Source organism: Caballeronia cordobensis (genome assembly GCF_001544575.2).
GTDB classification, from domain to species: Bacteria; Pseudomonadota; Gammaproteobacteria; order Burkholderiales; family Burkholderiaceae; genus Caballeronia; species Caballeronia cordobensis.
In genome coordinates this window covers 171,276-228,635 of sequence record NZ_FCNY02000003.1, presented here as the reverse complement: position 1 = coordinate 228,635, position 57,360 = coordinate 171,276, and the positions used below count along the sequence as shown (strand labels likewise).

52 protein-coding genes (2 of these 52 running past the window's edge) are annotated in these 57,360 nt (G+C 64.6%); 19 read left to right on the top strand and 33 right to left on the bottom strand.

The window, feature by feature from the left end; translation table 11 throughout:
* Together AWB70_RS07440 and AWB70_RS07435 are read right to left on the bottom strand one after the other, a co-directional pair.
* Positions 1–370: the start of an MFS transporter gene (locus AWB70_RS07440; protein ID WP_053571219.1), read on the bottom strand. Its footprint begins 977 nt before the window's first position; the window shows 370 of its 1,347 coding nt (coding positions 1–370); its start codon is at positions 368–370; the stop codon falls past the left edge of the window.
* Positions 371–489: 119 nt separating this feature from the next.
* Positions 490–2,223 carry an IlvD/Edd family dehydratase gene (locus AWB70_RS07435; protein WP_053571218.1) on the bottom strand — a complete coding sequence of 578 codons (1,734 nt, stop codon included), beginning with the start codon at positions 2,221–2,223 and terminating at the stop codon, positions 490–492.
* Positions 2,224–2,339: 116 nt separating this feature from the next.
* On the opposite strand from AWB70_RS07435, the gene AWB70_RS07430 reads away from it, so the two are divergent.
* The gene (locus AWB70_RS07430) at positions 2,340–3,317 is read left to right on the top strand and encodes a LysR substrate-binding domain-containing protein (protein ID WP_053571217.1); all 978 of its coding nucleotides are present in this window, start codon (positions 2,340–2,342) and stop codon (positions 3,315–3,317) included.
* On the opposite strand, the gene AWB70_RS07425 is transcribed toward AWB70_RS07430, so the two are convergent.
* On the bottom strand, positions 3,281–6,820 hold the full coding sequence (locus tag AWB70_RS07425) for an indolepyruvate ferredoxin oxidoreductase family protein (RefSeq protein ID WP_053571216.1): 3,540 nt from the start codon (positions 6,818–6,820) through the stop codon (positions 3,281–3,283). The two genes, AWB70_RS07430 and AWB70_RS07425, sit on opposite strands and share 37 nt — an antisense overlap.
* Positions 6,821–6,924: 104 nt before the next feature.
* Between AWB70_RS07425 and AWB70_RS07420 the strand changes: the two genes are divergently transcribed.
* Positions 6,925–7,830 (top strand): LysR family transcriptional regulator, encoded by a 906-nt coding sequence (locus AWB70_RS07420; RefSeq protein ID WP_053571215.1) that lies wholly within the window; start codon positions 6,925–6,927, stop codon positions 7,828–7,830.
* Positions 7,831–7,835: 5 nt separating this feature from the next.
* Here the strand turns inward: AWB70_RS07420 and AWB70_RS07415 are convergent, their stop codons facing one another.
* From AWB70_RS07415 to ampC, 4 genes are all read right to left on the bottom strand, one after another.
* The gene (locus tag AWB70_RS07415) at positions 7,836–9,287 is read right to left on the bottom strand and encodes an MFS transporter (protein ID WP_053571214.1); all 1,452 of its coding nucleotides are present in this window, start codon (positions 9,285–9,287) and stop codon (positions 7,836–7,838) included.
* A gap of 52 nt (positions 9,288–9,339) precedes the next feature.
* Positions 9,340–11,316, bottom strand: a complete 1,977-nt coding sequence (locus tag AWB70_RS07410; protein ID WP_053571213.1) for an aconitase family protein — start codon at positions 11,314–11,316, stop codon at positions 9,340–9,342.
* A 93-nt stretch (positions 11,317–11,409) separates the two neighbouring features.
* Complete coding sequence (locus tag AWB70_RS07405; RefSeq protein WP_053571212.1) at positions 11,410–12,303, bottom strand: LysR family transcriptional regulator; 894 nt, start codon at positions 12,301–12,303, stop codon at positions 11,410–11,412.
* A 12-nt stretch (positions 12,304–12,315) separates the two neighbouring features.
* Entirely contained in the window at positions 12,316–13,479 is a 1,164-nt protein-coding gene (gene ampC, locus AWB70_RS07400; protein WP_053571211.1) for a class C beta-lactamase, read from the bottom strand.
* Positions 13,480–13,587: 108 nt separating this feature from the next.
* On the opposite strand from ampC, the gene AWB70_RS07395 reads away from it, so the two are divergent.
* A complete protein-coding gene (locus AWB70_RS07395) occupies positions 13,588–14,469 on the top strand; it encodes a LysR family transcriptional regulator (protein ID WP_053571210.1) in 882 nt (293 codons plus the stop codon).
* Here AWB70_RS07395 and AWB70_RS07390 read toward each other — a convergent pair.
* On the bottom strand, positions 14,466–15,227 hold the full coding sequence (locus tag AWB70_RS07390; RefSeq protein ID WP_014252171.1) for a YoaK family protein: 762 nt from the start codon (positions 15,225–15,227) through the stop codon (positions 14,466–14,468). The genes AWB70_RS07395 and AWB70_RS07390 overlap by 4 nt on opposite strands.
* Positions 15,228–15,379: 152 nt before the next feature.
* On the opposite strand from AWB70_RS07390, the gene AWB70_RS07385 reads away from it, so the two are divergent.
* From AWB70_RS07385 to AWB70_RS07360, 6 genes are read left to right on the top strand one after another with little or no spacing between them, the layout of a single operon-like run.
* Entirely contained in the window at positions 15,380–15,889 is a 510-nt protein-coding gene (locus tag AWB70_RS07385) for a MarR family winged helix-turn-helix transcriptional regulator (RefSeq protein ID WP_014252170.1), read from the top strand.
* 4 nt (positions 15,890–15,893) lie between these two features.
* Positions 15,894–17,966, top strand: coding sequence for an FUSC family protein (locus AWB70_RS07380; RefSeq protein WP_053571209.1), 2,073 nt, complete (start codon positions 15,894–15,896; stop codon positions 17,964–17,966).
* Positions 17,967–18,000: 34 nt separating this feature from the next.
* The gene (locus AWB70_RS07375) at positions 18,001–18,210 is read left to right on the top strand and encodes a DUF1656 domain-containing protein (RefSeq protein ID WP_014252168.1); all 210 of its coding nucleotides are present in this window, start codon (positions 18,001–18,003) and stop codon (positions 18,208–18,210) included.
* Positions 18,207–19,178 (top strand): efflux RND transporter periplasmic adaptor subunit, encoded by a 972-nt coding sequence (locus AWB70_RS07370; protein ID WP_045460290.1) that lies wholly within the window; start codon positions 18,207–18,209, stop codon positions 19,176–19,178. The genes AWB70_RS07375 and AWB70_RS07370 overlap by 4 nt, the downstream gene beginning before the upstream one ends.
* The gene (locus tag AWB70_RS07365) at positions 19,175–20,620 is read left to right on the top strand and encodes an efflux transporter outer membrane subunit (protein WP_053571208.1); all 1,446 of its coding nucleotides are present in this window, start codon (positions 19,175–19,177) and stop codon (positions 20,618–20,620) included. Before AWB70_RS07370 ends, AWB70_RS07365 begins: the two co-directional genes overlap by 4 nt.
* Before the next feature lie 18 nt (positions 20,621–20,638).
* Positions 20,639–21,139 carry an SRPBCC family protein gene (locus AWB70_RS07360; RefSeq protein WP_053571207.1) on the top strand — a complete coding sequence of 167 codons (501 nt, stop codon included), beginning with the start codon at positions 20,639–20,641 and terminating at the stop codon, positions 21,137–21,139.
* Here the strand turns inward: AWB70_RS07360 and AWB70_RS07355 are convergent.
* The 3 genes from AWB70_RS07355 to AWB70_RS07345 are packed head-to-tail and all read right to left on the bottom strand — an operon-like array spanning position 21,115 to position 25,032.
* Entirely contained in the window at positions 21,115–23,259 is a 2,145-nt protein-coding gene (locus tag AWB70_RS07355; RefSeq protein ID WP_053571206.1) for an FUSC family protein, read from the bottom strand. The genes AWB70_RS07360 and AWB70_RS07355 overlap by 25 nt on opposite strands.
* Before the next feature lie 12 nt (positions 23,260–23,271).
* On the bottom strand, positions 23,272–24,195 hold the full coding sequence (locus AWB70_RS07350) for an efflux RND transporter periplasmic adaptor subunit (protein ID WP_053571205.1): 924 nt from the start codon (positions 24,193–24,195) through the stop codon (positions 23,272–23,274).
* Positions 24,196–24,210: 15 nt separating this feature from the next.
* The gene (locus tag AWB70_RS07345) at positions 24,211–25,032 is read right to left on the bottom strand and encodes an alpha/beta fold hydrolase (protein WP_053572058.1); all 822 of its coding nucleotides are present in this window, start codon (positions 25,030–25,032) and stop codon (positions 24,211–24,213) included.
* 42 nt (positions 25,033–25,074) lie between these two features.
* Between AWB70_RS07345 and AWB70_RS07340 the strand changes: the two genes are divergently transcribed.
* Genes AWB70_RS07340 through AWB70_RS07325 form a run of 4 tightly spaced genes read left to right on the top strand, consistent with a single transcriptional unit; the run spans position 25,075 to position 30,052 of the window.
* Positions 25,075–25,368, top strand: a complete 294-nt coding sequence (locus AWB70_RS07340; protein ID WP_235024156.1) for a hypothetical protein — start codon at positions 25,075–25,077, stop codon at positions 25,366–25,368.
* The gene (locus AWB70_RS07335) at positions 25,337–27,652 is read left to right on the top strand and encodes an FdhF/YdeP family oxidoreductase (RefSeq protein ID WP_053571204.1); all 2,316 of its coding nucleotides are present in this window, start codon (positions 25,337–25,339) and stop codon (positions 27,650–27,652) included. Before AWB70_RS07340 ends, AWB70_RS07335 begins: the two co-directional genes overlap by 32 nt.
* A complete protein-coding gene (locus AWB70_RS07330) occupies positions 27,645–29,045 on the top strand; it encodes a cytochrome ubiquinol oxidase subunit I (protein ID WP_053571203.1) in 1,401 nt (466 codons plus the stop codon). The genes AWB70_RS07335 and AWB70_RS07330 overlap by 8 nt, the downstream gene beginning before the upstream one ends.
* Before the next feature lie 17 nt (positions 29,046–29,062).
* A complete protein-coding gene (locus tag AWB70_RS07325; protein WP_053571202.1) occupies positions 29,063–30,052 on the top strand; it encodes a cytochrome d ubiquinol oxidase subunit II in 990 nt (329 codons plus the stop codon).
* A 70-nt stretch (positions 30,053–30,122) separates the two neighbouring features.
* On the opposite strand, the gene AWB70_RS07320 is transcribed toward AWB70_RS07325, so the two are convergent.
* From AWB70_RS07320 to AWB70_RS07310, 3 genes are all read right to left on the bottom strand, one after another.
* Positions 30,123–30,497, bottom strand: coding sequence for a DUF3331 domain-containing protein (locus tag AWB70_RS07320; protein WP_014252157.1), 375 nt, complete (start codon positions 30,495–30,497; stop codon positions 30,123–30,125).
* A gap of 39 nt (positions 30,498–30,536) precedes the next feature.
* Positions 30,537–31,481, bottom strand: a complete 945-nt coding sequence (locus tag AWB70_RS07315; RefSeq protein WP_014252156.1) for a helix-turn-helix domain-containing protein — start codon at positions 31,479–31,481, stop codon at positions 30,537–30,539.
* 306 nt (positions 31,482–31,787) lie between these two features.
* Positions 31,788–32,006, bottom strand: coding sequence for a hypothetical protein (locus AWB70_RS07310; protein WP_053571201.1), 219 nt, complete (start codon positions 32,004–32,006; stop codon positions 31,788–31,790).
* On the opposite strand from AWB70_RS07310, the gene AWB70_RS07305 reads away from it, so the two are divergent.
* From AWB70_RS07305 to AWB70_RS07295, 3 genes are all read left to right on the top strand, one after another.
* Positions 32,005–32,355 carry a DUF4148 domain-containing protein gene (locus AWB70_RS07305; protein WP_053571200.1) on the top strand — a complete coding sequence of 117 codons (351 nt, stop codon included), beginning with the start codon at positions 32,005–32,007 and terminating at the stop codon, positions 32,353–32,355. The two genes, AWB70_RS07310 and AWB70_RS07305, sit on opposite strands and share 2 nt — an antisense overlap.
* A 28-nt stretch (positions 32,356–32,383) precedes the next feature.
* Entirely contained in the window at positions 32,384–33,187 is an 804-nt protein-coding gene (locus AWB70_RS07300; protein ID WP_014252154.1) for an alpha/beta hydrolase, read from the top strand.
* A gap of 174 nt (positions 33,188–33,361) precedes the next feature.
* Positions 33,362–34,771, top strand: a complete 1,410-nt coding sequence (locus AWB70_RS07295) for an HdeD family acid-resistance protein (RefSeq protein ID WP_053572057.1) — start codon at positions 33,362–33,364, stop codon at positions 34,769–34,771.
* A gap of 11 nt (positions 34,772–34,782) precedes the next feature.
* Here AWB70_RS07295 and AWB70_RS07290 read toward each other — a convergent pair whose 3' ends face one another.
* The 5 genes from AWB70_RS07290 to AWB70_RS07270 form a co-directional block, all read right to left on the bottom strand.
* Positions 34,783–36,021 (bottom strand): NYN domain-containing protein, encoded by a 1,239-nt coding sequence (locus AWB70_RS07290; RefSeq protein ID WP_053571199.1) that lies wholly within the window; start codon positions 36,019–36,021, stop codon positions 34,783–34,785.
* Between the two features lie 78 nt (positions 36,022–36,099).
* Positions 36,100–37,149: an NAD(P)H-dependent flavin oxidoreductase gene (locus tag AWB70_RS07285; protein ID WP_053571198.1), complete on the bottom strand. Its 1,050-nt coding sequence runs from the start codon at positions 37,147–37,149 to the stop codon at positions 36,100–36,102.
* 99 nt (positions 37,150–37,248) lie between these two features.
* Positions 37,249–37,644 carry a polyketide cyclase gene (locus AWB70_RS07280; RefSeq protein WP_053571197.1) on the bottom strand — a complete coding sequence of 132 codons (396 nt, stop codon included), beginning with the start codon at positions 37,642–37,644 and terminating at the stop codon, positions 37,249–37,251.
* Between the two features lie 13 nt (positions 37,645–37,657).
* A complete protein-coding gene (locus tag AWB70_RS07275) occupies positions 37,658–39,526 on the bottom strand; it encodes a DNA-binding protein (protein ID WP_053571196.1) in 1,869 nt (622 codons plus the stop codon).
* A 259-nt stretch (positions 39,527–39,785) separates the two neighbouring features.
* The gene (locus AWB70_RS07270; RefSeq protein WP_053571195.1) at positions 39,786–40,094 is read right to left on the bottom strand and encodes a DUF4148 domain-containing protein; all 309 of its coding nucleotides are present in this window, start codon (positions 40,092–40,094) and stop codon (positions 39,786–39,788) included.
* Between the two features lie 218 nt (positions 40,095–40,312).
* Between AWB70_RS07270 and AWB70_RS07265 the strand changes: the two genes are divergently transcribed.
* Complete coding sequence (locus AWB70_RS07265; RefSeq protein WP_053571194.1) at positions 40,313–41,218, top strand: LysR substrate-binding domain-containing protein; 906 nt, start codon at positions 40,313–40,315, stop codon at positions 41,216–41,218.
* A gap of 6 nt (positions 41,219–41,224) precedes the next feature.
* On the opposite strand, the gene oiaK is transcribed toward AWB70_RS07265, so the two are convergent.
* From oiaK to AWB70_RS07235, 6 genes are all read right to left on the bottom strand, one after another.
* Positions 41,225–42,580: a 3-oxo-isoapionate kinase OiaK gene (oiaK, locus tag AWB70_RS07260; RefSeq protein WP_053571193.1), complete on the bottom strand. Its 1,356-nt coding sequence runs from the start codon at positions 42,578–42,580 to the stop codon at positions 41,225–41,227.
* Positions 42,577–43,827 carry a ribulose-bisphosphate carboxylase large subunit family protein gene (locus AWB70_RS07255; RefSeq protein ID WP_200826400.1) on the bottom strand — a complete coding sequence of 417 codons (1,251 nt, stop codon included), beginning with the start codon at positions 43,825–43,827 and terminating at the stop codon, positions 42,577–42,579. The genes oiaK and AWB70_RS07255 overlap by 4 nt, the downstream gene beginning before the upstream one ends.
* Positions 43,828–43,848: 21 nt before the next feature.
* Positions 43,849–44,679: a phosphogluconate dehydrogenase C-terminal domain-containing protein gene (locus tag AWB70_RS07250; protein WP_053571192.1), complete on the bottom strand. Its 831-nt coding sequence runs from the start codon at positions 44,677–44,679 to the stop codon at positions 43,849–43,851.
* 28 nt (positions 44,680–44,707) lie between these two features.
* Positions 44,708–46,054: an MFS transporter gene (locus AWB70_RS07245; protein ID WP_053571191.1), complete on the bottom strand. Its 1,347-nt coding sequence runs from the start codon at positions 46,052–46,054 to the stop codon at positions 44,708–44,710.
* A gap of 267 nt (positions 46,055–46,321) precedes the next feature.
* Positions 46,322–47,599 (bottom strand): MFS transporter, encoded by a 1,278-nt coding sequence (locus tag AWB70_RS07240; RefSeq protein WP_053571190.1) that lies wholly within the window; start codon positions 47,597–47,599, stop codon positions 46,322–46,324.
* A 26-nt stretch (positions 47,600–47,625) separates the two neighbouring features.
* Complete coding sequence (locus tag AWB70_RS07235; protein ID WP_053571189.1) at positions 47,626–49,044, bottom strand: M20 family metallopeptidase; 1,419 nt, start codon at positions 49,042–49,044, stop codon at positions 47,626–47,628.
* Positions 49,045–49,161: 117 nt separating this feature from the next.
* Here AWB70_RS07235 and AWB70_RS07230 point away from each other — a divergent pair, with 117 nt between their 5' ends.
* Positions 49,162–50,097, top strand: coding sequence for a LysR family transcriptional regulator (locus AWB70_RS07230; RefSeq protein WP_041733320.1), 936 nt, complete (start codon positions 49,162–49,164; stop codon positions 50,095–50,097).
* 4 nt (positions 50,098–50,101) lie between these two features.
* On the opposite strand, the gene AWB70_RS07225 is transcribed toward AWB70_RS07230, so the two are convergent.
* From AWB70_RS07225 to AWB70_RS07210, 4 genes are read right to left on the bottom strand one after another with little or no spacing between them, the layout of a single operon-like run.
* The gene (locus AWB70_RS07225) at positions 50,102–50,482 is read right to left on the bottom strand and encodes a VOC family protein (protein ID WP_053571188.1); all 381 of its coding nucleotides are present in this window, start codon (positions 50,480–50,482) and stop codon (positions 50,102–50,104) included.
* 57 nt (positions 50,483–50,539) lie between these two features.
* Entirely contained in the window at positions 50,540–51,808 is a 1,269-nt protein-coding gene (locus AWB70_RS07220) for a DUF3734 domain-containing protein (RefSeq protein WP_053571187.1), read from the bottom strand.
* Positions 51,809–51,824: 16 nt separating this feature from the next.
* Positions 51,825–52,607: a 3-hydroxybutyrate dehydrogenase gene (locus AWB70_RS07215; protein WP_045460220.1), complete on the bottom strand. Its 783-nt coding sequence runs from the start codon at positions 52,605–52,607 to the stop codon at positions 51,825–51,827.
* Between the two features lie 20 nt (positions 52,608–52,627).
* Complete coding sequence (locus AWB70_RS07210) at positions 52,628–53,407, bottom strand: acetoacetate decarboxylase (RefSeq protein ID WP_075644305.1); 780 nt, start codon at positions 53,405–53,407, stop codon at positions 52,628–52,630.
* A 258-nt stretch (positions 53,408–53,665) separates the two neighbouring features.
* On the opposite strand from AWB70_RS07210, the gene AWB70_RS07205 reads away from it, so the two are divergent.
* Complete coding sequence (locus tag AWB70_RS07205; RefSeq protein ID WP_041733317.1) at positions 53,666–53,860, top strand: hypothetical protein; 195 nt, start codon at positions 53,666–53,668, stop codon at positions 53,858–53,860.
* Between the two features lie 55 nt (positions 53,861–53,915).
* On the opposite strand, the gene AWB70_RS07200 is transcribed toward AWB70_RS07205, so the two are convergent.
* From AWB70_RS07200 to tssF, 4 genes are all read right to left on the bottom strand, one after another.
* Positions 53,916–54,476 (bottom strand): hypothetical protein, encoded by a 561-nt coding sequence (locus tag AWB70_RS07200; RefSeq protein WP_082378189.1) that lies wholly within the window; start codon positions 54,474–54,476, stop codon positions 53,916–53,918.
* A 106-nt stretch (positions 54,477–54,582) separates the two neighbouring features.
* Entirely contained in the window at positions 54,583–55,110 is a 528-nt protein-coding gene (tssJ, locus tag AWB70_RS07195) for a type VI secretion system lipoprotein TssJ (RefSeq protein ID WP_053571185.1), read from the bottom strand.
* Between the two features lie 2 nt (positions 55,111–55,112).
* Positions 55,113–56,195, bottom strand: a complete 1,083-nt coding sequence (tssG, locus tag AWB70_RS07190; RefSeq protein ID WP_053571184.1) for a type VI secretion system baseplate subunit TssG — start codon at positions 56,193–56,195, stop codon at positions 55,113–55,115.
* Positions 56,159–57,360, bottom strand: the 3' portion of a protein-coding gene (gene tssF, locus AWB70_RS07185; protein ID WP_053571183.1) for a type VI secretion system baseplate subunit TssF. The gene runs 565 nt beyond the window's last position; only the last 1,202 of its 1,767 coding nucleotides appear in the window; its start codon lies off the right edge, out of view — the gene reads right to left on this strand; it ends in the stop codon at positions 56,159–56,161. Before tssF ends, tssG begins: the two co-directional genes overlap by 37 nt.

Here is a 57,360-nt window from a genome sequence, read left to right as displayed (position 1 = left end):
CGCGCGTGAGCGCCATCGCCATCGTGATCACGCCCCACGTCGCGAGAATGCGCGCGAACCACACGCGCACGCCGAAGCGCTCCAGCGCGAGATTGCTCGGCACCTCGCACAGGAAATAGCCGATGAAAAAGAGGCCCGCGCCGAGGCCATAGGCGGCATCGCTCAGGCCCACCGCGGCATTCATGTGCAGCTTGGCAAAGCCGACGACCGTGCGGTCGATGTAGGCCACCACGTAGATCAGCGCGAGAAACGGCAACAGCTTGCGCACCAGCAATCCGATGATGCGGCGCTCGCTCGCGTCCGGATGATCGATCGCGCGATCCGTGCCGGGTGCGGCGCGTTCCAGCGCGGCCGCGTTTTCCGTATTCATAGGGTCTCCTATCTATCGACAATCTCGACCGGCATCGGCGTGCCGGTTCGTTTCAAGAGTCCCCGATTTAGCCATGCGACGCGCACGATAACAACGCTCTCAGGTTCTTTTGGGAGTTTTCAATGCGAATGCCGGGGCACGGCCGCGCCGCGCTTGCCGACGAGAAAGTCGAGGTCGCAGCCTTCATCCGCCTGCAGAACGTGATCGACATAAAGCCGCTGATAGCCGCCCTCGCCGTGCTTGCGCGGCGGCTCGCGATCGCTCATGCGGCGCGCGAGCTCTTCATCGCTGATGTCGAGATGAAGCGTGCCGGCATCGCAGTCGAGCTCGATCCAGTCGCCGTCGCGCACTGCCGCAAGCGGTCCGCCCGCCGCCGCTTCCGGCGCGACGTGCAGCACCACCGTGCCGTAAGCGGTGCCGCTCATGCGTGCGTCCGAGATGCGCACCATGTCCTTCACGCCCTGACGCAGGAGCTTGGGCGGCAGGCCCATGTTGCCGACTTCGGCCATGCCGGGATAACCCTTCGGCCCGCAGTTCTTCAACACGAGCACGGAGTGCTTGTCGACATCGAGCGATTCGTCGACGATGCGCTCTTTGTAGTGCTCCAGGTTCTCGAACACGACCGCGCGGCCGCGATGCTTGAGCAATTCGGGGCTCGCCGCGGAAGGCTTCAGCACCGCGCCGCGCGGCGCGAGATTGCCGCGCAGAATGCGAATGCCGCCGTCGTCGATCAACGGATTGTCGAGCGTGCGAATCACTTCGTTGTCGGTGATGGGCGCGCTCTTCACGTTCTCCCACAGCGACTTGCCGTTCACCGTGAGCGCATCCGGATGCGGAATCAGCTTGGCTTCGCCCAGACGCCGCAGCACGGCAGGCAGGCCGCCCGCGTAATAGAACTCTTCCATGAGGAAGCGGCCCGAGGGCATCAGATCGACGATGGTGGGCGTGTCGCGGCCGATGCGCGTCCAGTCTTCCAGTTCGAGCGGCACGCCGATGCGCCCCGCGATCGCCTTCAGGTGAATGACCGCGTTGGTCGAGCCGCCGATCGCGGCGTTCGTGCGGATCGCGTTTTCGAACGCCTCGCGCGTGAGAATCTTCGAGAGCGTCAGCCCTTCGAGCGCCATCTCCACGATGCGGATGCCCGACATATGCGCCAGCACGTAGCGGCGCGAATCGACGGCGGGAATCGCGGCATTGTGCGGCAGCGACGTGCCGAGCGCTTCGGCCATGCAGGCCATCGTGGACGCGGTGCCCATCGTGTTGCAGGTGCCCGCCGAGCGCGACATGCCCGCTTCGGCGGAAAGAAACTGATGCAGATCGATCTCGCCGGCCTTCAGCGACTCATGCAGTTGCCACACCGCCGTGCCCGAGCCGATGTTCTTGCCATCGAGCTTGCCGTTGAGCATCGGGCCGCCCGTCACGACGATCGCGGGAACGTCACAGCTTGCCGCGCCCATCAGGAGCGCGGGCGTGGTCTTGTCGCAACCGGTGAGCAGCACGACCGCGTCGATGGGATTGCCGCGAATCGCTTCCTCGACGTCCATCGCGGCGAGATTGCGCGTAAGCATCGCCGTCGGGCGCAGATTCGATTCGCCGTTGGAGAACACCGGAAACTCGACGGGAAAGCCGCCCGCCTCATAGACGCCGCGCTTCACGTGCTCCGCGATCTTGCGAAAGTGCGCGTTGCACGGCGTGAGCTCGGACCACGTATTGCAAATGCCGATGACCGGCCGGCCATCGAACTCGTGATCCGGAATGCCCTGGTTCTTCATCCAGCTTCGATACATGAAGCCGTTCTTGTCGTTGGTGCCGAACCATTGCGCGGAGCGCAGCTTGGGCTTCGATGCGGCCATCGGTTTCATCCCCGTCAAAAATTCGATTTGGCGAAGTCTAAAAGGCCGCGAGATAATGGACTAATGAAAAGTTGGACGTTATCGATATACAAACCAGCATTCGTATAAACCCCTACATGCTGAATCCCAGTCCCTGGTATGTGCGCAATCGCCTGAAGACGCGGCAGCTTCTGCTGATCGTCGCGCTGGCGGAGGAAGGCAATATTCATCGCGCGGCGGCCGTGCTGAACATGACGCAGCCCGCCGCGTCGAAGCTCTTGCGCGAGCTGGAAGAAACGCTCGGCGTGGCGCTATTCGAGCGCGAACCGCGCGGCGTGCGCGCGACGTTGTATGGCGACGCGATGATTCGTCACGCGCGCGCCGTGCTCGGCAGTCTGGATCAGGCTCAGGAAGAACTCGTCGCGCTCGCGTCGGGACGGCTCGGCCATGTGGCGCTCGGCGCGATCACCTCGCCGGGCGTGCGGCTTTTGCCCGCCGCGGTCGCCGCCGTGAAGCGCGCGCACGCGGATATCCGCATTTCCGTCGAGATCGATACGAGCAACGTGCTGCTCGAACGGCTCGCGCAGGAAAAGCTCGATATCGTCATCGGCCGGCTCTCGGTCGAGCATGACAAGGTGCGGCTGCGTTATGAGCAGCTTGCGGGCGAGCCGGTGCGCGCGGTCGTGCGCGCGGGGCATCCGTTGCTGAAGGAGAAGGCGCTCACATTGAGCGGCGTGCGCGATGCGGCGTGGCTCGTGCCGCCCGCGGGCAGCGTGTTGCGGCATCGCTTCGAACTGATGTTCCAGCGCGCGAGCCTCGCGCCGCCGTCGAATGTCGTCGAGACGGCGGCGATTCTCTTCATCACGCAAGTGCTGGAACAGAGCGACATGATCGCCGTCGTGGCGGAAGACGTCGCGCTGTATTACGCGCGGCATGGCATCGTCGACATGCTGCCGCTGCCGATGGATTGCCAGATGGACGACTTCGGCATCGTCACGCGGGCGGACCGGCTCTTCACACCGGCCACGGAAGTCATGGTCGATGCGTTACGCGCCGCCGCCCGCGAGGTGTACGGCGCTCAGGCCGTCGCGGCCAACTCCACCGGCGCGCGATAACGTCCGATCAGACGCTCGCGCTTGCTTGCAACCGCCGCCATGTTGCGCGCCTTCACATGGCCGAAGCCGCGGATTTCGTCGGGCAGCCTCGCGAGTTGCAGCGCGGTGTCGAAACGGTCGGCATCGAGCGTCGCGCAGAATTCATCGACGAGCGCGATGTAATCCGCGATCATCGCGCGCTCCGTGCGGCGCTCTTCCGTCTTGCCGAACACGTCGAGCGACGTGCCGCGCAAGCCCTTCATCTTCGCGAGCACGCGGAATGCGGGCAGCATCCACGCGCCGAAGCGCTGCTTCACGAGATGGCCGTGCTCGTCATGCTTGGCGAAGAGCGGCGGCGCGAGATGGAACATGAGCTTGTAATCGCGGCCCGGCTCGCCTTCGAACTGTTCGCGCAGCTTGTCGAGATAGGCGGGGTCGGCATAGAGGCGCGCGACTTCGTACTCGTCCTTGTAGGCCATGAGCTTCGCGAGATTCTTCGCAACCGCGCGCGTCAACGGCAGCTTCGGGTTCAGCGACTTCTCTTTCTCGCGGATGCGCTCGACCACGCTGCGATACGAACGCGCATACGCTTCGCTTTGATACGCCGTAAGCAAGGTCTCGCGTGTCGCAATCACGTTTTCCAGCGACTCGGGCATCTTCATCACGATCGCATGTTGCGCGGGCTTGATGAGCTCGCCCACGCCATGCTGGGCAACGAAGCGTCCCCAGTTGAACGCGAGCACGTTCTTCTCGACGGCAACATTGTTCAGTTCGATCGCGCGCTTCAGGCTCGCGAGTTCGAGCGGCAGCCAGCCCTTCTGCCATGCAAAGCCCAGCAGCAGCGGATTCGAATAGATCGTGTCGCCGAGCAGTTTGAGCGCGAGCGCGTTGGCGTCGATGAATGCGCAGCCCGCGCCGATGCTGTCCTGTAGCGCCTGCTCCGTCTGCGCGGCCGGAAAGGTCCAGTTCGCGTCCGTGACGAAACCGGCGGTCGGCGTCGCGCCGCTGTTGATCGCCGCCTGCGTCACGCCGTTTCGGGTGCGCGAGAGCACGTCGTTGGAGGCCGACACGATCGCATCGCAACCGATCACGAGCCGCGCTTCGCCCGTCGCGATACGCGTGGCGTGCAGGGCGCGAGGCTCCGGCGCGATCTGCACGTGACTCAGGACCGCGCCGCCCTTCTGCGCGAGGCCTGCCATGTCCAGCACCGTGACGCCCTTGCGCTCGATATGCGCCGCCATGCCGATCAATCCGCCGATCGTCACGACGCCCGTGCCGCCCACGCCCGTCACGAGAATGCCGTAAGGCTTCGATAGCGCGGGCAATGAAGGCGACGGCAGCTTATCGAAGTCGGGCTTGGTTTCCTTCGACGCCCGGGGCTTGCGAACCTGCGCGCCTTCCGCCGTCACGAAGCTCGGGCAGAAGCCCTTCACGCACGAAAAGTCCTTGTTGCACGACGACTGATTGATCTTGCGCTTCGTGCCGAGCGGCGTGTCCATCGGCTCGACGGACAGGCAGTTCGACTGCACCGAGCAGTCGCCGCAGCCTTCGCACACGGCATCGTTGATGAACGCGCGGCGCGCCGGATCGGGATACGTGCCGCGCTTGCGGCGGCGGCGCTTCTCCGTTGCGCAAGTCTGATCGTAGATGAGGATCGTCGTGCCTTGCGTATCGCGCAACTCGCGCTGAATGCGGTCGAGCTCGTCGCGATGATGCACGTTCACGCCGTCCGGCAGCGCGACGCCCGCATCGTACTTCTGCGGCTCGTCCGTGACGATGACGATGCGTTTCGCGCCTTCCGCATAGACCTGATGCGCGATCTGCGGCACGGTCAGCACGCCGTCGACGGGCTGGCCACCGGTCATCGCGACGGCGTCGTTATAAAGAATCTTGTAGGTGATGTTCGCGTTCGCCGCGATCGCCGCGCGCACCGCCAGCAGGCCCGAATGAAAGTACGTGCCGTCGCCGAGATTGACGAAAACGTGCTTGTCGCCGGAAAAATGCATCTGCCCGATCCACGCGACGCCCTCGCCGCCCATCTGGCTGAAGGTTTCGGTCTTGCGGTCCATCCACATCGACATGTAATGGCAGCCGATGCCCGCGAGCGCGCGCGAGCCTTCGGGCACGCGCGTCGACGTGTTGTGCGGGCAGCCCGAGCAGAACCACGGCTTGCGCTCGACATCGACGCGCGGCTTCACCGCTTCACGTTCTTTCGCTTCGATGGTTTCGACGCGTGCCAGCATGCGGGCGCGCACATCGGCGGGAAGATCGGCGCGCGCGAGACGGCGCGCGATGGCCTTTGCGATCAGCGCGGGCGACAGCTCGTAATGCGCGGGCAATAGCCAGTCGCCACGCGGCACGGACCATTCGCCGCCTTCATTGTCGCGTTCGTCGAACTTGCCGTAGATGCGCGGGCGCACGTCCTCGCGCCAGTTATACAGTTCTTCCTTCAGCGCATATTCCAGAATCTGCCGCTTCTCTTCGACGACCAGAATTTCTTCGAGACCCGTGGCGAATGCGCGCGCGTCCTGTGCATCGAGCGGCCACACGCAGCCGACCTTCAACACGCGCAGACCGATCTGCGCGCAGGTTTCATCGTCGAGGCCGAGATCGACGAGCGCCTGACGCACGTCGAGATACGCCTTGCCCGCCGTGATGATGCCAAAGCGCGGCTTGTCCGAATCGAGCACCACGCGATTGAGCTTGTTCGCGCGCACATAGGCCAGCGCGGCGTACCACTTCTCGTCGAGCAGGCGCGCTTCCTGTGCAAGCGGCGAATCGGGCCAGCGAATGTTGAGACCTTCCGCGGGCATCGCGTAATCGGCCGGTGTGACGATCTCCACGCGGTCCGGATCGAGATCGATCGACGCCGTCGATTCGACCACGTCGGTCACGCATTTCATCGCGACCCACAGGCCGGAGTAACGGCTCATGGCCCAGCCATGCAGACCGTAATCGAGATATTCCTGCACGTTCGACGGATACAGCACCGGAATGCCCGCCGCGATGAACGCATGATCCGACTGATGCGCCACCGACGAGGACTTCGCCGCGTGGTCGTCGCCCGCGAGCACGAGCACGCCGCCGTGCTTGTCAGTGCCGGCAGAGTTGGCGTGCTTGAACACATCGCCCGTGCGATCCACGCCCGGCCCTTTGCCGTACCACATGCCGAACACGCCGTCGCGCGTCGCGCCCGGCCACAGATTCACCTGCTGCGTGCCCCAGATCGACGTTGCCGCGAGATCTTCGTTGACGCCCGGCTGAAACACGATGTCGTTGTCTTTCAGATGCTGCTTCGCCTTCCATAGCGACTGATCGAGCGCGCCGAGCGGCGAGCCGCGATAGCCCGAAATGAAGCCCGCCGTATTCAGTCCGGCACGGCGGTCGCGCGCTTTTTGCAACATCGGCAGGCGCACGAGCGCCTGCGTGCCGCTGATGTAGACGCGGCCTTTCTCCAGCGTGTATTTATCGTCTAGGGAAACATCGGTTGCTGCGGCCAGCGCGGCGCGATCGGGTGCGTTCATGAGGGGCGTGTCTCCAGGTTCGGGGCATTGTTTTTTGCGCAGTATAGAAAGCTGAACCGCTATCGTAAAATCACGAATAAACAACTCTGGTATTCGAAAATCAGATGGCCTTCGATCTCACGCTTCGCCAGTTGCGCTATTTCGTGGCCGCCGCGCAAACCGGCCAGTTTTCGATGGCGGCCGCCAACGAGCACGTATCGCAATCCGCGATCACGAATGCGGTGCTGGCGCTGGAAAGCGCGCTCGGCACGAAGTTGTTCGAACGCATGCCGCAAGGCGTCGCGCTGACGCCCGATGGCCAGGACTTCCATCACCACGCGCGCCGCGTGCTCGACGCCGCCCGCGACGCCATGCATCAGCCGCGCTTTCGCTCGCACGACATGCGCGGCGTGGCACGCATTGCCGCGTCCTATACGGTGCTCGGGTATTTTTTGCCGGAGTTGCTCGCGCGCTTTCGTGCGACGTATCCGTTCATCGATTTCGACTTGCGCGACATGGAGCGCGCCGATATCGAAACGGCGGTCGCCAACGGCGAGGTCGATATCGGCGTCGTGCTCTTATCGAATCTGCAGCATCCGGAGCGTTTCGACAGTCAGGTATTGATGCGATCGCGACGCCAGTTGTGGGTCGCGCCGACGCATCCGCTCGCGCAGCAACACGCCGTGTCGCTGAAAGATATCGCCGCGCATCCGTACATCCTGATTACCGTCGATGAAGGCGAGCAATCGACGATGCGCTACTGGCATAAGAAGCGCATCGCACCGAACATCGCGTTTCGCACGAGTTCGATGGAGGCGCTGCGTGGGCTGGTGGCGCATGGCTTCGGCGTCACCGTGCTATCGGACATGGTGTTTAGGCCCTGGTCGCTCGAAGGCAAGCGCATCGAAGCGCGGCCCGTGAACGACGCCATTCCTCATATGGAAGCGGGCATGATCTGGCGCAAGGGCGCCGTGCTGGACGCCCCCGCGACCGCCGTGCAGCAGTTCCTGATTCACGCGTGCGGCGGTTAGCCGAGTCAATGCGAAATGCTTTCGAGCGATTTGCCGAGCGTGCGCGGGCCCATCAAGCCGATCGATAACATCACGAGCAGCATCGCGCCCGCGATGAAGCCGAATACGCCCGTCACGCCCGCCTCTTTCAACACGAACGCGATCGCGAACGAACTGAAGACCGCCGAGAGCCGGCTCCACGAATAGACGAAGCCGACGGCGCGGGCGCGGATCGTCGTCGGATAAAGCTCCTGCTGATACGTGTGATACGTGAACGAGATGATGTTGCCCGCGAGCGTGAGCATGACGCCGAGCGCGACGATCGTCATGGGACCGCCCGCCTGGCTGAACAGCAGGCCCGCGACGATATTCACGCCCGCCATGAAGACGATCACATGCTTGCGCTCGAACCGGTCCGCGATCCAGTAGCCGAGCAGCGGACCGATGGGCGCAGCCAGTCCGATCACGGTCGTATAAAGCAGGCTCGACGTGACCGTCACGCCCTGCTTCACGAGCAGGGTCGGCACCCAGTTCGCGAAGCCATAAAAGCCGACCGTCTGGAAGATATGAAAGACGATCAGCATCAGCGTGCGCTTGCGATACGGCGGCTTCCACATATCGGCGAAACCGGCCTTCTTCGCGATCGGATCGGACGGACCCGGCGCGGGCAGCGGCTTGCGGTATTGCCGCGCGACCTGATCTTCGAGACGGCGCAGAACGGCATCGGCTTCATCGACGCGGCCTTTGCTTGCGAGCCAGCGCGGGCTTTCCGGCAGATTGCGGCGGAAGTACCAGACGAAAAGCGCACTGACGCCGCCGGCCAGCGCGACCCAACGCCAGCCGTCGAAACCGAACGGCGCGTGCGGCACGAGCAGATACGAAAGAAAGGCGACCACGGGCACGGCGGAAAAGCCGATCGCCTGACACACCGCGAAGGCTCTGCCACGCAGATGCTTGGGCGCAAGCTCGGACATGTACGTCCCGATCGTCACGAGTTCCACGCCGATACCCAGTCCCGACACGAAGCGCCAGAAGTTGAGCCATAGCGCGGTGTCCTGGAACGCCATCACCGTATTGGCCGCGACGTACCACAGCAGCGAGTAGGTGAAGATCGCGCGGCGTCCGTAACGGTCGGCGAGAAAGCCGCACGCGATCGTGCCGATGAAAAGCCCGCAAAACAGTGCGGCGATGAAACTCGCGATGCCCGTCGTGCCGAACAGGCCCGCTGTCGTCGAGGTGAGAATGCCGCTTTTCACGAGGCCCGGCGCGATATAGCCCGTGAAGAGCAGGTCGTAAAGCTCGAAGAAAAAGCCGAGGCTCAGGAGAAAGATGAGCTTCCACACCGCGCGCGTCGCGGGAAGCCGGTCGAGGCGCGCCGAGATGCCCGCCGTGTCCTCTGTATTCGCGATCGCCGGCGCGTCCGTTAGCGTGCGGCCGGCGGCGTCGTGCAGACTCGAAGTGCCCTGCATGATAGCCATTGCTGTCTCCTTTAGTTATGCCGATGCCGCATCGAAGGCGGCCCGGTCGTGCTTACTTCGTGAAGCGCGCCCGCAACTCGGCGAACGATCCGACGCTGCCGAGCAGTGCGCTTGCCGCGACCGTCGGCGGGCTCGCGAGCCACACCTTGCCCGGACCCGAGCGGCCCGGAAAATTTCGATTGATCGCGCTGATCGTGACCTGCCGCGTGTCCGTCGATGAACCCGGCCCGCAGTTCGCGCACGCGCCGCACGAAGGCTGAAGCAGAATCGCGCCGACGCGCTCGAATGCATCGACATAGCCTTGCGCGATGCAATAGTCGCGCACGTCCTGCGTGCCGAACTGCAGATACAGCTTGACGTGATCCGGCACGCGCAATCCGCGTTCGGCGGCCCATGCAAGCACGTCGTGATAGTGATCGAAGTCTTCGCGCTTGCCCGCCGTGCACGAGCCGCCGTAGGCGATATCGATGCGCGGCCGTTCATCCAGCGCGTGAAGCGCAATGCCGTTGCCCGGATCGCCGGGCGCGGCGAGCATCGGCGTGAGTTGCGCGCAATCGATCGCGATGACATCGGCGTAACGCGCGCCTTCGTCGCTCTTCATCCACGGCTCGATCGTGAAGTCGATGCCGCGCCGTTCCTTCAGGAAGCGCACGGTTTCTTCGTCGGGCGCGACGATGCCGGTGAAGCCGCCCAGCTCGGCGGTCATGTTGGTGAGCGTCGTGCGCTCGTCGGTGGACAGGCTCGCGATGGCCGAGCCCGCGAACTCGAACACCTTGCCGACGCCCGCGCCTGCGCGGATGCGCGCATCGGCGAGCAGATGCAGCACGATGTCCTTCGCCGTCACGCCCGCCGGAACCGGCCCATGCAATTCGATGCGCAACGATTGCGGCACCGTCATGCGCACCGCGCCCGTCACGAACGCATTGGCCATGTCGGTCGTGCCGACGCCGAACGCGACGCAACCGAGCGCACCGCTATGCGGCGTATGCGAATCCGTGCCGACGACAACCTGCCCCGGCCGTGCGTAACGCTCGGCCATCATCGCGTGCGAGATGCCTTCGGAGCCTTCGTCGAGCTCGCTTTCCGTCTCGCTCAGATAGCCGTGATTGCGCACGCCATAGTCATGCGCGAAGGCGCGATGCGCCGCCGACAGCTCGCGCACGTTCGGCAGCAGGCCATGCTTCACATGCAGTTCGCTGCGATGCGAATACGAAAGATGATCCTCGAACGCGAGCACGCCATGCGGTTCGTAGAGCGTCAGGGGACGGCCAAACGTCGCGTGCAGCATGTGCGCGGCCATGCCCGTGTAGTACTCGTGGATGAAACGCCAGTCCGCGCGCACGAAGATGCCGTTGCCGGGTTCGAGCGTCGCGTTCGTCATGCCGGTCGTCAATGCATGCCGCGCGAGAATCTTTTCGACGAGCGTGCGCGGCGCGTCATCGGCCGATACGGGTTCGATGCTGACGCGCTGCATATGCAACTGCCCGTATCGCAGCAGACCGCCGCTCTTCAGGATCGCGGCGGCAAGCGGATCGCGGCCTGCGACGAGTTCTTCCACGTCGATCGATTCGCCGCGCCGGATACGTTCGATCAGGCCGAAATCCGTCGAGGTGAAGAGGCCGAGATTGTCCGCGTTCTGCCGGTAGATCCGCTCGAAGCTGCGTGCGATGACGAGGCGAATGCCCGCGTGATATTCCGCGAGCGGGCTATGTTCGCGCGAGGAGCCTTTGCCATAGCGATTGCCCGCGACCGTTACCTGAAAGCGGCCCGCGCGCACGGCATCGGTGCCGACAGGATTGCGCCCGCCCGCATGAAAGCCGACATACGGACACTGACCGAGGCGTTCGTCGAAGCGCGTGAGCACGCCGATCGGCGTGATCTCGTCGGTGGAGACATCGTCGCGCAATGCACCCGCTTCATCGGGCGTGAGGTCGATGCCCGCAAGCTGACGCTCGACTTTCGCCGGGTCCGCGCACAGAAACAGGATTCGCCCGCTTATTTCCAGCCTGCTTGTTTCCAGATTGGCCATTGCAATTCTCCCTGGCTGCCAATCTAGACGTTCGGACCCGCGTGCAACAGTGTTCGTTCGGCACATGGGCCATCGCGGGAGACGATGTCCGCGTTAACCCTTGCCTTCGATGAGCGCATCGATCAGCGCCTGCACCGCCTTGAGCCGCGAGGACTTGCGCGGCGCATGCACATGCAGGCGGCGGCCGCTGCCCCAGCTTTCGCGCAACGGCACGCGCACGAAATTGCGCGAACCCGCGAAGGCGGAGGCCGCGCTCGTCGGCACGATGCCGATGCCGAGGCCCGCTTCGACCATGCGGCATTGCGCGTCGAAGCTATTCACGGTGACGGCCACGTTGAGCGGCAGGCGCGCGGCATCGGCATGTTCTTTCAAGGTCTGATCGAGCGATCCGCCCGCCTGCAGCGCGACGAGCGCAAAGCGCGTGACTTCGGCGAAGCTCAACGTCTCCGCTTGTGCGAGGTCGTGACCGGGCGGCAGCACGACCATGAGCGGATCGTCGGCGAAGCGCCATGATTCGATGCCCGGGGGCGTCTTGCCGCTCGCCGATATGCCGACGTCCGCGCGATCGTCCAGACACGCGCGAATGACTTCATCGCTGATCTGCTCGGTCAACGCGATCTCGACGAGCGGATAGCGCGCCTTGAAGCCCGTCAGCCGCTCGGGCAGGAAGCCCACGATCGCCGACGCATTCGCGTGCAGGCGCACGACGCCCGCGATCTGCCCGCTCATCGACTGGACTTCGCGCGCCATGCTGTCGAGCTGGCCGTGTATGGCGCGCGCGCTCGCATAGGCGTGCCTTCCCGCTTCGGTCGGCTGCACGCCGGAAGGCGAGCGGATCAAGAGCGCCACGCCGATGGCCGCTTCGAGATCCGCGATACGCCGGCTCAATGCCGAAGGCGCGATATGACTGCGGCTCGCGGCGCGCGCGATCGATCCTTCCTCGACGACCGAGATGAAGAGTTCGAGACTATAGGGATCGATGCGCATCGCGTGAGTTCGTTATCGGCTGCCCGTTAGCGACGTGATGATCGCATACGCGGCCTTCACGCGCTCCTCGTTCGGGATGTTGCGATTGGCCAGCATCACGATGCCCACGCGCGCCTTCGGCACGAACGCGATATACGTGCCGAAGCCGTTGGTCGAGCCGGTCTTGTTGATCCACACATCGTCGCGCGGCGGCTGCGGCGGATCGATGCGCGTGACGGGCGTCGCGTTCATGATCATCGCCTGCGCGTTTCCGTCGAGCAGCGCTTGCAGCGCGACCGGATACGGATACTGCTCCCAGATGAGATCCTGCGTCATCGGTCCCGCCTGGAAATAGCCCGTATGCGTCGCGTCGACGGCGCGCTGGAACGCCGGATCGATGTGCACCATGTTCATGTTGATCTGCAGAAAGCGCGTCATGTCCGCTGCCGTCGTTCTCACGCCGTAGGCTTCGGAAGACAGCACGCCGCCCTTCATGCGAATCGGCGTGTCGTTCTTCGCATAGCCTTGCGCATAGTCGCGCTGCTTCGTTGCGGGCACCTGCATATAACTATGCTTCAGGCCGAGCGCCGGAAAGAGCCGCGTTTGCATCAGCGCGTCGAAATCCTGCCGCATGCTCTTCGCGGTGATCAGCCCGAGCGTGCCGATGCCCGGATTCGCATACGTGCGGATCGTGCCGGGCGGCTGCATGGGACGCCATGCGCTGAAGTACCGCATCAACTGCGCGTTGTCGTGGATGTCGTCGGGCACTTGCAGCGGCAGGCCGCCCGGCGTGTGCGTGGCGAGATTCAGCAGCGTGACCTTGCCGAACGCGCTGCCGCCGAGCGCCGGCAGATACTTGCTCACGGGATCGGTCAGCGAGAGATCGCCCTGCGTTTGCGCATACGATGCGAGCGTCGCGGTGAACGTCTTGCTGACCGAGCCGATCTCGAAGAGCGTATCGCGCGTGACGGGCGCATGCGTCGCCTTCGACGCCACGCCGTAGTCGAACACATAGGGCTGGCCGTCCACGACGACGCCCACGGCCATGCCCGCGATGCCGTGCAAGGCCATCAACGGCCTGATGGTTTCATCGACCGTCGATCTGATGCTCGCCGCATCGTGTGAAAACGCAGCGCCCGACATCGCGCCAAAAGAAAAAATGGCTGCCGCCAATACGCTCAGCGCACGACACTTCATGGTCTTGATCCTTCGTTCTGGTTTGCATGATTGGAACGAAGCGAAATATCCGCTCTTTTGGCGTCGTCGACAATCGAGGATAATTTACCGCAGGCAATAGAAAATCTTATGCGAGCCATGCGCCCTCATCTTCCCCTGAATGCGTTGCGCGCGTTCGAAGCCTCGGCGCGGCATCTGAGCTTCACGCGTGCCGCGCAGGAACTGAACGTCACGCAGGCGGCCGTCAGCCAGCAAGTGCGCGCGCTCGAAGAGCGGCTCGGCACGCCGCTCTTCAGACGCCTGCCGCGCGGGCTCAACGTCACCGATGAAGGCCGCGCGCTGTTGCCCGTGCTGAGCGATGCGTTCGGCCGCATCGAAGCGGTCCTGAAGCAGTTCGAAGGCGGGCATTTTCATGAAGTGCTGACGGTGGGCGTGGTCGGCACGTTCGCGGTCGGCTGGCTGATGCCGCGGCTGAGGGCGTTTCGCGAGACGCATCCGTTCGTCGAATTGCGGCTGCTCACGCATAACAATCTCGTCGATCCGGCGTCGGAAGGGCTGGATTTCGCGATCCGCTTCGGCGCCGGCGCCTGGCCCGCGACGCATAACACGCTGCTCCTCGATGCACCGCTCGCCGTGCTATGCGCGCCCGATATCGCGCGGCGTTTGAGCGCGCCGTCCGATCTCGCCAATGAAGTGCTGCTGCGCTCGTATCGCGCCGACGACTGGCGCGGCTGGTTCGAAGCCGCGGGCCTCGACCCGTGGACGATGAACGGCCCCGTGTTCGATTCGTCGCGTCTGATGGTGGAAGCCGCGGTGCAAGGCGCGGGCGTCGCGCTCGCGCCGCCGCGCATGTTCGTGCGGGAATTGCAGGCGGGCCTGCTGGTGCGCGCGTTCGATATCGAAGTGCATACCGGCGGCTACTGGCTCACGTGGCTCAAGTCGCGGCGGCTTTCACCGGGCATGCAGCTGTTTCGCGACTGGATCGTCGCAGAGGCGGCGCAAAGCGCCTAACCCCGCCCCCGGCGCCTGCCCGCGGCGAAATCATCAGCGAGCGGGACTAAGGCGAGCAAGAGCAGCATCGCGGCGAGCGGCACCGTCGTCGCGAAACCGAAATGCGCGAAACCGGTCGCACCCGCGAAACCGCCGAGCATGAACATCCCGAACAACGAACTCAGGAGCGCGAGCCGCGCGTGATTCGCGCGCACGTAGCCTGCGTCGCTGCGCGCGATGCCGCGGTTCCAGTAAAGACTCTTGCCGATCTCGATGCCGATGTCCGTGACGAGTCCCGTCACGTGCGTCGTACGAATCTCGGCCTTCGAAATCTTCGTGATCATGGCGTTTTGCAGGCCCATAACGAAGCACAGCAGCGCGACGGTCAGCGGCACGTCCCACACGCGGTGCGTCTCCAGATTCGCGCCGAGCACGCCGAACACGAGCAGCAGCGCGGCTTCGAGCAGGAGCGGCGTGGCGAACACGCTATGCGCGCGCCGCTGCCGTCCCCAGTTGATGAGCACCGCCGATGTCGCCGCGCCGCCGAGAAACGCGCCGACCGCGCCGATCGCGGAGAAGACGAACGCCGCCTGGCCGAGCACGAGGTTATCGGCGATCGAGGACACGAGCCCCGACATGTGCGACGTGTATTGCCCCACGGCGAGAAAGCCGCCCGCGTTCGCCGCGCCCGCGACGAAGGCGAGCGCGCAGCCGAGCCGCCGGTTCGAGGTATCGGTGCGGCTAGGCGAGGTCAGGCCCCGGAGATAGGTGATCGGCATGGCGGCGCGCGCGGGAGGGTCGAGCCGAAAAGATATCACGACAAATGGGCGCTTTAGCAAGCGCCACGCCCGCCCTCGCCTACGAAACTGAAAGAAAAGTTTCTCATTCGATAGCATGCTAACGAATAACCTTGTGTCTATAATTCCGCCGCATGACCCAACTCGATACTCTGCGCCGCTCCGTGAGCAGCACGCTCGTGCTGGCCGCGCGCCGCTGGCGTCGCACGAGTCACGGCGTGCTCGCGTCCTACGGCGTCTCGGAAGCGTGCGCCGTGCCGTTGCTCACGGCCAACCGGCTCGGCGAGGCGGTGCGTCAGGTGACGCTCGCGGAACATGTCGGCATCGAAGGGCCGTCGCTCGTGCGGCTGCTCGATCAGTTGTGCGCGGCCGGTCTCGTGCGCCGCGACGAAGATCCCGAGGACAAGCGCGCGAAGACCATCACGCTCACCGACGAAGGGCGCGCCGTCACCGCGCGCATGGAAGAACGCCTCGTCACGCTGCGCGCGCGGCTTTTGCGGGGCGTGACCCGCGAAGATCTCGAGACGACGCTGCGCGTGCTCAATGCGTTCAGCACGTCGCCGGATGCGAAACTGCTCGCCGCCCTCGAAGCCGTCGGCGACATCCCGAAACCGGCCCGGCCCGCCGGAAAGCGCGGAGCATAGCGCCATGCCTTTCCCTTCCGCGCGCGAGTGGCTCTTTTCCGCGAAGACCTTCGCCGCCGCGATGATCGCGCTGTACATCGGCCTCGCGCTCGAATTGCCGCGGCCGTACTGGGCGATGGCAACCGTCTACATCGTCTCGAATCCGTTCGTGGGCGCGACGCGCTCGAAAGCGCTCTATCGCGCGCTCGGCACGATGATCGGCGCGGCTGGCGCGGTGCTCATCGTGCCGCCGTTCGTCGAATCGCCGTTTCTCTTCAGCGTGATCGTCGCGTTATGGACGGGCACCCTGCTCTATCTTTCGATGTTCGACCGCAGCGCGCGCAGCTATGTGTTTCTGCTCGCGGGCTACACGCTGCCCTTGATCGCGCTGCCCGCCGTGACGAATCCCGCGGCCGTGTTCGATCTCGCGATCACGCGCACGCAGGAGATTCTGCTCGGCATCGCGGTGGCGAGCATCGTCGGCAGCGCGGTGTTTCCGAGCCGGCTCGCGCCGACGCTCATCGTACGAACGGACGCATGGTTTCGCGACGCCGCCTTCTACGCCTGCGAAACGCTGTCCGGACATATCGCGGGCGCATCGATTTCGGCGGCCCGCCAGCGGCTCGCGGCAACGGTCAACGGTCTCGAACTGCTGCTGAGCCAGTTGACCTACGATCACACGCGGCCCGACATCATTCGCCGCGCGCGGGCATTGCAGGGCCGCATGCAGATATTCTTGCCGCTCATTTCGTCGATGGCCGATCCGTTGATCGAACTCGTCGCCAAACACGGCCGGCATCCCGAAGGACTCGACGCGCTGCTCAAGGATGTCGCCGCCTGGGTCGGCGCGCCGATGCCCAGCCCGCAAACGGACGTCGCGAACGAACGCGAGCCCGATGCATTGCGCGAGCGCATCCAGACGATGCGTCCCTCCGTCGAAGCGCTTGCGAGCACGGACGGCGCGCTATTGTCGAACGCGCTGTGGCGTCTCGGTCAGGTCATCGACGTATGGCAGGACATTCGCGCCTTGCGCGCGGCCATCCTCAACGAAACGAGCGAGTGGCGGCCTCATTTCCGGCACTGGCGTCTCGGCGGCACGGCGCGCTACTTCGATCGCGGCATGATGCTGTTTTCGACGAGCGTCGCGGTGAGCGCGATCATCGTCGCATGCGTGCTGTGGATTCAGTCGGGCTGGAACGACGGCGCGGGCGCCGTGACGCTCGCCGCCGTGTCGTGCTGCTTCTTCGCCGCGCTCGACGAGCCCGCGCCGCAGGTCTTCAAGTTCTTCGTGGCCACCTGCATGAGCGTGGTGCTCGCCGGTCTGTACGTGTTTGTCGTGCTGCCGAACGTGCATGATTTCCCGATGCTCGTGCTGATCTTCGCGGGACCGTTTCTCGTCATCGGCACGTTGACGACCAACCCGCGCTTCAGTCTCGTCACGATGCTCGTCGCGGTCAACACGGCGACCTTCATCAGCATTCAGAGCGCCTACGAAGCGAACTTCTTCGTGTTCGTCAACAGCAACCTCGCGGGCGTCGCGGGCCTGCTGTTCGCTTTTCTGTGGACGCGCGCCACGCGGCCCTTCGGCGCGGAGCTGGCCGCCGAGCGGCTCACGCGTTCGGCATGGGCCGATATCGTGCTGAGCGCATCGTCGGCGGAAGTCATCGACGATCAGCGCAATCTCTACGCGCGCATGCTCGACCGGCTGATGCAACTGCTGCCGCGCCATGCCGCGACGGACTCGCACCGTCATCCTTCGATCGAAAGCTTTCGCGATTTTCGCGTCGCGTTGAATGCGCTCGATCTGCGCCGCACGCGCCGCAAGCTGCCGGAAGAATTGCAGCGTTCCGTCGACGACGTGCTCGACGCCTTGCGCCGCTACTTCGAACTCTGCATCGCGCGGCGCGCGCGTCAGCCGGTGCCGCCCGCGCTCATCCGCAGCATCGACGAATCGAGCGCGCAGGTCGCGTCGCGCGCGATCGTTCAGTCGCAGGACGTGGTCGCGGAGAAATGGCTGCGCGACACGCTGCACGCGCTCGTCGGCATGCGTCTGTCGCTGCATCCGCCGGCGCAGCCGCCGCGCGAGGAGCCGGCATGATCTTCGTGATTCATCCTTCATCGGCGGGCCGCACATGATCGGCGAAATCGACGTTCTCGGCGTGTTCATTCCCGCCATATTGATGCTGATGTTCATCGCCTATCTCGTGAACATGGCGATCCGCAATGTGCTGGCGCGCATCGGCTTTTATCGCTTCGTCTGGCATCGCTCCATTTTCGATCTCGGCATCTATGTTCTGGTGCTGGGAGTTGTCGTCATCGTTTCGCAGCGGCTCATCTCGTGAAAAAAACCTGGTTCTCTCTCGGGCAGATTCTGCTTACGCTCATCGTCGTCGCGATTGCGGCGGTCGTGTTGTGGAAGCTCGTCGACTACTACATGTTCGCGCCGTGGACGCGCGACGGGCACGTGCGCGCCGATGTCATTCAGGTCGCGCCTGACGTGTCGGGTCTCATCACGGACGTGAAGGTGATCGACAACCAGCAGGTCAAGAAAGGCGATGTGCTGTTCGTGATCGATCAGGCGCGCTATGCGCTTGCGTTACGCAACGCACAGGCCACCGCGCAGCAACGCCGCGCGACGCTCGATCAGGCGCGCCGCGAAGATGCGCGCAATCGCAAGCTCGGCAATCTCGTCGCGCGCGAAGTGGTCGAGGAAACGCAGTCGCGCGTCGAGCAGGCCGCCGCCGCCCTCGCGGATGCCGACGTCGCGATCGACACCGCGCGGCTCAATCTGCAACGCACGCAGATCGTAAGTCCCGTCGACGGCTATCTGAACGATCGCGCGCCGCGTGTCGGCGAATACATCGCGGCAGGCCGCGCGGTGTTGTCGGTGGTGGACATGCATTCGTTCCGCGTCGATGGCTATTTCGAGGAAACGAAGCTGCATGGCATCGACATCGGCCAGCCGGTCGATATCAAGGTCATGGGCGAGCCGAACATCCTGCGCGGCCATGTGCAGAGCATCGTCGCGGCGATCGAGGATCGCGACCGCCAGCAAAGCCCGAGTCTTCTGCCGAACGTGAATCCCGCGTTCAGCTGGGTGCGTCTCGCGCAGCGCATTCCCGTGCGCGTCACGCTCGATGAAATTCCCGCCGACTTCCGCATGATCGCGGGCCGCACGGCGACCGTCTCGGTGCGCGGCATCGGCCCGACGATCGGCCGGCGCGCGGCGTCGGAAACATCGCCCGCGTCTGCGCCTGCGCCGACGTCAAGCGTGTCAGGCACATCGGGCACATCGGGTGCGTCGCAATGAAAGCGTTCGTCTTCGTTGCTTCGTCCGCATGCGTGCTGTTCGGCTGCACGACGGTCGGTCCGGATTACAAGCTGCCCGATCAGGCCGCCGTCAACGCGCCCTATGCGAACGCGGCCATCGACGGCGCGGATCAGGCGCCCGTCACGCAAGGCGAAGTGCCCGCGAAGTGGTGGCGGCTCTATGACGATCCCGTCGTGGATCAACTCGTGACCCAGGCGCTCGCATCGAACACGGATTTGCGCGTGGCCGCGGCGAATCTCGCACGCTCGCGCGCCGAAGTGGAATTCGCCAGCAAGCAAGGCGGATTCTCCGGCAAGACCTCGGCGGCGTTTCAGCGCGCGCAGGAATCGGCGGAGCAGTATTTGCTGACGGAGAAGATTCCCGTGGTCAACGAAGGCGCGCTCGATCTTTCGATATCCTACGAAATCGATCTGTTCGGCAAGCTCAGACGCGGCGTCGAAGCGGCGAACGCGGAAGACGAAGCCGTCGAAGCGGCGCAGGATCTCGCACGCGTCACGGTGGTCGCGGATGTCGTGCGCGCGTATGTCGAATCGTGCTCGGCGGCGGAAGAACTGGAGATCGCGCGAAAGTCGCTCGCGTTGCAGAAGCAGCGCGTGCAGCTCACGCAGCGTCTGCGCGACGCGGGCCGCGGCAATCAATCGGAAGTCACGCGCGGACAGACGCAAGCCGATACGCTCGCCGCCGATATCCCACGCTTCGTCGCGCGCCGCCGCGTTGCGCAATATCGGCTCGCGATGCTGCTCGCGCGCGCGCCAGCGGATCTGCCCAAGGCCGCGCTTGCATGCAGGAAGCTGCCGAAGCTGCGCGCGCCGATTCCCGTCGGCAACGGCGCAGCCTTGCTCAAGCGCCGTCCCGACGTGCGTCAGGCCGAGCGGCAACTGGCGTCATCGACGGCGCGCATCGGCGTTGCGACGGCGGCGCTCTATCCTTCGGTGAGCTTTGGCGCATCGGTGGGAACGGTCGGCGTCGTGGAAGACCTGTTCGGCGCGAATACGAACCGCTGGGCGTTCGGCCCGCTCATCAGCTGGAATTTCCCGATCAACGGTCAGCGCGCGCGCGTGGCGCAGGCCGAAGCGGCAACGAGCGGCGCACTGGCCCATTTCGACGGCGTCGTGTTGAAAGCGTTGCAGGAAACGCAGAGCAGTCTCGCGACCTATGCCTCCGACACCACGCGCGCCGATGCGTTGCGCACCGCGTATAAATCCGCGATCCAGTCGGCCGATGAAACGAACCGGCTGTATCGCGCGGGCCGCGAGTCCTTCCTCAACGATCTCGACGCGACGCGCACGCTCACGGGTGTCGCGGCGCAAGTCGCGGCGGCGGAAGGACAGGTTGCGGTCGATCAGGTGAACCTGTTCCGCGCGCTTGGCGGCGGTTGGGAAACCGACGAAGCCATCGCGCAGAACGCGAAGGAAAAGTAAGCGCCCGGGGAGGCGATCGTGCGCGCGAGCGAATATCTGTTCGTCACCGTCTGGAAGATCGAAGCGCCGCTTCAGCAGGTATGGAACGCCATTCACGATCCGGCCGCGTGGCCGCAATGGTGGACCTGCGTCGAGCGCGTGACCGAAGTGGAAAGCGGCGCGCCCGATGGCGTCGGCGCGCTGCATCGTTATACGTGGAAAGGCCGCTTGCCGTATCGTGTGCGCTTCGACATGCGGGTGACGCGCGTTGAACCGCTCGCATTGCTGGAGGGCACTGCAAGCGGCGATGTCGAGGGCTTCGGGCGCTGGCGCTTTGCATCGAGCGGAGGCGTCGCCATCGTGCGATATGAATGGCGCGTGCACACAGGACGCGGATGGATGAACCTGCTCGCCCCCATCGCGCGTCCGCTCTTCGAATGGAATCACGATTACGTGATGCAGCAAGGCGGCGAAGCACTCGCGAAGCGGCTCGATGCGCGGCTCATCGGTATCGATCATCGGGAAACGGATGGCGGCTGAAAAATCGCGTCGCTATCGAGAAGCACGCGGCGCATGAAGTGAAGGCGCGCGAGCATGCGGCGCATCGGCACGATCTCATGGGGCGAGCCGCGCATCGTATCCATGATCCGAACGGCCAGCGCCGACTGCGTGTCGATCGCGCGAATGCTTTCATCGCGGCTGGCTGGCGATGGCGAATCGAACAGCTTCATCAAACGGGTCATCGTTGCTTCGGTCGATGCATGCCAGTCCGCAGGCACGATGTGAAGCGCTTCGGCGTCGCGGCTTGCGCTTCTGAATTCGATCGACGCATGCCCCAGTTCAAGCACGGCGAGTATCCATGACAGCGCTTCGCCGTATTGCTGCGTCGGCTGCGGCAGAAGCGCGCGTATCTGCGAAATGAGATCGTGCGTGCCCGATTGAAACATCTGCGCCAGGTCGTCGAGGGGCGCAGCGCACGCAAGCTTCATCTGAGCGCGCAAATCGTGTAGCAAGGCCGCTACGCGCCATGACTTCTCGGCGGGAAACACGAATACGTAGGCCGCCGCGCAGGCGAGCATCGACAGCGTCAACGCGATGCCGTCGTTCAGCAGCGCTTCCGGCGCATAGTGAATCATGCGGTCGGGGCCGCCGAGTATGCAAAAGAAGATGCAGAAGCTCAGGCCGAATCCGGTGAATCGCGGCCGCGTGGCGAGAAAAGCGCCGAGCCCGAGCAAAGGCGTCAATACGAAACACAAGAGCGGAAAGCCTTCGATCGCGGGATAGACATAGCCCAGCACGAGATAGCCGGCCAACGTCGCGATAGCCGCGCCCGAGGCCATCTGCAACGAGAACTTGATGGGCGCGGGCGAATTCGACCCCAGCGCGGAGACGACGGCCGCGCCGATGATCGCATAGCCGCCGCTCGGCCAGTCGCTCGACAGCCACGACGCGCCGATGACGCCGAGCACCGCGCACGTCGTCAGGAACGTCATGCCGATCACGCTCTTGTTCGTGACGAAGACGCGCTTCATATCCGTCTCTTCGAATACGTGCTTCCGGGACGCAAGCGATACATAGGTCTGCGCGTAGTTCGCACAGGCCGCGATGAAGCCGAACAGCAATTGCACGGCGGTGTCGAAATCGAGCAGCGCCTGCGCGTCTTCCGTGCGTTCGAGCGCCCTTCGATCGACTTCGACGCGTCCCGCGAGCCGCACGCGAAATGCCGAGACGAGCGCGGCCCTGCGTTCGATGGTCGCATCGTCCACGAAGCCGGCGTCGCGATCGACGGACAACAGGTTCGCGAATTCGCGGCAATACGCGTCGACGCATTCGTTTTCGCCGATCTTCGAGAAGCGATGCAACGCATGCAGACTCGTGCACAGTTCCATGAACGCGTCGTTGAGCCGTGCAAGGCGGCGCGAGCGTGACCGCACTTCCGGATCTTCGAACGAAGCGAACGCGCGCGTGGCTTCGAAGCCGATGACGCTATCGATGAATTCGCCATACTTCAGTCGGAAACGGTCCGCATCGATCTCGCCGCGCAACGCCTGCGCCGCGAAGCAGGAAAACGACACGAAGCGTTCGCGACGAAGATGCCTGAGCCGCGTCGACGACCATTGCGGCAGCACAATGGCGCTGACCACGCCGCAACAGACGATGGCGAGCAGCACGGCCGCGGACCGGTTCAACGCGGCGAGGAAAAGACCGTTCGGGTCCGTCACGCTCGGTATGCCGATGAGCGCCGCGGTATAGCCCGCCAGCACGAACGCATACCAGCGGAAGTTCCGGTAGCGCAGCGCGGCGGCCGTGCAAAGCGCGACCCAAAGCGTCATCGCGCCGATATAGAGCGGCGGCTGTTGCGGAAAGAGCGCGCCCAGCAGCACGGCAACGATCGTTCCGACGATCGTGCCGACCATCCGGTAGAAACTTTTCGACAGCACCATGCCGCTCTGCGGCTGCATGAGGATGAAGACCGTCGCCATCGCCGTGCGCGGCGTGGAAATCTCGAGCTTCATGGCGATGCCCATTGCGAGAAACGCCGCCGTCAACGTCTTCGCGAGATGCAGCCACACGAGGCCATCCGTCGCCGCCCAGTGCGCAAGATGCATGCGCAGATGAGCGTGCCATGCGTGACTTCGCTGCGAATGGCTTGCGTCCATCGATGTCATGGCCTACAACGCACGCCGTATGCGGGCCACGAGATCGCTCGCGCGAAGCATCGGCTGACCAGGCGCGTCGCCGCTTTCGACCACGACTGTGCAGGTCGTTCCCGCCGTGAGCTCGACGCCTTGCGGCACGCTGTCGATACCGATGCGCACCGGGACGCGCTGCGCGAGCCGCACCCAGTTGAACACGGGATCGACGTTGGCGGTCAGATTCATGCCCTCCGGATTGTCCCGGTCATAGATGCCGCGCGCGATGCTTTCCACATGCCCGCGCAACTGCGCGCCGCTCATCAGGCGGATATTCACTTCGCGGCCCACCTTCACTTCCGGCAGCTTCGTTTCCTCGAAGTATCCATAGACCCAGAACGAATTGCGATCGACGACCGCGAGCTTGGGCGTCGAGACGGTCGCGTAGTCGCCCTGCCACGTATTCAGGTTCGTCACATAGCCGTCTACGGGCGAGACCACGCGCGTGCGTTCGAGATTCAGTTTCGCCGCATCGAGCGCGGCGAGCGCCTCGTTATAGGCGGCTTTCGCGGCATTCGCCTGAAAGCCCGAGTTCTGCTTCACTTCTTCGGAAACGACTTCGTTATCGAGTTCGGCGCGACGCTTCGCATCGTCGCGGCGCAGCGCGAGTTCGGCCGCGCGGGCGGCGACCTTCGCCTCGGCTTCTGCAACGGCGATCCGGTAATGCGAAGGATCGATCTGCATCAGCACATCGCCCTTCCTGACCCGCTGATTGTCATGGACCGGCACGCCGACGATGATGCCCGATACATCGGGCGCGATCGTGACGACATCCGCATGCACGCGGCCGTCGCGAGTCCACGGCGCGTACATGTAGCGGTCCCACAGGGTCTTGCCGATGAACACGGCAATCAGGAAGAGCGTCATCGTCGCGACGACGCTCCAGACTCGCTTGATCGTCATCGCGCCCTCGCCCCCTTATTTCTCGATGAACGCGAGCAGGTTTTCGTTGACCGTATCCGCATGCGTCGTGCACATGCCGTGCGGCGCGCCGGGAATCACGGTGAGCGTACCGTCGGGCACGATCTTCGCGGAGAGCCTGCCGGAATCGTCGAGGGGCACGATCTGATCGGCGTCGCCTTGCAGCACGAGTGTCGGGACCGTCATCTGCTTGAGATCTTCGGTGAAGTCGGTTTCGGAAAATGCCTTCACGCAGTCGTAGGCGCTCTTGATCGAGCATTGCATGCCCGCGTACCAGAACGAATCGATGGTGCCCTGCGAGACTTTCGCGCCTTCGCGATCGAAGCCGAAGAACGGCGTCGCAAGATCCCTGAAGAACTGCGAGCGGTTGTCGATCACGCCCTTGCGGATCTCGTCGAACACGGAAAGCGGCAGGCCGCCCGGATTCGCTTCGGTCTTCAGCATGATCGGCGGCACCGCCGAGATCAGCACGGCCTTCTTCACGCGCTTCGTGCCGTGACGGCCGATATAGCGCGCCACTTCGCCGCCGCCCGTGGAATGACCGACGAACACCGCGTCCTTCACGTCGAGATGGTCGACGAGCTCGGCGAGATCGTCCGCATAGCGGCTCATGTCGTTGCCGGTCCACGGCTGGCTTGAGCGGCCGTGGCCGCGCCGGTCATGCGCGATCACACGATAGCCGCGTTGCGCGAGATACATCAGTTGCGAATCCCACGCGTCCGCGTTGAGCGGCCAGCCGTGCGAGAAAACGACGGGCTGGCCCGAGCCCCAGTCCTTGTAGAACAGTTCGGTTCCGTCTTTCAGTGTGAATGTGGCCATTGTGCTGACTCCTTCGAGATGCTGAATCGGCCGGCGTCGTTCATGCGTATTCACGACGGCGCGGCGCTTAACGCGGCGAATCCGTCGCGCATGGAAGGAGTATTCACGGCGATCGCATCGCGGCTTTTTCGATGCAACCGGTGTTTTCGCATCCGCACGATTCGCCATGTGCCGCGTGCATCGAGCACACGTCTTCGTGCGCATCGCAAAAACGGCGCGCATTTGAGCAAACCCGTCTTGCGCCGAACGGGGATCATCACGATCAACTCAATCAACGAATGGCATTGTTTGCGAGGCGAAGGACATGAGCGAAAAGAAAGTCATACAGATTTATAGCGAGCCCGCCGGCGGCTGGGGCGCGCTGAAGGCCACCGGCGAAGCGCTGAAGATTCAGGGCATCCCGCTATCCGGCGCGCAAACGCTGTTGCGCATGAATCAGCCGCAGGGCTTCGATTGTCCCGGTTGCGCATGGCCCGATCCGAAGCACACGTCGTCCTTCGAATTCTGCGAGAACGGCGCGAAGGCCGTTGCATGGGAAGCCACCGCGATGCGCTGCACGCCCGATTTCTTCGCGCAGCACAGCGTTTCCGAACTCGCGTCGTGGAACGACTACGACCTCGAAATGGCGGGCCGCCTCACGCATCCCATGGTCTACGAGGCGGCTTCCGACCGCTACGTGCCGATCGCATGGGACGATGCGTTCGCGCTCGTCGGGCGTCACCTGAATGCGCTCGATCATCCCGATCAGGCGGACTTCTACACGTCCGGGCGCGCATCGAACGAAGCGGCTTTTCTGTATCAGCTCTTCGTGCGCGAATTCGGCACCAACAACTTTCCCGACTGCTCGAACATGTGTCACGAAGCGACGAGCGTGGGCTTGCCGCAATCGATCGGCGTCGGCAAGGGCACGGTGTTGCTCGAAGACTTCGAGCACGCAGACGCGATCTTCATCTTCGGCCAGAACCCCGGCACGAACAGCCCGCGCATGATGAGCGATCTGCATTCGGCGGCACGGCGCGGCGCGAAGATCGTGTCGTTCAATCCGTTTCGCGAGCGAGCGCTGGAACGTTTCGCCTCGCCGCAAAACCCCGTGGAAATGGCGACGCTCGGCTTCACCAACATCAGTTCGTTTCTCTATCAGGTACGTGTGGGCGGCGACGCGGCCGTGCTCAAGGGCATGATGAAAGCGATCGTCGAAGCGGACGATGCCGCCATCGCCCAGGACCGGCCGCGCGTGCTCGATACCGAGTTCATCGAAGGCCATACGCAGGGCATCGATAAGGTCATCGCCGATCTTCGCGCGACGCGCTGGGACGACATCGAACGGCATGCCGGCCTCACGCGCGACGAGATCACGAATGCCGCGAACATCTACATGCAGGCGCGCAATGCGATTCTCGTCTACGGCATGGGCATCACGCAGCATCGGCGCGGCACGCAGACCGTGCAGCAGATCGCGAATCTCGCGCTCATGCGCGGCAACGTCGGGCGGCCCGGCGCGGGTATCTGCCCGGTGCGCGGGCACTCGAACGTGCAGGGCAATCGCACCGTGGGCATCACGGAGAAGCCGAATGCGCAACTGATCGCGGGCATCGAACGCGCGTTCGGTTTCACGCCGCCCGCAAAGCACGGCAACGATGTCGTCGCCACGCTCGAATCGATGATGCGCGGCGAAGCGAAAGTGTTCATTGCCCTCGGCGGCAATTTCGCGGCCGCGATTCCCGACTGGGCGCGCATGCAGGAATCGATACGCGAACTGGATCTCACCGTGCATATCGCGACGAAGCTCAATCGCAGTCATCTCGTGCACGGCAAGCACGCGCTCATTCTGCCGTGCCTTGGCCGCACCGAGATCGACATTCAGGCGAACGGGCCGCAATCGATCACGGTCGAGGATTCCATGTCGATGGTGCATGCGTCCGCGGGCCGCAACGAGCCCGCGTCGCCGCATCTGCTGAGCGAGCCGGCCATCGTCGCGGGCATTGCGCGCGCCACGCTCGGCGACGCGTCGCGCGTGCCCTGGGAGGATCTCGTCGCGAGCTACGACCGCATTCGCGAAGCAATCGAAATCGTGTTCCCGATCTTTCAGGCGTACAACGCGCGCATTCGCGTGCCGGGTGGCTTCCATCTCACCTCGCCGGCGCGCGAGCGCGTGTGGGACACAGCCACGGGCCGCGCCAACTTCCTCGTGTTCGAAGGCCTCGACGCGAACCCCGCCAGCGACGATCCGGACGCGCTCGCGCTCACGACGATGCGCAGCCACGATCAGTACAACACCACGCTCTATTCGCATTCGGACCGCTATCGCGGCGTGTTCGGCCAGCGCGACGTCGTGTTCATGAATGCGCGCGAGCTGAAGAAGCGCCATCTGCAAGCGGGCGATCGCGTCGATATCTTCGCCATCGCCGATGACGGCATCGAGCGCGTGATCCGCAGTTTCAAGGCGGTCGAATATGCGTTGCCCGATGGCTGCTGCGGCGCGTACTACCCGGAAGTGAATCCGCTCGTGCCGCTCTTCGCGTTCGATCCGCAAAGCCGCACGCCGTCGTACAAGTCCGTGCCGGTGCGCATCGGGCCTGCTGCCGTCGAACGTCAATACGGAGCCGAACATCATGCTTGAGCACGTACTCGACCTGTCGCGCGCGCAGTTTGCGATGACCGCGATCTTTCACATCCTCTGGCCCATTCTGACGATCAGTCTGTCCGCGTTTCTCGTGCTCGTCGAAGTGCTGTGGCTTCGCACCGGCGATGTCGCGTACTACCGGCATGCGCGCTTCTGGAGCAAGCTGCTGGTCCTGAACTTCGCGGTCGGCGTCGTGAGCGGCATTCCGATGGAGTTTCAGTTCGGCACCAACTGGGCGGGCTTTTCGCAGTACAGCGGCCAGTTCATCGGCAATATTCTCGGCTTCGAGGGCGCGATGGCCTTCATGCTCGAAGCGGGCTTCGTCGGCGTGATGCTGCTCGGATGGGGGCGCGTGTCGCGCGGCGTGCATCTGTTCGCCACATCGATGGTCGCGCTCGGCTCCAGCATTTCCGCATTCTGGATCATGGTCGCGAACTCGTGGATGCAGACGCCGGCGGGTTATGCGGTCGTCGACGGCAAGATCGTCGTGACGGACTACGTCGCGGCCATCTTCAATCCCGACATGGTGTGGGGCGTTTCGCACATGTGGGTCGCGGCAATCGAAACGGGCATGTTCGTCATCGCCGGCATCTCCGCGTGGAATCTGTATCGGCGGCGTCATCCCGAGTTCTTTGTGCGCTCGTTCCGCCTCGCGTTGCTGGTGCTCGTGTTCGTCGCGCCCTTGCAGGTCTGGCTCGGCGATTCGAGCGGCGTGAGCGTGTTCGAAACGCAACCCGCGAAAGGCGCCGCGATCGAAGGACACTGGACGACGAACGCGCCGGGCACGGGCGCGTCGTGGTCGCTGCTGGCGTGGCCCAACCAGACCGCGCAACGCAACGACTGGTCCATCGAAGTGCCCGGCATGCTGAGCGTGCTCGGCACGCATACGCTGCATGGACAGGTCAAAGGCCTCGCGGACTTCAGCCGCGACGATCAGCCGCCCGCGATCCCGCTGCTCTATTACGCATTCCGCGTGATGGCGGGCATCGGCTTCGCATTCATGCTGCTCGCGTTCTGGACCGCTTATGCGCTCAGGAGAACGCGCGGCAGTCTCTCGGCGCTGCTCGCGCAACGCAAACTGCTGCTCGCATGGGTGCTCTGCATTCCCCTGCCGTATGTCGCCGTCGAGGCGGGCTGGATCGTGCGTGAAGTGGGACGTCAGCCGTGGGTCGTCTACGGTCTGCTGCGCACGCGCGATGCGGTTTCGACCATCCCTGCCTCGTCCGTCTCGCTCAGCATGGCGATGTTCGTCGCGTTCTATGCCGTGCTGCTCGTCACCTTCTTCGTGCTCGCGCGGCGCTGGCTGCGCAACGGACCGGATCTGACCATCGCGCCGCCTGACACTGCCGCCGGCCGGACCAAGGCGGCGAACACCATCGCCGGTTACTGAACTCTGGAGCTCAACTCATGGATAGCGCTGTTCATACGATGCTCGCCGACACCTGGTTCGGCCTGATCGGCCTGATGCTGGTGTTCTATGTCGTCACCGACGGCTTCGATCTCGGCGTCGGCATTCTCACGCTCTTTCGCCGCAAGTCGTCGGACCGCGACGTGATGGCCCAGTCGATCGGGCATGTATGGGACGCGAACGAAACGTGGCTCGTCGTGCTCGGCGGCGCGCTGTTCGGCGCGTTTCCCACCGCTTATGCGCTTCTGATGGAGCATTTGTATTTGCCCGTCATGGCGCTCATCGCCGGGTTGATCATGCGCGGCGCGGCGATCGAATTCCGCCATAGCGTGGAGCACGGGCCGCTGTGGGACAAGGTGTTCGGCATCGGCAGCCTGATCGCGGCGCTTGCGCAAGGCGTCGTGCTCGGCAAGGTGATCACCGGGCTCGCGCCGGGCATGGCCGCATCGATTTTCATTGCGGTGACGGCGATCGGCGTCGTCGCGGGATATTGCCTGCTCGGCTCGACTTATCTCGTCAAGAAGACGTCGGGCACGGTCGAGCAATGGGCGCGGCGCATCGCGTTGCTGAGCGCGCTCTTCACCGTCGCCGCCGCCGCGCTGCTCACGCTCGCAACCTGGTCCGCCAGCGATATCGGCCACGGGCGCTGGACGCATCCGGCCGTCATGCATGTGCTCTTCGTGCTCGGGTTCGCATCCGTCGTCGCGTTCGCGTTCATCGTGGCGTCGCTCTATCTCGGCAGCGCGAACGGGCCGTTTCGAGCATCGGTGGCGCTCTTCGTGCTGTCGTTCGCGGGGCTCGCGATCAGCCTCTTCCCGGATTTCATTCCGGGCAAGCTCGGCATTCTCGAAGCCGCCTCCGATGCGCCGACGCTCGCGTTCATGCTCATCGGCATCGGTCTCGTGTTTCCCGTGATGATCGGCTACAACCTCTACCAGTACCACATCTTCCGCGGCAAACTCACCGGCAGCGCGCACGCGGGCGACTGATCGAACCCGACGACGCAAAAAAAACCGCCTCACGCAGGCGGTTTTTTTCGTTCGCGGCGGCGCACGCGTCTCATAGCGGCGTCTGATCGAGCACCGAGGCCAGGATCATCGCACCCATGTTGCCCGGCACCGGCCGCGGATTCGGCGCATACACGTGATCGCCGGGTGCGATCGCGCCGCCGCTCATCGCGCAGACGCCGGCCGTGCGCGCCCGCATCGCGCGCCATACCTGATCGCCATAACAGCAGCGCGTCGAGTCGCGCCATTCGATCGTCACCGTCGTCGTCGAAGGACGCTCGATCAGCTTCACCGCGACGCGGCTGTCATGCGGTTGCGCGAAAGGACGCCTGCGCGACGGGGCTTCGACATTCACGCCATCGTTCAGCGACGTCAACCGGAAGATCGTTTGCGCCCACGGATCGAGGGCGATTGCAGCGTCAGCCATGTTCGGCTCCTTATCGAAGAGTTACGTGAAGGGGTCCGCTCACGCGGCGTCGAGCGTGATCGTCTGCCAGTGCTTGGGCGTGGCGCCGACGAGGCGCTTGAAAACAGTCGTGAAGTGCGCCTGCGAGCGGAATCCGCAGCCAAGCGCGACGTCGAGCATGCTGTGCTTCGATGTGCGCAGCAGTTCCTGCGCGCGCTCGATGCGCTTTTGCAGCAAGTATTCGTGCGGCCGCATGCCCGTTGCGCGGCGGAATTGCGCGGCGAAATGCATGCGCGTGAGTCCCGTGCTGGCCGCGATATCCGCGAGGCTGATGTTCTCGGCAAGATGCGCATCGACGAATTCGGATACGCGGTTGATGCGCCATTGCGGCAACGCGGAGGGTTCGCGCCCGCGCGCCACCGGCGTCGAGAAATGCCGCGCGACGAGCCGCGACACGATCGCGAGACTCATGCTGTCGATGAACAGGCTGCCGAGCGCCGCGCCCTCGGTCTTGCACACGGCAAGCGCCTGACCGAGACGTTCGAGCGCGGGATCGCGAATCAGCTTCGGATCGTCGAGGACGATATCGCCCGCATGCCGTCGGTGAAAGAGATCGTCATGACATTCGGCCAAGACCTGCTGCGGCACGAACAGATGCAGCACGTCCATCGCCGATTCGAAGCGCGCGCTCACGCGCGTTCCGGGCGCGGTGATCTGTACGACGCCGGCGGGCACTCGGCCATGAACCAGCTTGCGGCCCGCGTGATGAAACATCAGCGACGCGCACTTCAGATTCAGGCTGATGCAATGAAACGTGCCGCAACCATCATTGGATGCTTCGAGCGGTGCTTCACCGTGGTGCAGCCAGCGCGTCAAGGCTATCTTGCCGGCGTCGGTGGTGGTGGGCGAATGCGAGGACAGGCCCGGATGACGCCATCGGTCTTCGAGCTGGATCAATGGCGAACGCGCCGGCGTCTGCGGAGGCGAAAGCAAAGTGAGCGTCATGGAGTGGTCCGTTCGATAACAGAAGCTTTTGCGGCCGATCGGAGAGCGGCATCGCGACGACTCCAAGTTAATCAAACGTAAAACGCACGCCTAGCCGTACATACGGTTGACGACACCGCCTAAAGGTTGAGTCAACCTATATCAAGGTTTGATTCGCGGGGCGCATCCAGCGGGGCGCGAAGCCGGCGCGCGCGGCGGCGGGGAAACAGGCCTGGTCACGCCTATAACACCTTCGTATGAGTGCCTAAGCCGTGCGGGTGAGCGCGCTCATCCGCGCGCAGCATGCGAAGCATCCGCGCGATCAGGTCATCTGCGCAAAGCCATGCGAACGTTTATCCGAAGCGCCGTTGGTTGGTGAAGTTCCGCTCCTTCGTAGGTGTAGTCGAAGCGCGTTGCGGCCGATAAAGTGTCGTCAAGGTCGAGACACAAGCAGAGACCAACGGCCTTGAAAAGGATATCGAATAGCAGCGTTTTATTCGCATCCCTGATTAATTGGCGTTCACCATCCACCAGGAGTTCGATCATGAAAAAGTACCTCGTCAGCCTCACCCTCGTCGCCGCTTCGCTCGCTGCACCCGCACTCGCTTTCGCACAATCGAACGGCCCCGTCACCCGCGCACAGGTCCGCGCCGATCTCGTCGCTGTCGAAAAAGCGGGCTATAACCCGGCCGTCGCGAGCGATCCGTACTATCCCGCCGACATCCAGAAAGCCGAAGCCAAGGTCGCCGCGCAACATGCCGACGCCCCGCAAGGTTACGGCGGCACGCTGGCGGGCACGAGCGCATCGGGCAAGTCGGGCGGATCAAAGCAGGCCGCGATGAAGAACGCGTGCGTCGGTCCGGTCGACTTCTGCCAGCCGTATTTCGGCAGCTGATCCCTCATACGCCAAAGCGGAGTTTTTCATGAAGCGAATCTTGCAAGCAGCCTCGGTGCTGGCGCTGTCGGCCGGTGTATTCGGATCGAACGTCGCGATGGCTCAGGACGCCGCCCCCGCCGCCGCCACGCATGCGCCCGTCAGGAACATCGTGCTCGTTCACGGCGCGTGGGTCGATGGCTCGGGATGGAAACCGGTCTACGACATCCTCACGAAAGACGGCTACCACGTGACGATGGTTCAGGAACCCCTGACCTCGTTCGAAGGCGATGTCGCCGCGACCACGCGCGTGCTCGACCTGCAAAACGGACCGACGATTCTGGTCGGTCACAGTTACGGCGGCTCGGTCATCACGCAAGCCGGGGTTCATCCGAAGGTCGCGGGGCTCGTCTATGTCGCGGCGCATGCGCCGAACGTGGGCGAAGACGAAGGCGCGCTCGGCAAGAAAACGCCCAGCTTTCTCGCGAAGCAGACGAACGCCGTGGAAAAAACCGCCGATGGCTATACGTACCTGAACCCGGCAGTGTTCCCGAAGGATTTCGCCGCGGATCTGCCGCTCAGGCAGGCGCAGTTCGAGTCGCATTCGCAAATCCTGACGGCGGCGCAAGTCTTCACGACGCCGCTGACGGCCGCGGCATGGACCTCGAAGCCGAGCTGGGGCATCGTCGCGGGCGGCGACAAGATCATCAATCCGGATCTGGAACGCTGGTACTACGAGCGCGCGCACAGTCACACGACGGTCATCCCCGGCGCGAGCCATTCCGTGTATGAATCGCAGCCGAAGCAGGTCGCGGCCGTGATCGAAGACGCCGCGAAGCACGCGGTGCAGTAAGCGCAGTAAGCGCAGCATGCGCGGCGGCCGTCGCATCGGGCCGCCGCGCGCATTCGTCTGTGCAATGGGTTGCGAACGAACCGTGGAGCTTGCCGCTTCGTCGTCGAAAGCCTTATATAGTGTGTGACCGAGCGTGTCCCGCACAAGGCATCGAACGATGAAACGGAGGAAACGATGGTTCGTCTCGTGATGATTCTCCTGGGCGTCGACTATCTGCGCACCCGCTGGCGCGCGGTGATGACGCTCGGGCTGCTCAGCATCGCGCTCGGCGCGGTCATCTTCATCGACGCGCTCGACGGCTCGCTCTACTTCCCGATCATTCCCTTCGCGCTGATGATGCTGCTCGAAGGGCTCGCCACGCTGGCCGTCGCGTGGACCGGCATGGGCGGACAGCGCAAGCTGCGCTACGTGAAAGGCGCGACGTTCTGTCTGTCCGCGCTGCTCGTGCTGTTTGGCGGCGAGCACGGCAACTTCGTGCTGTCGCTCATCTTCGGCACGCTGTTTCTGGTCGATGGCGCGTTGCAGATCGTCGCGGCGCGCGTGGTGCGCTATCGCAAATGGCGGCTCGCGACCGCGGGCGGCATCCTCGAAATCGCCATCGCGATCTTCTTCTATCAGCCGTATCCGGATCATTACGCGGGCACGGTTGCGTACTGCGTCGCGTTCGGGCTCTTCTTCGGCGGCTGGAACATGATCCTGCTCGCCGCGCGCGTGCGGCGCATGGCGGCGAATCCGGCCGTCGAGGGCGTGCCGGATGCGGCGGTGCAGGAAGAGACGAAGCCCGCGGAATCGCCCTTCGCCGGCGCGATATGGGACGGCCCGCCCGCGCCCGACGAAGCCGCGTTGACGGTGCATGTCTGGACGCCGCTCGGCACAGCGAAGTCGCAGCCGCGGCGGCAGTTGATCGTCGATCGTTACATTGCCGCCATCGACAGGAACGGCACGATCTCGACCGGCCACGCGGCGCTGGAGACGCCCGAAGGCGTGTATATCAGCCTGTATCCGGCGGTGGAGATCGACCGTTCGCCCAACGAGTTCGCCCGCACGCTGCGCGCCACCCGCGACAACGACGTGCCCGGCCTCTTTCAGCCCGACTATGCGACGGAATCGCAGGCATGGTGCCCGTCGACGCAGCAGGTGCGCATCCGCAATTACGATCCCGCGCGGCTCAAGCGCTTCTGGGAGGAATATCGTCGCGATGCGACCTACAACCTCACGTATCGCAATTGTTCGAGCTCCGTCGCGCGAGCGCTGGAAGCGGCGATCGAAGGCGCATCCGCGCGCGCGTGGGGCAAGGGCGGCGGCTGGAAACCGCTCGTGCGCATCATGACGACGCCCGAGTTATGGGTCGCGGCGCAGGTAAGAAAACGCGCCGCGACGATGGCCTGGACGCCGGGCCTCACGCTCGACTATGCGCGCGCGCTCAGCATGCTCGCGGACCCGCGTCACTCGGGCTGGGTGAAGATGGCGCGCATCGCGGTGGCAACGATGTACCGCTCGCGGCAGCGCTGGCGCGCCGAAGAACACGCGGCGGCGCGAGCGCGGGAGACGGAAGCGGTGACGGCGGAGCGGCGGCCGGGCTGAACGGCCGCTATTTACTGCTCAGTTGATTTCTCGGCCGCCTTGCGGGGACGGCTCGCGCGCGACGATTTGCGCGGCGGCTTGCGCGCTTCGGTTTCGGAAGCGGGTTCGGATGCGCCTTCCGGTGCGGCATCCGCGCTTCGCTTCGTTGCGGTCTTGCGCGCGCGGCGCGGCGCGGCCGGTTTTTTCGGTGCGGGTGCGGGTGTGGGGGCGGGTGCGGGCGTCGGTTCAAGCTCGACCTCGGGCTCGGACTCGGGCGCGAAGACAGGCTCAGGCACGGGCGCATGCACTTCCGGCTCTTCCAGCGCAAACACGTCCTGTGCGTCCTGCACCGCCGGCTTTCTCTTGCCGCGCTTCTCTCTGCGCTTGCCGTTCCCGCCCGCTTCCTTGTCCCTCGCTGCGGCCGGCGGGACGTCGGCAGGCCTCACATCGACCGCCGCGACCTGCGCGGAGCGAAACACGAACGCGCCGGATTTATCGTCGCGGCCGACTTCCAGCAGGCCACGCGACTGCGCTTCGTCGAGCAGATTGCCGAATGCCCGGAAACCGTACTGCGATTCGCTGAAGCCCGGCTTGCGCCGCTTGATCGCGCTCTTCAATACCGACGCCCAGATCTTGCCGCTCTCGCCGCGCTCCGATGCCAGCGCCTCGAAGGTCTCGACCGCGATCGCGATCGCCTGCGACTTGCGCGAGTCCATCTCCTGCTTCGGCTGGCGCTCTTCTTCCGGCGCGCGCCGGGTCTCGCGCGCCTCGCGTTTGGCCTGCGCGCGTTGCTGCTCGCGCACGAGGTCGTCGTAGAAGATGAATTCGTCGCAGTTCGCGACGAGCAGATCGGACGTGGACTGCTTCACGCCCACGCCGATCACTTTCTTCGCGTTCTCGCGCAGCTTCGACACGAGCGGCGAGAAGTCGGAATCGCCGCTGATGATGACGAAGGTATCGACATGCGATTTGGTGTAACAGAGATCGAGCGCATCCACGACGAGGCGGATATCCGCCGAGTTCTTGCCCGACTGGCGCACGTGCGGAATCTCGATCATCTCGAAGCTGGCCTCGTGCATCGCGGCCTTGAAGCCCTTGTAGCGATCCCAGTCGCAATAGGCTTTCTTGACGACGATGCTTCCCTTCAGCAGCAGGCGTTCGAGCACGGGCTTGATATCGAACTTCTCGTACTTCGCATCGCGAACGCCGAGCGCGACGTTCTCGAAGTCGCAGAACACCGCCATGCTGACGCTTTCCTGAGGTCCAGCCATATGATTCTCCAGCCGTACGGCTTGATTGGGATGCGCACATGATAGCGTGTCGGCGTTCGCGCGAAGCGAATGCGCGGATCATGGCTCGCCGCCGCTCCCCGCCTGCTTCACGCGATGCGCCAGCAGTTCGTCGAGCGTGTCGTTCGCCTCGCGCATCAGACGTTCGACGACTTCGCCCGCGGCCATCCGCTCGTTCACGAGCGCCGACGATTCCCCCGCGAACAGCGCCATCTTCTCCAGATCGCCGGTCGTCGAGCGCAGCGGAGAGTTCGTGCTGTATAGCTCGACCGGCCCCGCTTCGTCGTGCGCGACGATCTCGCGCGGCAGCGCATACGGATCGTTGCCGAAGCGATGATCGCGCGACGCATCGGTGACGCTGTTCGCGAGCACGCGCACCGGCGAGCCCGCGGGCCAGTTGATCGCGTAGAGATCGGTGTGGACGGTGTCGCCCGCGCGCGCGTCGATCACGCGTTGCTTGTGATAGTCGTGCGCATAGGATTCGTGCGTCGTCAGAAAGACCGTGCCGCAATGGATGCCGCTCGCACCCAGCGCGAGCGCGGCGACGAGGCCCGCGCCCGTCGCGATCCCGCCCGACGCCGCCACCGGCACGCGCAGGTGCGCCGCGATCTCGGGCAGGAGCGTCATGATGCCGGTCGAGCCGCGCACGTGCCCGCCCGCTTCCACACCCTGCGCGATGATCACGTCCGCGCCCGCTTTTTCCGCGCGCAACGCGTCTTCGAGCGAGCCGACCTGATACAGCACGAACGCCCCGCTGTCCTTCGCGCGCGCGACGATCTCGGGGAACACGTCCCAGAAGAAGCACAGGGCAGGCACGCGCAGAGCGAGGCACGCATCGAGTTCGGCGGCGAGCAAGTCGGGCTTCGTGCCCGCGGGAATCAGATTGACGCCGAATGGCCGGTCGGTCGCGGCGCGCACGGCGGCGACTTCGCTCGCGATCGTTTCCGGCGACTCGCGCACCATGCCGAGCAGGCCGAAGCCGCCCGCATTGCACACCGCCGACGCGAGTTCGGCGCGCGCCGGCCCGCCCATGCCCGCGGAGAGAATCGGATAACGGCAACCGAGCACGCGGGTCAGTTCGGTGTCGAATGGCGCAGCGTTCGCGATCATGTCGGCCTCGCGCGTGAGAACGGCCCGAACCAAATGACGGACCCACGACAAGCCTAGACGCGCCGCGACGCGCTTTCAAGCTGGCCAGCAGCGGTGAAGTCAGGGTTTCCCGTAACGCGCGGCGAGCGTGGCGAGGTCGCGGCGGACCCAGTCGGCGTCGGCGGCGAATTTTTCGTCCGACATGCCGGGTTGACGGAACAGCGTGAGCGCCACTTCCGCGCCCGCGCCGTTCTGATAGACGCGCAGCGGAACGTAGACCTCGTCGCCGTTTGGCAACGTGACGCGATGATCCATGATCCCGAACGCGTTGTGCGCGGTGAAGCGGATGGCCACCTCGCCGCTTGGACCGCGGGCCAGCCAGTGATCGCCGCGGTCTTCGAGCGTCGAATGCGCGAGTCCGGACGCCCACGCCGGAAAGACCTCCGGACGCCAGATGGCGTCGTAGAGCGCGCGCCAGTCGCGCTCGATCGTCACGGTGAGGGTCTGGGTCTGCATCGTCACACGGGCGTCACGTTTCGATCTTCGACATCACGGCCGTGGCCGGATCGTAGCGATAGCCCTTTTGCGCGAGTTGTTGCGTCATCTTGTCGCCGATGAGCTTCTGCTGCGCCTCGCGGAGCACGAGTTCGTGGTCGGGCTTCAGACGCTCCAGTTCGACGGCGAGACGGCGCATCAGCGCGACTTCGCCGGTGCTGCGGGCATCGATGAACAGGACCTTTTCGTTGGCCACGTCGAGGCGCTGGCGCAAGTCCTTCGCGTACGTCACCCATTGCTCGGCGTTGGCGCGAAGGTCGTCGTAGGCCTTCGAATGCGCCTTGGCCTGCGCCGCAATCTGACGTTCCAGCGAAGCGCGTTCCGATTCGTCGCCCTGCTCCTTTTCGACGAGGCGCTTCGCAAGATCGGTCGCGTTCTTCTCCGCGGACTCGGCGCGTTCGCGCAGCGCGTTGACTTCGTTCGAGACGCGCGCGAGTTCGGCGCCCTGCTCGGCCTTTTCTTCCATCAGCAAGCCGATGCGCTTGCGGGCGTCATCCAGCTCGACGCCCACGCGGTTCAACTGATCGCGCTGCGCCGCGAGTTCCGTGTTGCGCGCGGTCGTGCTCTCGCGCTCCGTGGCGAGCGCGCCGCGCGCCTCGTTCAACTCGGCTTCGAGTGCCGACGCGCGCGCGAGACCGTCGCTCAACTGCGCCTCGATGGCCTGCGCGCGCGATTGCGCGGCGCTCGCATCCTGCGACCAGCGCTCGAGTTCGGCCGACTTTTCCTGCGACACGAGGCTCAGCGCGTCATGTTCCTGACGCACGCGGTCGCGTTCACCGGTAATCTGCGCGAGCGCTTCGTCCTTGCCCGCCATCAACGCATGCAGTTCCGCATGGTCCTGACGCGCCCGGTCGCGCTCTTCGGCGAGTTGCGCGAGGGCGCCGTCCTTGCCCGCTAGCGACGCGTGCAATTGCTCGTGCTGCTGCAATGCCTGATCGCGCTCGCCGCTGATACGCGCGAGTTCTTCGTCCTTGCCCGCCAGCGACGCGCGCAATTCCTCGTGTCGCTGCAATGCCTGATCACGTTCGCCGCCGATGCGCGCAAGCTCTTCGTCTTTGCCCGAAAGCGACGCGCGCAATTCCTCGTGCTGCCGCAACGCCTGATCGCGCTCGCCGCCGATACGCGCGACTTCCTCGTCCTTGCCCGAAAGCGACGCGCGCAATTCCTCGTGCTGCTGCAACGCCTGATCGCGTTCGCTGCCGATACGCGCAAGTTCCTCGTCCTTGCCCGAAAGCGCCGTGTTCAGCGCTTCCTTCGCGCGCCGTTCTTCCTCGATCGACGCCTTCAGCGCTTCCAGTTGCGCCTGCTCCGCCGACGCGCGCTGCGCAGCCTGCTCGACGCGCGCCTCGGCGTTCTGGACGCGCCCCGCGGCCGCCGCGAGCTCTTCTCGCAGGCGCGCGACCGAGTCTTCCGATGCGCGCAGCGCGCTCAGCAGCTCCGTCATCTGCTGACGGTTTCTCGTGGACTCGTCGCTGGTCTTCTCGAATTCGGCGAGCGCCTCGTCGCGTTCGGAGAGCGCAATCGAAAGCCGCTGGCTCACGACGGAAAGGCGCTGGCTCGAGAGCCGCTCGGTTTCGTCGTGCGACACGGTCCAGAGCCGGCGCGCGACGTTCACGAGCGTCTCGGCGAGGTCGTCGGGAAGGCCGCTTTGCGCCGGCTGCTGCGGCACGTCGGGGTGACGCGCCTCGCGCCAGCGCTGCAGCCCGGCCGCGATGGCGACGATCGAGCCGCCCTGCGCTTCCGCCTGAACGGTCATGGGGGACACCTTGCGGCCTTCTTCGGACAGGCGATCGGCGATCGACGCGATCTGTTCGTCAGTGATGTTATTTGCGTCTGTGGGCATAAGCGCCTCGAAAATCAGTGGCGTCGCACTCAATAGAACTGCGATACGTTGTTACATTCGGCGGAACCGCGCGGGGCGGAAAGGAATGATACCGATTTTCCCCGCTTCCATGCCGGGTGTCAGACGATATGCCGCCAAAATGGGGCCGTTCGCAGCGGAAAGCGCGTCGCGCGCATCGCCATGATCCGAGGCTTCGGAACAACGCAACGAGCCCGGACGGAACAACCGTCCGGGCTCGAAAACGCGCCGAACCGGGCGCTTACGGCTTCGCGTAGATCGGGCCGAGGCCGATGACGGCCGTCTCTGCCGAACGCGCGCCCGAGGCCGAAGCGCCGTCGACGGACGCGCCGTAGGCCGTCAGGCCCTTCGCGGCGTCCACGCGCGCCTGCGCGGCCTGGATGTTTTGCGGATACTGCGTCTGGTCGCTCGCGGGGTTGTAGCCCGCCTTTTCCAGTTCGACGAGTTGCGCACGCACGTCCGCGCGGGTGATCGGCTGGTTCGACTGCGCGAACGAGAAAGCCGGAAGCGCGACAGCGGCGGCGACGATCAGCGATTGGATGACTTTCATGATTGACCTCCAGAGTGTGTGATGGAAACCCGCGTGTAATCGTTCGGGCCTGGAGGTATTAGAACCACGGGACGTATCTGGCTTATTTCGGTTATGAATCGGCGTGTGTCGGCACATAACGCCGATACAGTGCGATACAAAGCCCGCCCGCCCCGCCGCGCGCGGTCTACAATCGCCGGGGCCGTATCGCGCGGCGAAACAAACAAGGGAGAAGATCCATGCAGACCCCGCGCCCCTCGCTGAACGCCCTGCGCGCGTTCGAAGCCGTGGCGCGCCTGCACAGCATGACGCTCGCCGCGCAGGAACTCTGCGTCACGCACGGCGCGATCAGCCGTCAGGTGAAGGCGCTGGAAGACACGCTCGGCCTCACGCTGCTGGTGCGCTCGGCGCAGTCGTCCGACCCGACGCCCGAAGGCAAGCGCCTCGCCGAAGGCCTCACGACCGCGTTCAATCTCATCGATGCGAGCATCGAGCAACTCAAACCCGAGCCGCTCACGCTGTCGTGCTCCGCGACCATCATGATGAACTGGCTCATCCCGCGCATCGCGGGGTTTCATCGGCGTCATCCGCAGACCGAGCTGAAGTTCAACATGAACTACGACCAGATCGATTTCGTGCGCGACAAGATCAGCGTCGCGATTCGCGCGAGCACGATCGAGCCGCCGAAGGGCGCGATCACGCGCAAGCTCATCGACGAATGGATCGGGCCGGTCTGCTCGCCGGAATATGCGCAGTCCATCCGGCTCGCCGCGCCTGCCGATCTCGCGCGCGCGAAGCTGCTGTCCACGCGCACGCGTCCCGAAGCGTGGGACGACTGGTATCGCGCGACGAACCTCGAGCCCGTCGCGGGCGCGAGCGCGGATGTCTACGACCACTTTTATCTGCTGATCCAGGCGGCGGTGTGCGGGCTGGGCGTCGCGCTCGTGCCGCAAATGCTCGTCATGAACGATCTCGTGTCCGGCAAGCTCGTCGCGCCGTTCGGTTTCGCGCCGGGGCCGCGCGAGCTCGTGCTGTGGGTCGCGCCGCATCTGCGCGCGCATGCCGATGTCGCGCAACTCGAACGCTGGCTCATCGAACAGATGAGCGAAAGCCTGCAAGAGATGACGGCGTTTCTGAACGCGTGAGCAGAATCACGGAGCGCCGTCGCGCACCGTTCCGAAGAACGACACGCCGCCGATCTGCCCGCCTTTGAGCACGATTTCGAGCCCGTCGCGCGCGGGATCGTCCGACCATGCTCGGCACAGCGGCGCGCCCGGCGCCATGCCCGCCGCGACGCTCAGCGCCGCGATGCCGAGCCTGCTCGCGACTTCGCCCGAACTGTCGCCGCCCGCGACGACCACGCGCCGCACAGGCGTGCGATCGAGCAGCCGGCGCATGACGTCCGCAAGCGTTTCGCCGACGCGGCGCGCGGCTTCGGCACGCGAGAGCTGTGCGTTGGCGGCGATGTCGTCGAAGGCGAGCACATCGGGATCGTCGGGGCCTTCCGCGCTGAAGATCAGCGGGCTTCGGCCCGCGCGCACGGCCTCTGCCGCGATGCCGGCGACGCGCTCGATCTCTTCTTCGCGCGACTGCGCATCGAGCGCGCGGCGCAAGTCGAGGCGCTCGACGCAAAAGCCGTTCTCGCGCGCCCAGCGAATCTGCTGCGCCGTCACCGGCGAACAGCTTCCGCTGACGGCCGCGATCACATCGACGGCGCGCGCCGCGGCGAGGCCCGGCGTCGGCGGCACGAGACCGCACGCGCGCCAGTGCGCCGCGAGCGCATATTGCAATCCCGACGACGACGCCGTGAACACGCCCTCGCCGCGCGCTTCCCACACCAGCTTGCCGGCGGCGGCGAGCGTTTCGTCGTCGAGCACGTCGATCAGGACGACGGGGGTGTCGTCGTTCAAGAGCGAATCAAGGCGTTCGCGCACATCGCCCGAACGCGACTGCACGAAATCGATCAGGCCGATGCGCCGCTGCGTCTGCCGGCCCAGATGCACGCGCAGATCCGCTTCGTGCATCGGCGTGACGGGATGGCGCGACATGGTCGGATGACGGTCCAGCCGATAGCCCGCGCCATCGACCGCCGCGAACAGATTGCCGAACGCCTGATAACGCTTCAGACGCGGCGCGCCGACGATCATCGGCGACCACGCGCCGCGCATGTGTGTGACACCGATATCGATCGCGCGCCCGATCGATCCGGTCTGCGGCGATGAATCGAAGGTCGAGCAGACCTTGTATTGCAGAATCGGCGCGCCCAGCGCGGCAAGGCTCGCGAAGGCGCGCGGCAATTCGTCGTCCATCCATTGCGGACTGCGCCCGCGCGACGATCCCGCGAGGCCCACGCAGCGCACGCCGGGAAAGCGCGCGAGCAGTTCGGGCGTGGGCGTTTGCAGGCACAGCAGCGTCGGCACGCCGGCGGCGGTCATCGCTTCCATCGCGTCGGTGGAGCCGGTGAAATCGTCGCCGTAGTATGCGAGCAGCAAACCGTCGTCGGTCATTTCCAGAACTCCAGCGCGGCCTTGAGCGCGGGATTGCGCTCGGCATGACGCGCGAGCGGCACGCCTTCCATGGCCGCGACCCAGGCCTCGCGCAGCGCCTCGACGCCCGCCGCGACGCCGCCCGGATGCCCGAAGATGCCGCCGCCCGCCGTATGGATCAAGTCCGCGCAGCCGATCGCCGCATACGTGTCCGCCGCCTGCAAGCCGGTCTGGCCGGAGCTGAAGACGGGCATGGCGGTGAGCGGCGCGGCGTCCATCACCGGCGAAAGCACGGCGCGCGCCGCCGCAATCACGCTTTCATCCGATTCGCTGAACTTGTTGCGCAGGCCGTTCACATGCAGATGATCCGCGCCCGCGAGACGCCACAGCATCTGCCACGGCGCGTAGTCCCAGCCGAGCGCTTCGCTGCGCGTCAGATAACCCCAGCCCGCGCGATGCGCGTGAATCGGCATCTGGCTATGCTTGCGCAATTCGTGCATGCCGACGAGCCCGATCGAATTAAGCACCGCCATCACGCAGGCGCCGCCCTGTTCGAGCACGAGATCGTGGCGGCGCTTCATCTGATCGAGATCGCCCGTCACGTTGAACGCGACCATCACCTTCTTGCCGGTGCGCTCGGCGTGATCGTTGACGACGCGCATCACCGCGCGCACGCGTTCGTCGAACGGGCAATGCGAGCCGTCGGCCTGCAATTCGTCGTCCTTGATGAAATCGATGCCGCCCGCGACCAGCGCCTTCACCTGCTCGGCGGTCTCCTGCGGCGACAAACCGACGCTCGGCTTGATGATCGTGCCGATGAGCGGCCCGTGCGTCACGCCCGAGAGCTTGCGCGTGCCTTCGATGCCGAACGCGGGGCCCGGATACGCCTTCGCGAACGAATCGGGCAGGCGCAGACCCGTGAGCCGCAGGCCCGAGACCTGGCGCAACTCGAACAGATTGCCCGCGATCGTCGACATGAGATTCGGCAGCGACGGCCCGAAATTTTCGATCGGCCACGACAGTTCGAGCGTGCATTGCGTATAGCACTTCGACTCGGCGCCGCCCGCGAGACTCGGCGTTTCGCTATGGTCCAGCACGTCGAGCCGCTCGACGCGCGCGCCCGAGCGCGCCTTGAGTTCGGGCGTTTCGTTGGGCAGCGCGATAAAGGTGCCGCTCGACTGCTCGCCCGCGATCGTCTCGGCGGCAGTGCGCGGGTCGACGCCGGTTTCGAGCCAGTAAGTGGCGTGGATGCGTTCTGTCACGGTCATGTCCTCAAAATCGGTTGGCGCTCACGTGATCCGGCGAATGCTTTCCGCGATCTCTTCGCGGTCGAACACGTTCTTCCAGTCGTCGCGCATGAGACGCGGCTTGCCGAACTCGATCGCCTTGTTGCAGGCATCGGAGAACGCGCCGGGAATCTCGTTGAAAATCACCGCGCCGAGAATGTTCATGTGACCGAGCAGGAAGTCGCGCGCGGCCTGTTCGGGCACGCCGCGCTTGATGGTCTCGTCCATCGCTTCGCGCATCACGTAGAGCAGCGTGGCGCAGATCGTCTCCGAGAGGCCCGGCTCCAGAATCGCCATCTGATCGACCGTCAGCCGATACGAACGCAGAATCGGCGCGTAGATCACTTTCGCGACGGCCTCGCCGAGATCGAACGCGTCCTCCGGGCCTTGCATCAACGCGCTGACGATCGACTGCTTCGCATGCGCGCCGCCGAAGTGATCGTGCAGCGATTTTTCGTCGAGGTCGTAGTTGAAGATGACCGGATGGCACGGATGCGCGACGAAGTAGGTCAGATCCTTGCGGTCCGGAAGATGGCCCGCGAACGGCGCGGCGGCGTCGAGCGTCATGACCATCGTGCCGGGCCTGAGCTTCGGCGCGATCTCGTGCGAAAGCTTGCCGATGAGCGTATCGGGCACGGCGAGAATGACGACGTCGGCGCCGTCGATGGCGGCATCGGCGGATACGACATCGATGCCGAGTTCGTCCTTCAGGCGCTTCTGCCCGGCCGCGCCCGGCTCCACGTGCCCGACGCGATAATCCGATTTCAGCAGATTGCTCGACAGGCGCACGCCCATCTTGCCGCCTGCGCCGAACAACGCGATCTTTTCCTTCATGTCGATGACTCCGGTGTGAGGTTGACGTTCAATGTGCGTTCGCCGCGACGGCGTCGGGCGCGCGTTCCTGGCTCGTGCGTCCGATCGCGAAGGCGAGCGCGGCCGACATCAGCATCATGGCGCCGACGATCAGCATCGGCAGTTGATACGAGCCGGTCATGTCCTTCGCCATGCCGGTGATATACGGCGCGACGAAACCCGCGAGATTGCCGACCGTGTTGATGAGCGCGATGCCCGCGGCGGCCGCCGCGCCCGACAGGAAACGCGCCGGCAGCGCCCAGAAATTCGGCAGCGCGGAGAAGATCGCGCAGGCCGTCACCGTGATCACCGCGATGGTCGCGGCGGGCGAGCCCATCTGCAGCGCGAGCGGCACGCTCACCGCGCCGACGAGCGCGGGCACTGCGATATGCCACGAGCGCACGCCGCGCTTGGTCGCACCGCGGCTCCAGAGGAACAGCGCGAAGGCGGCGGGCAGATACGGAACCGCGGTGATCAAGCCCTTCTGGAACACGTTGAAGTGCGTGCCGAAGCGCGTCTCGAAGCCGCCGATGATCGTCGGCAGGAAGAACGCGAGCGCATAGAGGCCGTAGATCAGGCCGAAGTACATCAGCGCGAAGAGCCAGACGCGGCCGCTCATCAGCGCGGCCATTGGATTGCCGTGGCCGCGTGCGCCCGATGCGCCCTTCGCGCGGTCCTCTTCTTCGAGGCGCGTGGTCAGCCAGTCGCGTTCGGCGGGCGTGAGCCATTTGGCGTCGGCGGGTTTGTCGGTCAGATAGAACCACGCGATCACGCCGACCAGAATCGCCGGAATCGCGACGCCGAAGAACATGATGCGCCAGCCGGCGAGACCGAAGAGGCCGTGCGCTTCGATGAGAAGCGCAGCGAGCGGCGCACCGATGACGATGGTGAGCGGCTGCGCGAGATAGAACAGCGCGAGGATATGGCTGCGATGCTTCGCCGGCACCCACATGCTGAGAAAGAGAATCGCGCCGGGAAAGAAGCCCGCTTCAGCGACGCCGAGCAGAAAGCGCAGGGTATAGAGCCCGCCGATGCTGCTGACCCACGTGAAGAGCAGCGCGACGACGCCCCACGTCACCATGATGCGCGCGAGCCAGCGGCGCGCGCCGAACTTGTGCAGCGCGAGATTGCTGGGAATCTCCAGCACGATATAGCCGATGAAGAACACGCCCGCCGCGAGGCCGAACTGCGCGGCGGTAAGACCGAGATCCTTGGTCATCCCGTTCGGCCCGGCGAAGGAGATCGCGGTCCGGTCGAGAAAGTTGATGAAGAACATCAGCGCGACGAACGGCACGAGCCGCCACGACACCTTCCTGATCGCCGATCGCTCGACGGACTGCGTATCTGCAACGTTCATGTCTCCTCCAGACGGTGCGCACGGGTGTGGTCAACTTGTGGGATGAGTAGACCATCGCGCGACGGAGGCAAGACATAGGGGGAAACGTGGAAATCGGTCGATTTTTTCTCACAGGGTGAGGCGATAAAATCACCGATAGCTGGTGCAGAGAGGGGTATTTCTTCGCCAAAATCTCACATGGCGCTGTGGATGGAGAGCGGTTCGCGGCCGAGAATGGCAGGCGCGCCCGAGATCGGGCGCGTGTTCGAGATTTTCTTCAGCAACGCATCACGCCGCCACCTGCACAACCCGCCCGGCCGTCTTCCCCCGGCTCACGGCCGCGAGCGCCGCGAGGCTGATCACCGCGGTGAACATCATGTAGAAGCTCGGCGCCGCCTTGCTGCCGGTCGCGCTCAGGAGCCAGATGATGATCGCGGGCGTGAAGCCGCCGAACACCGTCACGCCGATGTTGTAGCCAATCGACATGCCCGTCGCGCGTGTCGATACCGGAAAGATCTCCGACATCAGCGCCGGCAGCGCGCCGAAGTAGATCGCCTTCAACAGCGCGAGCCACGCGACGAGCGCGAACAGCGCCGCCACCGACACATGCGACACGACATACGAGAACGCCGGATAGCCCGTCACGAACAGCAGCAGCGCCGCCGTCGACATCTGTTTCACGCGGCCGATCTTGTCGGAGAGATGGCCCGCGAACGGCGTGACGAAGGTCAGCATGATCCCGGCGACGGTGCTCGCCGCGAACCCGGTCGACGCATCGAGATGCAACTCGCGGATCGCGAACGTCGGCACGTACTGCAGCAGATAGTTCACCGCCGTCGAGACCGTCAGCGCGCCGATTGAAATCAGCAGCAAGGTCTTTTGCCGCGCGAAGACGTCGCGCACCGGCGTGTCCGTGTGCTCGGCTTCGGTGTAATCGGCCGCGTCTTCGAGATAGCGGCGCAGGAACAAACCCGCCGGCCCGATCAGCAAGCCGAAGCAGAACGGAATGCGCCAGCCCCATGCGGCAAGCTCCGCGGCGGGCATCAGCTTGGCGAGGGCGAAGCCGAAGAGCGACGCGAGCAAGGTCGCAAGCCCTTGCGTGGCGAACTGCCAGCTCGCGAGCAAGCCGCGGCGCTCGGGTGCGTGCTCGATCAGCATCGCCGTCGAAGGGCCGAATTCGCCGCCCGCGGAGAAGCCCTGGATCAGGCGCGCGATGAACACGCCCGCCGGCGCGAGCAGCCCGATCGACGCATAAGGCGGAATCACCGCGATGATCGCCGTGCCGATCATCATCAGCCCCACCGACATCATCAGCGCCGCCTTGCGCCCGCGCTTGTCGGCATACGCGCCGAGCACCATCCCGCCGATCGGGCGCACGAGATAGGACGCGCCGAACGAGCCGAACGTGAGCAGCATCGAGGCCGTCTCGTTCGCGGCCGGAAAGAAGTTCTTCGCGATATACACCGCGAAAAACGCATAAATCGCGATATCGAACCATTCGAGCGCGTTGCCGACCGAAGTCGCGAGCACGATTTGCGTCAGGCTCAGAGGCTTTTTGTTCATGATGTCAGCGTGTCATGAGTGACGGTTGATCAATACGCGTTGCGCGCGGCGGCAATCGCGGCGCCCGTTTCGCCGAGATCCCACCAGAGGCCCGCCATCACGCCGAGGGATTCGCGCATCACGGAACCCAGCACGTGTTCGTTCGGCGCGTGCTGATTGCACGCGGGATACGAATGCGGCAGCCAAAGCGTCGGCAGGCCGAGCGTTTTCGCGAAGACATCGTTGGGCACCGTGCCGCCCAGATTCGGCAGCAGCGCGGGCTTCTTGCCGGTCGTCGCGCGCATCGAGTCGAGCGCCCAGCGCACCCACGGATCGTCGAGATCGAGACGCGTCGCGGGCGTGCCGCGCGTCGCCTCGACCTTCACTTCAGCGAAGCCATGTTCGGCGAAGTGACGTTCCAGATGCGTCTGCAGGTTCTCCCAGTCCGTGCCGACCACGAAGCGCAACTGGCACACCGCTTTCGCGAAAGGCGGAATGGCGTTGACGGGCGCATCGGCGTTGCCGGATTTCATCGCGAGCACTTCGAGCGCGTTCCATCCGATCACGCGTTCGGTCGGCGTGAGACCCGGCTCGCCCCATGACGGATCGATTTCGGGCGAGCTGTCGTCGCGGCCGAGTTCGATATCGGCGAGTGCGTCGCGCACGGCCTGCGAAATCGGCGGCGGGCGCAATCCTTCCACCGCGATGCGTCCGTTCCGGTCGACGAGACTCGCGAGCGCATGCGACAGCACGACTGCCGGATTGCGCAGCACGCCGCCCCAGTTGCCCGAGTGATGCCCGCCTTCGCGCAGGTTCACGGTCAGTTCGAACGGCACGCCGCCGCGCGAGCCGAGAAAGAGCGTCGGGCGCTCGGCGGAGACGCGCGGTCCGTCGGAGGCGATGAATACGTCCGCCGCGAGTGCGTCCTTGTGCGCGGCGCACACCTCGTCCAGCCCCGGCGAGCCGATTTCCTCGCCGGTCTCGAAGATCACCTTCACGTTGTAGCCGAGCCGCCCCTGGCGCGCCTCCAGCGCCGCCGCGAGCGCGGCGAAGTTGACCGAATGCTGCCCCTTGTTGTCGGCGGTGCCGCGTCCGTACCAGCGGTCTTCATCGACGACGATGTCCCACGGCTTCAGGCCCGCGCGCCATTGCTCGTCGTAGCCGCGCACGACATCGCCGTGACCATAGGTGAGCACGGTCGGCACGTCATCGGACTCGTGACGCGCGGCGATCAGAAACGGCGGCCCGCCCGCGACCGGGTTCTCCACGATGCGCGCGGTAAAGCCGAGTCGCGCGAGCGTGTCGCTGACTTCATCGGTCAGATACGCGTGCAACGCGGGATTCGCGCCGTTCTGGCTTTCCGTGCGAAACGCGACGCGGCGCTGCAAATCCGCGTAAAACGCGCCCGAATCGAAGGCCTTGCACGCAATGGCGATGGCGGTTTCGCGAGTGTTCTGGGGTTCTTTCACGACGTCTCCGGCTGGTTTGTCTTGACGATTCCGGCCAGTCTAGAAACATCAAAAATTCGCGACAATTTCAAATTTTGCGGATAGCATTGCCAAAAAGGCAACGCTCGGAAAGGCATCGTGTTGCACGGCATCGCACTCAAATACTTCGTGGAGGTTGCGCGCTCGGGCTCGCTCGCGGCGGCGTCGGAACACCTGCACGTCGCGGTGTCGGCCATCAGCCGGCAGATCGCGAAGCTGGAGGAACAGGCGGGCACGCCGCTTTTCGAGCGCATGCCGCGCGGCATGATCCTGACCGAAGCGGGCCAACTGCTCGTGCAGCACGCGCGCCGCGCATTGATGGACGGCGACGCCGTGCTCGATGAAATCTCGGAGATGCACGCGCTCGGGCGCGGCATCGTGCGCATTGGCTGCACGGAGGGTTTCACGCGCTGCTTTCTGCCAAGCGTGATGGCGGCGCATTACCGCGCGTATCCGCGCACGCGCTTCGTGATGCGTTCCGGTACGCCGGGACAGGTCGAGCATTGGGTGGCGAGCGGCGAAGTCGATGTGGGCCTCGCGTTCTCGACGTCGACTTCGACGGCATTGAGCGTCGAATACAGCGTGAAAGCGCCGGTCTGCGCGCTGCTGCCGCCGACGCATCCGCTCGCGGGCAAGGCGAGCCTCACGCTCGACGACATTTTGCAGTACCCCACCGCCGTGCTCGATCGCGGCACCACGGTGCGTCAGCTCATCGACTGGTGCTGTTCGGCGCGCGGCGTGCATCTGGAGCCGGTGCTGACGAGCAACAACTCCAGCGCAATGCATCACTTTGCGGCGCTCACCGGCGCGATCACGCTCGGCAGCGCCGTCGCGCTCGAAGGCGATCCCGGCCCGCCGACGCTCGTCGCCACGCCTATCGACGAGCCTTTGCTCAACGAGCGTCTATTGCAGGTCACGGTGATGCGCGAACGCCGCCTGCCGCCCGCCGTCGATCAGTTCCTGAAATCGCTGTCGAATGCGCTGCGCGACAGTCTCGGCAAGCCCGGCACGCGTGCCCGCAAGAAGCAACGCTAGCGCGTCACTGCGTGGCGACCCACCACGTCGTGCCGGCGGCATCGCGAAAGCCACCACGGAAGTCGTCGTCGTCGCGTTTGCGGGCGGGCGCCTGCACGCTGTGCGCGCCGTTCGCGAGCGCGCGATCGTAGACGGCTTGCGCATCGCGCACATACACGTGGATATGCGGCCCCGACGATCGATGATCAGTCGCGCCGCCGCCGATCATCACGATGCTGTCGTCGATGCGCACTTCGGCATGCATCAGCGAGCCATCGGGACGATCGAAGCGGCGCACCAAAGCGGCATCGAAAACGCGTTCGAGAAACGCGATGATCGCGTCGGCGTCTTCGCAGACGAGATAAGGGCTGACGGAGGGATAGTTCGCGGGCTTCCATTCGCTCATGACATCTCCGAATCGTGGAAACAGGATCAGCCAGCGTAAATCATTGCCGCGACAGCATCAAACCCCTTCCACGACATTCTCATCGTCGAGCGTGTTCGATGCCGCTTTCGGCATCTCGGGCGCGGGCTCCGGCGCGGGTTCGTACCGATGCACGTCGTGCGTGACGAAACCGAGATCGTGACTCGGCACCTCGAACCACTCCGGATGCGCGAACGACCGCCGGATATCTTCCAGCCCGCTCGCCCAGTGCTCGTCCATCGTGTCGATGCTGAACTCGTAGTCCTTGTAATGCCCTTCGAAGAACTTGTTCTTGTAGATGAGATGCACGACGTTCATCGCGCCGCCATCGGCGATTTTCTGTGCTTCGCGCAAGAGCGGATGCGCGCGCCGCGCCTTCTCCGGAATGTGTTCGAGCAGTTCCTTGATGAGCCGCGAATGCTTGCGGTTATGCGACACGAAATCGGTGATCGCGCGCGTCCTGCTCGAAAATTGAATGTCCTTCGTGCGCTCGCTCACGTCCAGAAAATCGCCCGGCAGCGTGCCGCGCGCGCTCCATAGATCCACCTGAAACACGAGCGTGTCCTTGCGCTGACAGTCGCGGACGATCTCCGTCAGCGGCGTGTTCGACACGAGCCCGCCATCCCAGTAGAACTCGCCATCGATCTCGACCGCCGGAAAGCCCGGCGGCAACGCGCCCGACGCCATGAAATGCTCGGGCGCGAGCCGCATGTTCCGGTTGTCGAAGTAGACGAGATTGCCGTTGCGCACGTTCACCGCGCCCACCGACACGCGCATGTCGCCATGATTGATGCGGTCGAAATCGGCGTATTGCAGCAGTGTCGATCGCAAGGCGGACGTGTCGTAATAGCTCACCTCGTTCGGACGCTTCCTGTGCGGACGCGCCCCGAAATTCGGCAGCTCCACGCGCGGCGAGTAGAAGCCCTTCTGCCCTTCGGTCAGCGCGCGCGCCGCCGCCCACATGCTCGAGAACTTGCGGCCGAGATTCGCGAAGCCGAAGGCCGCGGGCACGAACGCGCCCACGTTGCCGATCAGATCAGCAGGTTGGCAGACCGTGCTCCAGAAACCGCGCAGCGCGGCCACGCGGTCTTCGGGCGCGTTGCCCGCGATGATCGCGGTATTCAGCGCGCCGATCGAAATCCCCGATGTCCAGGTGGGCTCGACGCCGCTTTCGGCGAGCCCTTCGAACACGCCGGCCTGATACGAACCCAGCGCGCCGCCGCCTTGCAGCACGAGGCAGACCTCGTCGTAGTCCGGGAGCGCGACGTGATTCGCCTGCGTGAGTGTGTTGCGTCGACTGCGGCGCATGGATTCTCCTTATCGTTTATTGCATGAACCAGCCGTGGCTCACGACGATCGACTGGCCGGTCAGCGCATTCGATTCGAAGCCCGCGAGGAACGCGACCGTGTTCGCCACATCGGCGACGGTCGTGAATTCGCCGTCCACGGTTTCCTTCAGCATCACGTTCTTCACGACGTCGGCTTCGGAGATGCCGAGCGCCTGCGCCTGTTCGGGAATCTGCTTCTCGACGAGCGGCGTGCGCACGAAACCGGGGCACACCACGTTGGCGCGCACGCCGCGCGGGCCGCCTTCCTTCGCGACCACGCGCGCGAGTCCGAGCAGGCCGTGCTTCGCGGTCACGTACGCCGACTTCAGCTTCGAGGCTTCATGCGAGTGCACCGATCCCATATAGATGATCGAGCCGCCCTTGCCCGATGCGTACATGTGCTTGATCGCGGCTTTCGTCGTGAGGAACGCGCCGTCGAGATGGATCGCGAGCATCTTCTTCCAGTCCGCGTACGCGTACTCTTCGATCGGTGCGACGATCTGAATGCCCGCGTTCGATACCAGCACGTCGATGCCGCCCAGCTTCGCGACCGCGTCTTCGATGCCGGCGTTCACCGCGTCTTCGCTGGTGACGTCCATCGCCACGGCGATCGCCTTGCCGCCCGCTTCGACGATGCTGTCCGCCACTTTCTGCGCATTCGCGATATTCAGATCGGCGATGACGACCGCCGCGCCATCGGCTGCGAGCTTGCGCGCCGTCTGTTCGCCGATGCCGCTTGCTGCGCCCGTCACGAGCGCGACTTTTCCTTGCAATGCCATGTGTGTTTCCCTTGTTGAAGTCATTGATTGACGGCGAGCCTGAGCCCGTCGCCGGAGGCGAGATAGTCGTAGGCGACTTCGCCGATATCGAGCGTGAGATTCGCAACCACGTGCCGCGCGCCGATCACCTTGCGCACGGGCAGATCCGCGACGGGCGCGAGCGCGTGCGCGTGCAGTTCCAGCGCGGCCGGGCCTTCCCACGCGCCGGTCACCGTCACGTCGCGCAGGAAGAAGCGCACGAGTTCGCACACGCGCGCGGTGCCATCGACGTGCGGCAGGACCTTCAGCAGATAATTCGGCGTTTCGGCGAGCTTTCTGCGCTCCGCTTCGAGATCGAGCGGACGATACTTGTAGCCCATCGTGCCTGTGGCGATGCGCTGCGAGCCGTAATCGAGCGTGCCGAGCAGCGTGTCCTTGCCATCGACGGCGAGATGCGGCCGTGCGAGCTTCTTCGGAAAGCCCCAGATCTCGCGGCCGCCCGCGATCGGGCCTTCGTCGTCGAGATACATCGCGTGCGTGTAGCTGCCTTTGTTGCCGTCCGGATCGATCACGGAAATAACCTGGCCGCTTTCGGTGTAGTCGCCGAAGCCGGAGGAATCGGGCATGCGAATGAATTCATAGTGGACGAGATTGCCATCGACCTTGAGCGGCTCGGGCACCACGGCGCGCAGGGCGTCGGGGTCGGTCTCATAGGTGATGATGAAGTACTCGCGATTGAGGAAGCGGAACGGCGGACGCGGATAAGCGGGATTGTGAACGGGCATGGCGAACGCATGCCGGCGGATGTCGTCTTCTTTCACTGCATCGCTCCTGACGTTGGACAGGCAAGATAGTAGACGCAGTGTGTGACATCTGTCGCTGACGGCCGGCAAGCCGGATGCGCCGATCGAAGCACTGCGAAACGACAAAATCCCGTTGCTTCAATGCCTTATGCACCGCCACTGACGAATTGCCGTTTTTTGTGCAATATACTGTTGCCTCAGGCGGCCCGGCTTTGAGGCGTGTCGGCGCCCTCGTGCCGGTTTTCCGTAAGGCCATCTCCTTCAAGCGAGTCTCCGATGAAAACGTCCCTGAAGAAAACCCTCGTGCTTTTCGTGCTGGCGGCATTCGCGGCGCCGACGCTGTCGTTTGCGGCTGCGGATTATCCGGATAACAAGGCGCGCCCCGCATACAAGAAGGGACATAAGCACAAGAGCAAAAAGTCGACGACGACGCCCCCGCCGGCTTCGCAGTCTCAGTCGCAGCCGCAATAAGGCTTCATTCGGGCTTCATTCAGGCTTCATTCGCAGGCCGGACGCGCGTGCTTTTTTAGCGCCCTGACACGCGCGGCGCCGGGTTGCGTCGATGCGCCTCGTCGCGGGCGCGCATGGCATGCAGCCGCGCCGCGCTGATGGGCGCGCGTGTCGCCATGGCTTCCAGCGCGGCCAATGCCGGTGCGGCGCCGCAGATTGCCGCGGCTTTGGCATCGGCATCGAGTTCGAGGGCCGCCGAGCGCTTGGCGCCATGCGCACGCCAGATCTTCGAGCATGCGATGAACGCGGCCATGAACCCGAGGCCGGGCACGCCGACGTGCCAAATATCGATGTCCGCCGCGGTTGCGAACGCGATGCACGGTATCGTCAGAAACGCTGTTGTCGCCATGAGCGTGCATGCGAAATCGAACAACATCGTTGCCCGTTGCGTGGCGTGACCGACTTCGTGCGCCACGACGATGCGCAATAGCGGTTCGGGCAGCGCCAGCGTTTCGCGATCGATTTCGATGCGGTTGAAAAGCGCTTCGTAGCACGGGCCGCCGCAGGATTCCACGAAGCGCACCCGCGGCGGCGCGACGTGCAGGGCGGCGGCGTCGGTGGCGATTAAGGCGAGCACGTGGCGTTCTGTTGCGCTCGGAGGCATGGTCGTGAGCCGGGCTGTCCCGCTGTGGAGCGATTCCGGGCGGGCATCGGATCAATATACACCGGGATGGGGCGGTCGATCAGGGCCTGCGCGGCGCGAGATCGCGGTCCACGTCGAGTGTCGTGTTCGTTAGAGTCAGTTTCAGTGGCGCGTCGGCAGGCAGTTTCTTGATGGGCACGACTTGCTTCCACGTCGCGGGTTTATCGGCGGTCTGGAAGATCGCGGCGATCGCGATGAACTTTGTGTCTTTCTTCATCGGTTGCGATACGCTCGCGGCGCCGCCGGGGTTCACCACCACCGCCATGCTCGACTGTAGGTCGTTCCCTAGCGCCGTCGTGTCGTTGCTGACGAGATCGGCATATGACGTTTCATCGAAGCGTTTGCGATCCTTCAACTGATATACGCGCACCGCGACCGATCGTGGATGACCGGCGCTGTCAGGATTCACATTGGCGTCGGCGGTCAGATCGACGTCTACCGTTTTGCCGAGATTGTGGAACACGGTGTCGTAGGCGGTCGCCGAGGTATTGGATGCGGCTTGCCAGACGCCGCATGCGGAGAGAAGGAGCGTCAGCGCTACGCTGACTGCGATATTTCTATTCGACATGGTTACTGCAAATAGGGATTCGGCTGCGGCATCGGAAACGCTTCGCACACGCCCAACTCGACCGTGACGACGCGCTCTTGCTGGGCCGGCAGCACGACCGTCCATCCGAGCCGGGGCGAAACCGTCGCCTGTTGCTTTCCTACCGAAGGCTCGGGCGCAAAACGCGACGACATCTGCATGCGCAGATGCACATCGGCTTTCACGCCGATGTAGAGCCTCACCAAGGCCATCAGATCGCGATGCAGCCAGCCGCCCGGCAGAAGATCGCGCGCCTGTTGCGCGTCTTGTGGCTTGAGCGTCACACGTACCGCGCGGCTGCGATAGCGCAGCCGCTTGCCCAGCACATAGCCGCCGCCCAGGCCGCGCGCGCTATCGCTGCACTTCGTGCTCAGCGGCGTGCTTTTGTCATTGCGCCTGGCCACCGCAAAGAACTCGTCGACGTGCACATCGACGCCGGGCGCGCCCAACGCGATCACGCCCGACAGACCCTCGGGCGTGCGCGTGCGTTGAATCATCAGCCCGAGCAGGGCCAGCGTGCGCGCATCCGGCAAGCCTGCGCGCGCAGGCTTGTTGCCCCACCCGAAACCGGCGAGACATAACAGGCTTTTCGAATGCGCGTCCGCACCGCCGTATCGAAAGCTCTCCGGATAGCGATACTTCTTCCACGCGCGATACAGCAGCGTCACGAAGCGATGATTGAACTGGTCGAGAAACGCTTCGACCGCTTCGTGGCCTTCTTCGCGCTGAACGATGTCGTCGAGGTAATGCGTCGGCATCGCCGCATCGACGCCGTACAGGCCGAGGAATGTCGTGCGTACCGATGGTGGAAATGGCGTTCCGTCGCCGTCGTCGAACTCGACGTTCGCGATCTCCCCCGCCGGAAAGCCCATGCGCGGACGCGGACGGAAGCGTACCGGCTCGTGCTCGGGCGTATCGCGCTGGGCGAAACCCGGCTGATCGGGCGCACGGGCTTCCAGCAGCCGGCATAGCTGCATGAAGTTCATCTGCGGCGCGCGTGCGAGCAGCGCCGCCACCAGCGGTTCGAGTTTCATAGCGGCGCTCTCCACGTCTTGCTGCGCGGCCATTCGATGCGCGCCTGCGAGGGCAGGCTCACGATAGCGAGTTTTGTAAAGAGATTGATCTCCGCGTACAACTCGAAGAAGCGATGCAGCAGTTCACCGAAGAGCATCACATCGCCCTCGCCCGAGAACGCGTGCGAATCGAGCGTCACTTCGATAAGCACGCCGCGCTCCACCGCGCCGCCCGTGACTTCTTCGAGCAACGCTTCGGATACGTGCAGGATGCCCGCGAGCCGCCGGCGATTCAGTTCATCGTGGGTCCAGTCGTAGAGCGCGAGCGCACCGCGCAGCACTTCCGCGTTCATCATCGACAAGAAGTTCGGCGCGAGATGCGAGAGCACGCGCCACTGGAAACGGTCGCCAGTCGGCGGATAGAGCGGCAAGGTCGGCGCGATGAGATTGCGCACGCCCGCGACGTTCGGCGTGCTCGCCGCCAACTCGTCGATGCGTGCCTCGCGCAAGCCCTTGCGCGGCAACATGCCATTGGTGCCAGTGACGTGCAATGACACGCTTTCTTCAGGCAAATCCTGCATCGTTTCCCAGGCATTGCCGCCGAAGATCACCCACGTTTCATGCAGTCCATCCATGCCGGGGCGCACGCGCGTATGAAAGTAACGTTCGGGCGATTCATGGCGCATCATGCCGCCGCGATGCCGGAAGGTCGCGAACGGCACGTATTCGTAGCGCTCGGAGGTCACGTGATCGAACGCTTCGACCGCATCGACGGAATAGGTTTCGACGTGCTCGCCCTGATAGCCCGCGGGCACCACGCGATACTCCGTCTCGTGATGATCGATGACGATGGGCTCCGCATCGAGTTCGAACAGGTTGATGACGGGCGTGCAGAAGAGGCGCACGTTGTCCTTGTTGAAGCGCTGATCGGACGGATACGGATGTGTGAGCACGACCTCCAGTTCGAAGCGCGTCGAGTCCTCCGGGAGCTTTTCGACATCGAGTCCGCATAGATCGACGAACAGGAATTTCTCGCGGAAGGTGAAGTATTCGAGCAGCAACTGATAGCCGGAGAAGGCCGCGTCGGATTTGGGCCAGAGGCGCTCTTCAGGCGAGAAGCCGGCTGGCTCGATCGTCACGCCTTGCAGTGGCAGCGCTTCGCCGTCGCGAATTTCAGGGATGCGCCATTCGATCGCGTGGACCTGACGGGTGAGCGCGA

Coding starts and splice junctions, on each gene's coding strand:
- oiaK (WP_053571193.1), bottom strand. CDS start 42,580: ATGACCGACGACGGTTTGCTGCTCGCATACTACGGCGACGATTTCACC.
- tssG (WP_053571184.1), bottom strand. CDS start 56,195: ATGGCCGCGCAGCAAGACGTGGAGAGCGCCGCTATGAAACTCGAACCG.
- AWB70_RS07415 (WP_053571214.1), bottom strand. CDS start 9,287: ATGGCTATCATGCAGGGCACTTCGAGTCTGCACGACGCCGCCGGCCGC.
- AWB70_RS07285 (WP_053571198.1), bottom strand. CDS start 37,149: ATGATCGCGAACGCTGCGCCATTCGACACCGAACTGACCCGCGTGCTC.
- AWB70_RS07355 (WP_053571206.1), bottom strand. CDS start 23,259: ATGGACGCAAGCCATTCGCAGCGAAGTCACGCATGGCACGCTCATCTG.
- AWB70_RS07310 (WP_053571201.1), bottom strand. CDS start 32,006: ATGATCGAACTCCTGGTGGATGGTGAACGCCAATTAATCAGGGATGCG.
- AWB70_RS07435 (WP_053571218.1), bottom strand. CDS start 2,223: ATGGCCGCATCGAAGCCCAAGCTGCGCTCCGCGCAATGGTTCGGCACC.
- AWB70_RS07365 (WP_053571208.1), top strand. CDS start 19,175: ATGAAAGCGTTCGTCTTCGTTGCTTCGTCCGCATGCGTGCTGTTCGGC.
- AWB70_RS07325 (WP_053571202.1), top strand. CDS start 29,063: ATGGATAGCGCTGTTCATACGATGCTCGCCGACACCTGGTTCGGCCTG.
- AWB70_RS07205 (WP_041733317.1), top strand. CDS start 53,666: ATGAAAACGTCCCTGAAGAAAACCCTCGTGCTTTTCGTGCTGGCGGCA.
- AWB70_RS07410 (WP_053571213.1), bottom strand. CDS start 11,316: ATGGCCAATCTGGAAACAAGCAGGCTGGAAATAAGCGGGCGAATCCTG.
- AWB70_RS07225 (WP_053571188.1), bottom strand. CDS start 50,482: ATGAGCGAATGGAAGCCCGCGAACTATCCCTCCGTCAGCCCTTATCTC.
- AWB70_RS07245 (WP_053571191.1), bottom strand. CDS start 46,054: ATGAACGTTGCAGATACGCAGTCCGTCGAGCGATCGGCGATCAGGAAG.
- AWB70_RS07320 (WP_014252157.1), bottom strand. CDS start 30,497: ATGGCTGACGCTGCAATCGCCCTCGATCCGTGGGCGCAAACGATCTTC.
- AWB70_RS07315 (WP_014252156.1), bottom strand. CDS start 31,481: ATGACGCTCACTTTGCTTTCGCCTCCGCAGACGCCGGCGCGTTCGCCA.
- AWB70_RS07290 (WP_053571199.1), bottom strand. CDS start 36,021: ATGGCTGGACCTCAGGAAAGCGTCAGCATGGCGGTGTTCTGCGACTTC.
- AWB70_RS07385 (WP_014252170.1), top strand. CDS start 15,380: ATGACCCAACTCGATACTCTGCGCCGCTCCGTGAGCAGCACGCTCGTG.
- AWB70_RS07345 (WP_053572058.1), bottom strand. CDS start 25,032: ATGGCCACATTCACACTGAAAGACGGAACCGAACTGTTCTACAAGGAC.
- AWB70_RS07380 (WP_053571209.1), top strand. CDS start 15,894: ATGCCTTTCCCTTCCGCGCGCGAGTGGCTCTTTTCCGCGAAGACCTTC.
- AWB70_RS07395 (WP_053571210.1), top strand. CDS start 13,588: ATGCGAGCCATGCGCCCTCATCTTCCCCTGAATGCGTTGCGCGCGTTC.
- AWB70_RS07335 (WP_053571204.1), top strand. CDS start 25,337: ATGAGCGAAAAGAAAGTCATACAGATTTATAGCGAGCCCGCCGGCGGC.
- AWB70_RS07255 (WP_200826400.1), bottom strand. CDS start 43,827: ATGACCGTGACAGAACGCATCCACGCCACTTACTGGCTCGAAACCGGC.
- AWB70_RS07425 (WP_053571216.1), bottom strand. CDS start 6,820: ATGAACGCACCCGATCGCGCCGCGCTGGCCGCAGCAACCGATGTTTCC.
- AWB70_RS07220 (WP_053571187.1), bottom strand. CDS start 51,808: ATGCGCCGCAGTCGACGCAACACACTCACGCAGGCGAATCACGTCGCG.
- AWB70_RS07340 (WP_235024156.1), top strand. CDS start 25,075: ATGCGTATTCACGACGGCGCGGCGCTTAACGCGGCGAATCCGTCGCGC.
- AWB70_RS07300 (WP_014252154.1), top strand. CDS start 32,384: ATGAAGCGAATCTTGCAAGCAGCCTCGGTGCTGGCGCTGTCGGCCGGT.
- AWB70_RS07250 (WP_053571192.1), bottom strand. CDS start 44,679: ATGAAGGAAAAGATCGCGTTGTTCGGCGCAGGCGGCAAGATGGGCGTG.
- AWB70_RS07280 (WP_053571197.1), bottom strand. CDS start 37,644: ATGCAGACCCAGACCCTCACCGTGACGATCGAGCGCGACTGGCGCGCG.
- AWB70_RS07295 (WP_053572057.1), top strand. CDS start 33,362: ATGGTTCGTCTCGTGATGATTCTCCTGGGCGTCGACTATCTGCGCACC.
- AWB70_RS07305 (WP_053571200.1), top strand. CDS start 32,005: ATGAAAAAGTACCTCGTCAGCCTCACCCTCGTCGCCGCTTCGCTCGCT.
- AWB70_RS07430 (WP_053571217.1), top strand. CDS start 2,340: ATGCTGAATCCCAGTCCCTGGTATGTGCGCAATCGCCTGAAGACGCGG.
- AWB70_RS07350 (WP_053571205.1), bottom strand. CDS start 24,195: ATGACGATCAAGCGAGTCTGGAGCGTCGTCGCGACGATGACGCTCTTC.
- AWB70_RS07375 (WP_014252168.1), top strand. CDS start 18,001: ATGATCGGCGAAATCGACGTTCTCGGCGTGTTCATTCCCGCCATATTG.
- AWB70_RS07275 (WP_053571196.1), bottom strand. CDS start 39,526: ATGCCCACAGACGCAAATAACATCACTGACGAACAGATCGCGTCGATC.
- tssJ (WP_053571185.1), bottom strand. CDS start 55,110: ATGTCGAATAGAAATATCGCAGTCAGCGTAGCGCTGACGCTCCTTCTC.
- ampC (WP_053571211.1), bottom strand. CDS start 13,479: ATGAAGTGTCGTGCGCTGAGCGTATTGGCGGCAGCCATTTTTTCTTTT.
- AWB70_RS07215 (WP_045460220.1), bottom strand. CDS start 52,607: ATGGCATTGCAAGGAAAAGTCGCGCTCGTGACGGGCGCAGCAAGCGGC.
- AWB70_RS07420 (WP_053571215.1), top strand. CDS start 6,925: ATGGCCTTCGATCTCACGCTTCGCCAGTTGCGCTATTTCGTGGCCGCC.
- AWB70_RS07330 (WP_053571203.1), top strand. CDS start 27,645: ATGCTTGAGCACGTACTCGACCTGTCGCGCGCGCAGTTTGCGATGACC.
- AWB70_RS07265 (WP_053571194.1), top strand. CDS start 40,313: ATGCAGACCCCGCGCCCCTCGCTGAACGCCCTGCGCGCGTTCGAAGCC.
- AWB70_RS07390 (WP_014252171.1), bottom strand. CDS start 15,227: ATGCCGATCACCTATCTCCGGGGCCTGACCTCGCCTAGCCGCACCGAT.
- AWB70_RS07405 (WP_053571212.1), bottom strand. CDS start 12,303: ATGCGCATCGATCCCTATAGTCTCGAACTCTTCATCTCGGTCGTCGAG.
- AWB70_RS07270 (WP_053571195.1), bottom strand. CDS start 40,094: ATGAAAGTCATCCAATCGCTGATCGTCGCCGCCGCTGTCGCGCTTCCG.